We start from the raw sequence: 55,139 nt of genomic DNA, 5'->3' as shown, positions 1-55,139 counted from the left end.
CCGGGGCGTCGAGTCGCCAGCCTTGATCACCCGCTATGCGATCATCGCCGGGCTGATTGCCGGGGTGGGCCTGGCGCTGGTCTACGTCAGCCTGTTCCGCCTGGGCTCGGGCAGCCATGAAGTGGCTGCGGGCGCGACCAATGGCGCCGCGGTGCTGCATGCCTACGTGCAACACACCTTCGGCAGCCTGGGCAGCGGTTTCCTCGCTGTGCTCATCTCCCTGGCGTGCATGGTAACCGCGGTCGGCCTGACCTGCGCCTGTGCCGAGTACTTCAGCCGTGTCCTGCCGCTGTCCTACAAGACCTTGGTCGTGATCCTGGCCGCCTTTTCGCTGCTGGTGTCCAACCTGGGCCTGACCAAGCTGATCGCCTTCTCGATTCCGGTCCTCACCGCGATCTATCCGCCGTGCATCGTCCTGGTGGCCCTGAGCTTCTGCAAGGACTTCTGGCACGAGCAGGGGCGCATCGTTGGCCCGGTGATGCTGGTGTCGTTCCTGTTTGGCCTGATCGATGCGCTCAAGGGCGCCGGGCTGGCGGACTGGATGCCGACGCAACTGGCCCACCTGCCGCTGAGCGAGCAAGGCCTGGCCTGGCTGGTGCCTTCGGTGATGACCCTGGCGGTCGCGGTGGTGTGCGATCGCCTGCTGGGCAAGCGCAGCGAGGCGTTGGCTTAAGCGGCCTACTGGCAGATCCATCAGCAAGAACTGAAATGCCCCGTATCAATCGATACGGGGCATTTTTTTTGAGTGCCGTGTCTTTTTCCGTGGGCTCGCTCCCACAGGGTTCGCTGATACCATTGCCACCGATTTGTTTCGTCACAGGAAGTCGAATGTCATTCATCCAAGCCAACCTGATCCATCTTCTCGCCGGTGCCTGGTTCATCATCTGCTGGGGCGGTTACACCCGTTATGCCACCTGGAAAGCTCGCGACACCGCCTGCCTGGCCAGCGTGATGCACCTGTATCGCGAAGACTGGATGCGCCGCATGCTGCTGCGTGAGAACCGTATCGCCGATGCCAGCGTGATCGGCAACCTGGAGCGCAACGCATCATTCTTCGCCTCCAGCACACTGATCATCCTGGCCGGTATCCTGACGGTGCTCGGGGCGTCCGATCGGGCGGTGTCGTTGTTGGCGGACCTGCCGATGGTGCAACAGGCTTCCCAGGGCATGGCGGAGGTCAAGTTGCTGTGCCTGGCCTTGGTGTTTGTGTATGCGTTCTTCACGTTCAGCTGGTGCATGCGCCAATACAACTTCGCGGCAGTCCTGATTGGCTCGGCGCCGATGATCGGTGAGCGCCATGTGTCGGAGCAGGAACGCAAGGCCTTTGCGCTAAGGGCGGCACGGGTGATTTCCATGGCGGCCAACCAATTCAACTTCGGCCTGCGCTCTTATTATTTCGGCATGACCATGTTGGCGTGGTTCGTCAGCCCCTGGTTATTCATGTTGATGAGTGCTGGCGTGGTGTTCGTGTTGTATCAGCGCGAGTTTCACTCCGATGTGCTGGACGTGATGGTCTATACCCCCACGGATGCGCCAGTGCCCGAGGTTGGCAAGGAAGCGGCCTGATAGCCGGCGCCTCCAAATCGCAGGCAAAAAAAACCCGCACCAGGCGGGTTTTCTTTTGCCGCTAAAACCGTATTAGTTGGTTTTAGGCGCTTCAGGCGCTTCAGGCGCAGGCGCAGGAGCTTGTTCCTGCTGAGCGGCGCTGTTCGATTCAGACTGAGCTTTGGCAGCTTCGGCGTTTTCTTTCGCCGCGTCGTTCACTTTATCCTGTGCTTTGTTCATGTCTTGCTGAGCTTGCTCGGCGTGTTGTTGGGCATCTTGAGCTTTGTCCTCGGATTTTTTATCGCAGGCAGCGAGGCCGAGGGAGGCGGCCAACATCAAGGCAATAGCAAAGGTCTTACGCATGGGGTGTTTCTCCTTATGGAAATAACTACTGGCCTTTTGAACACCACCCCTCGGATTAAGTTCCTGTTGCGTAACAGATATATAACTTTGCACTGCAATGGAACTTTGTGCATCGCGCCTGTTGTCAGGTCTCGTCACTCATTGGAGCGTTAATCGAATGGCCGCAGACCCCGTTTTTGAGCGTGCGACACGCTTTCTATCCGCACTCAGGCATTGCCAGGTGCTGGGCTTGAAGCTGCACAGTGCCAGTCGTGACGGGCTGACGGTCATCCTGCCGTTCAGCCCGCAAATCGTCGGCAATCCCCTGACGGGCATCATCCACGGCGGGGCGTTGACCTCATTGATGGACACCGCGTGTGGCATGTCGACCTTATGTGTGTTGCCACAATTCGAAGTCTGTCCCACCCTCGACCTGCGCATCGACTACATGCACGCGGCCGAGCCCCACAAGGATGTCTACGGCTTCGCGCAATGCTATCGGGTGACCCCGGACGTGATCTTCACCCGGGGTTTCGCCTACCAGGACGACCCCGAGCAACCCATCGCCCATGTGGTGGGTACATTCATGCGCCTGGGCCAGCATGCCAGGGGAATAGGGAAGGGCGGCTCGATGACCGCTGTGGGCCAACCATGACCGATACCCTCCAGGAACAACTGCGCCGTGCCTGCGAGCAGGGCGACTACGCGTTGCTGCTCGCCTCGATCCCCTATGCCCAGCTCATCGGCGTCGAATGCACGCGCCAGGGCGACGACTTGTTGTTTCACCTGCCGGCCAACAAAGACAACATTGGTAACCCTTTACTGCCGGCCATCCATGGCGGCGTCATCGCCGGTTTCATGGAACTGGCTGCTGCAGTGCATCTGTTGATCGCCACTGGCACGCCGGGCGTGCCAAAAATCATCGATTTCTCCCTGGATTATCTGCGCACCGGGCAGTTTCGCGACACCTATGCCAAATGCCAGGTCTGGCGCCAGGGCCGACGGGTCGCCAACGTCGCGATCACCGCCTGGCAAGACGTCGAGGCCGAACCCATCGCCACTGCCCGGGCACATTTCAAGATCCAGGAACCGTCAAAACCGGATTGCCCTTGAGCTGATCACTTTGAGCTCGGCGAAATTGACGATGGCATGCCCTTTTGTTCGACCCGGAAGGTCAGATAGTTTGAGGCGAAGATAATCACTGCGCCGACCAATACCCAAATTTCAAGAGGCTCGCCGTAGAGAAAAAAACCAACGACGGCAATGAGCGGCACCCTGAAAAAATCAATCGGGATGGCAATGGAGGCTTCCATGATGCTCAGTGCCTTGGCCATAGCGAAGTGCGCACCTAAACCCGTTATGCCTAACAGCAGGATCCAGGGGATGCAGGCGAGCGTAGGTGTACGCCATTGTGCCAAGGATAGACCAAGGCCCAAGGGCAATTGTAGAAGCACCATCCAGATCACGATGATGGTGGGACTGCTGGTCAACGTCAGTTTTTTCACCATGATGATGGATGTTGCGTAGCCCATGGCGGCCATAAGAACGATAAATGCGGCGGGTTCAATGCTACCAAGGCCGGGCCTTAGAACGACCAGGACCCCCAGGAAACCGCCGATGGCGGCGAATACCCTCGTGGTGGAGAGTTTTTCCTTCAAGAATAGAAACGCCAGGAGGGAAACCCATATCGGGGTGGTGAACTCCAGAGCAAAGACCTTAACCAACGGAAGCGATGCCACGCCGATGGTCCAGGCATATTGTCCGGCGAAGTGAACCGCGTTCCTGCCAATCTGCAGACCCAGGTCGTGGGTTTGTTTGAGCTTGGTGCGTTGTTGGTAAATAACCGGAAAAATAATGATCAATCCGACCAAGGACCTGAAAAACAGGATCTCGAAGATCGACATGAATTTGGAAAGCTCTCGGGCCGCGACGGCCATGCCTATGAATGAAAGCAGGCTTGCTGCCATCCATAATGCTCCACCTAACGGCAGCTTTACCTGATGCATTGATGCTCCTTTTTACTCAGCCATTGTTCTTCGTGAACTGCCGTCTGGTATTAAAGCAGCGATTATCTGTGGCTCAGGCAGTTTCTTCGCAACACATTCCCCCAGTACCCGGCCAGGTGCCAGAGGCGGGTCGCCAACGTCGCGATCACCGCCTGGCAAGACGTCGAGGCCGAATCCATCGCCACTGCCCGGGCACATTTCAAGATCCAGGAACCGTCAAAACCGGATTGCCCTTGAAATCATCAACGTTGCCCCCACCTTGAGGATATCCCGCCGCCAATCTCAGCGAGGCGGACACCACCATCCACTTGGAGTTTGATGACCATGAGCGTGGAAACTCAAAAGGAAACCCTGGGCTTCCAGACCGAGGTAAAGCAACTGCTGCACCTGATGATTCACTCGCTGTATTCCAATAAGGAAATTTTCCTTCGCGAGTTGATTTCGAACGCCTCTGACGCTGTCGACAAATTACGTTTCGAGGCCCTTTCCAAGCCTGAATTGCTGGAAGGCGGCGCTGAGCTGAAAATCCGTGTGAGCTTCGACAAGGACGCGAAAACCGTCACCCTCGAAGACAACGGCATCGGCATGAGCCGCGAAGAGGTGATCACGCACTTGGGCACCATCGCCAAGTCCGGCACCGCCGATTTCATGAAGAACCTGTCCGGCGATCAGAAGAAAGATTCCCACCTGATCGGTCAGTTCGGCGTCGGCTTCTATTCCGCGTTCATCGTCGCCGACCAGGTCGAAGTGTTCAGTCGCCGTGCCGGCCTCGCTGCGAGCGAAGGCGTGCACTGGTCGTCTAAGGGCGAGGGCGAGTTTGAAGTCGCCACCGTCGACAAGGCTGATCGCGGTACCCGCATCGTGCTGCACCTCAAGTCTGGCGAAGACGAGTTCGCCGATGGCTGGCGCCTGCGCAACATCATCAAGAAGTACTCCGACCATATCGCGCTGCCAATCGAGCTGCCGAAGGAAGTCACCGCTACCGAAGGCGAAGAAAAGCCTGAAGTGGAATGGGAAACCGTCAACCGCGCCAGTGCCTTGTGGACCCGTCCGCGCACCGAGGTGAAAGACGAGGAATACCAGGAGTTCTACAAGCACATCGCCCATGACTACGAGAACCCGCTGAGCTGGAGCCACAACAAGGTCGAAGGCAAGCTGGAATACAACTCGCTGTTGTACGTGCCGGCCCGTGCACCGTTCGACCTGTACCAGCGCGAAGCGCCACGCGGCCTGAAGCTGTACGTGCAGCGTGTGTTCGTGATGGACCAGGCCGAATCGTTCCTGCCGCTGTACCTGCGCTTCATCAAGGGCGTGGTGGATTCCAATGACCTGTCGCTGAACGTTTCGCGGGAAATCCTGCAGAAAGATCCGATCATCGACTCCATGAAGTCGGCACTGACCAAGCGCGTGCTGGACATGCTGGAAAAACTGGCGAAGAACGAGCCCGAGCAGTACAAGAGCTTCTGGAAAAACTTCGGCCAGGTCATGAAAGAAGGCCCGGCCGAGGACTTCGCCAACAAAGAAAAAATCGCCGGCCTGCTGCGCTTTGCGTCGACCCAGGGTGACGATGGCGAGCAAGTCGTGGGCCTGGCCGATTACCTGGCCCGTGCCAAGGAAGGCCAGGACAAGATCTACTACCTGACCGGTGAAACTTATGCACAGGTCAAGAGCAGCCCGCACCTGGAAGTCTTCCGCAAGAAGGGCATCGAAGTACTGCTGCTGACCGACCGCATCGACGAGTGGCTGATGAGCTACCTCAGCGAGTTCGACGGCAAGAATTTTGTCGACGTGGCGCGTGGTGACCTGGACCTCGGCAACCTGGATTCGGAAGAAGACAAGAAAGCCGCCGAAGAAGTCGCCAAGAGCAAGGAAGGCTTGGTTGAGCGAATCAAGACGGCCCTGGGCGAGGCGGTCAGCGAAGTGCGTGTCTCGCACCGCCTGACCGACTCCCCGGCGATCCTGGCCATCGGTGAGCAGGACCTGGGCCTGCAAATGCGCCAGATCCTCGAAGCCAGCGGCCAGAAAGTCCCGGACTCCAAGCCAATCTTCGAATTCAACCCGGCCCACCCGCTGGTGGAAAAACTCGACAACGAGCAGAGCGAAGAGCGTTTCGGCGATCTGTCGCACATCCTCTTCGACCAAGCGGCCCTGGCGGCTGGCGACAGCCTGAAGGACCCGGCGGCGTATGTGCGTCGCCTGAACAAGCTGCTGGTTGAACTGTCAGCTTAAGCAAGTGTAGAAAAAACCCGCTTCGGCGGGTTTTTTCATTTCTGGTGTTCAGTCAAAAAGGAGTCCGTCATGAGTCAGGTTACGGTTCGTTCGCTGGTCTATCAGATCGAAGGGCAACGTTATGAAGGTCGTCTGGCCTTCGACGTCAATCAGCAGGGGCTGCGCCCAGGTTTGCTGATGGCGCCGAACTGGATGGGGGTTGGGGCGGGCGCCGAGGACATCGCCAGGTCGGTGGCGGCCAACGGTTATGTGGTGTTGATCGCCGACCTGTACGGGCAGGTGGTCCGCCCGAGCAATGCCGATGAGGCGGGGGCGGCGATGATGCCCCTCAAGAACGACCGGGCCCTGTTGCGCAAGCGCATGCAGGCGGCGTTCGAGCAACTGCAGAGCCAGGGCGAAGCGCAGGTCGACGCTTCCAGGCTGGCCACGTTCGGTTTTTGCTTCGGTGGCTGCTGCGCCCTGGAACTGGCCCGTAGCGGTGCACCGCTGAAGGCGGCGATTTCCTTCCACGGCACCCTGGATACACCGAACCCGACCGATGCGCAGAACATCAAGGGCGTGGTGCTGGCCATGCATGGCGCCTCGGACCCGCTGGTGCCGAAAGAGCAGCTACCGGCTTTCGAAGATGAAATGAACGCCGCCGGGGTGGATTGGCAACTGCTGAGCTACGGCGGTGCGGTGCATTCGTTCACCGACCCGCAGGCGAATGTGCCGGGCAAGACGATGTACAACGCGAAGGTCGCCGGACGGGCGTTCAGGTCGATGCATAACTTGTTGGATGAAGTGTTCAGGGGCTGAATACTCCAAGTAGAACCCGTGGCGAGGGAGCTTGCTCCCGCTGGGTCCGTAGGAACTGTGTAGCAACTGTAGGAGCTGTGTAGGAGCTGTCGAGTGCAACGAGGCTGCGATCTTTCCCCAAACACTTGAATCTCAAACGAAAGATCAAAAGATCAAAAGATCAAAAGATCGCAGGCTTCGCCAGCTCCTACAGGGCCATGCGTGAGCAAGTTTCCCCGCCACAGGCTGTTGTGACTCTAGGGTAATTCGATCCGCTCACTTTCCCCTGGCACCGTCGGCCAGTCCCCAGCCGCCCAGCGCCGGCGGGCTTCATCGATCCGGGCCGGGTCGCTGGCGACGAAATTCCAGTTGATCCGTCGCGGCCCATCCAGTGGCGCACCGCCGAACAACACGGCATGGCAGTCACTGTCGGCAAACAGCGTCATTTCTTCCCCTGTCGGCAATATCACCAAGGCGTGAGCCTGCACCGGCTCGCCGTCCAGTAACGCCTCGCCGCTCAACACATACAGGGCCCGCTCTGCATGCTCGGTGGGGATCAGCAGCGTCGTTGCGGTTTGCAGCTTCAATTCGGCATAAAGCGTTGGCGACAGCACCGGTACCGGCGATTCCAGGCAAAAGCCTGACCCGGCGATCATCCGGATGCTGACCCCCAGGTTCTCGCTGACCGGCAGGCTGTGTGCCGGGTGATGACTGTAGTGCCCGGGGCCCTGTTCGTGGGCCTTGGGCGAGGCCAGCCAGACTTGCAACCCGTGCATGACGAATGCACTGCCCAGCGATGACTCGGGCGTGCGCTCGACGTGGGCGATGGCGCTGCCGGCGGTCATCCAGCTGACATCCCCGGCGTCCACCACTTGGTCGGAACCCAGGCTGTCCTTGTGCTGGAGTTTTCCTTCGAACAGGTAGGTGAGGGTGGACAGGCCGATATGCGGATGCTGGCGGATGTTCATGCCTCTGCCGGTCGGGTAGGTGGTTGGCAGCATGTGATCGAAGAACACGAAGGGCCCGACGCTGCGACATTTGGCGGACGGCAGCGGGCGAAGAATTGGCTGGCCTTCGACATCTTCGGCGCGGGGGCGAACGGTCAGGGGAGTGCTCATGTTGTCTTCCAGGTTGAACAACGGTTGCCCGAAGCATACCCCGTCGCCGGCAGACGCGGCGAATGCGCCTTGAACCTAGGTGGGATGGTTAGGGTCTACGCTGTTCAAGGCTTCTGGAGACTGCCCGTGCCCCTGACCCGTTTAATCTGTGCCTGGCTGCTGGTTGTTTTCAGCAGCGGTGCCGTGGCTCGCGAATATGCCTACAGCGATGCGCACCTGCATTACGTCGATTTTTTCCAGGAAACGGCCGGTATGCCCAAGTTGCTCCAGGCGATGGCGGACAATCGCATTGAGCATGTGATGATTTCCGGTGTGCCGGTGGCCAAGAAATGGCATGAGGACGAGCCTAAGCGTCCGCGCTATTACGCCGGTGACGATGCCGATGCCTATTGGTACAGCGCCACCGACGTGATTGTCGCTGCGGCGGTGAGCAAGCTGACCGACGAACAGCGCCGGCACTTTCATCCGTTCCTGTCGGGCTTCAATCCCAACGACAAGAACTCCGCCGCCCATATCCAGCGCATGCTCGATCTCTACCCGGGTTTGTGGCAAGGCATCGGCGAGGTCTTCACTCGCCATGACGACCTGACGGCGCTGACCTCGGGCGACACCCCGCGGGCTAACAATGAAGCCATGACGCAGATCTATCACCTGGCGGCCGAGAACGACCTGCCGGTGATGCTGCACTCCAACATCACGTCCAAGCGTGAGAAAAATCCGCTGTACCTGGCAGAAATCGAGGAGCCGTTGCGCAATCATCCGCACACGCGCTTTATCTGGGCCCACGCCGGTACCAGCATGGAGATCCATCGCCACCAGACCCGCCTGGATTTTCTGTTGCCGACCCTGACCCGCATGCTTGAGACCTACCCCAATCTGTACATCGACCTGTCCTGGAGCGTGCTCACACCGTATTTGCTGGATGAGGCGGGCAAGCCCCGGGATGAGTGGGTAACGCTGGTGGAGCGCTTTCCTGGGCGCTTCATGGTGGGCTCGGATGTCGTCGGGCGGTTCAACAAGTTGGGCAGGGAGCTGCGCAGCTTCGATCCGTTTCTGGATGCCTTGCCCGAAGACGTGGCTCGGAAGGTGGCGCGGGATAACTTTTTAGCGGTGTTGTGTGGGAGCAAGGCTTGCCCGCGATGAAGACGACGCGGTTGAGGAGAAAACCAGGTGCCTGCATCGCGAGCAGGCTTTGCTCCCATAGGCCAACGTCGCTTTGTCATCAGCCTGTCACCCCCGCGTCATACCCTCGCGCTCATCTCAATCAAGGAGCGCACTATGCACCTCACCCGTTCAAGCGCACTGGTCGCGCTGTTGTTGACCTGCGGCCTGGCACAGGCCGAAGTCCGTGTCGAAGGCTCGGTGGAGTATGGTGTTTTCGAAGGGCCGCAAGCCGAGTTGCAGTCGGGAGAGCGGGTCCTGCGGCGCAGCAACGAGCAGATCCGTCAGACCGAAAGCGTGCCGGCGAAGCTAGGGACCAAGTTCGGCATGCGCTACCAGTTGGCCGGCAAGGTCGCGGATGACCAGCCGTTGACCTTGTTGTACTTCACCCCCGGCATCCGCACCCCCGATGGCGTGCGCCACGATAAGTTCGAGGTGATCCAGAAACTGGTACCGGGTGCGCCTCAGGATGTCATGGCCTACGAATTCACCGAAAGCCACGAAGTGGTGCCGGGGGAGTGGCGGTTCATGGTGTTCCAGGGGGATCGGCTGTTGACGCAGCAGCGGTTCGTCGTGCGCTGAGCTCCAGGCCTCATGTGCGGGCTTGGGCATATTTGCCAGGCAAAAAAACGCCCCGAACCAGTCGGGGCGTTTTTGTGTGCGGCGTAACGGTGGGGCTTACTTGCCCTGCCAGCGCTTCAGTACCAGGGTGGCATTGGTGCCGCCGAAGCCGAAGCTGTTGCTCATCACGGTATTGATGGTGGCGTTTTCGCGAGTCTTGCTCAGGATTGGCAGGTCGGCCACTTCTGGATCGAGCTCGTCGATGTTGGCGGAGCCGGCCATGAAATTGCCTTCCATCATCAGCATGCAGTAGATCGCTTCGTGAACGCCGGCGGCGCCCAGGGAGTGACCCGACAGGCTCTTGGTGGAGCTGATGGCCGGGGCCTTGTCGCCGAACACTTCGCGCACACCTTTCATTTCCGCGACGTCGCCGACCGGAGTCGAGGTGCCGTGGGTGTTCAGGTAGTCGATCGGTGTGTCGACGGTGGACATGGCCATCTGCATGCAGCGGATGGCGCCTTCGCCGCTTGGGGCGACCATGTCGTAGCCGTCGGAAGTGGCGCCGTAGCCGACGATTTCCGCGTAGATCTTGGCGCCACGGGCCAGGGCGTGTTCCAGTTCCTCGACCACGACCATGCCGCCGCCGCCAGCGATGACGAAACCGTCACGGTCGGCATCGTAGGCGCGGGAAGCTTTTTCCGGCGTCTCGTTGCGTTTGCTGGACAGGGCGCCCATGGCGTCGAACAGGAACGACTGGCTCCAATGTTCTTCTTCACCACCGCCGGCGAAGACGACGTCCTGCTTGCCCATCTGGATCTGTTCCATGGCGTTGCCAATGCAGTGGGCACTGGTGGCGCAGGCAGAAGCGATGGAGTAGTTCAGGCCCTTGATCTTGAACGGCGTGGCCAGGCAGGCGGAAACCGTGCTGCTCATGGTCCGCGTGACGCGGTACGGGCCAACGCGCTTGACGCCTTTTTCGCGCAGAATGTCCAGCGCTTCCATCTGGTTCAAGGTGGAGGCGCCACCGGAGCCGGCGATCAGACCGGTGCGCGGGTTGGAAACCTGCTCTTCGGTTAGCCCGGAGTCAGCGATGGCGTCCTTCATGGCCAGGTAGGCGTAAGCCGCCGCGTGGCCGACGAAACGGTAGATCTTGCGATCGATCAGCTCTTCGAGGGGAAGGTCAATGGAGCCGGAAACCTGGCTACGCAGACCCATTTCGGCATATTCCGGATTGAACCGGATGCCAGGGCGACTTGCACGCAGGTTAGCGGAGACGGTCTCTTTGTCATTGCCCAGGCACGAAACGATGCCCAGACCAGTGATAACGACGCGGCGCATGCGGATAACCCTTAGAAGTTGTCAGTGGAGGTGAAAACGCCGACCCGGAGGCCTTCGGCGGTGTAGATCTCGCGACCATCCACGGCAACCGAACCATCGGCAATGGCCATGTTCAGCTTGCCCTTGAGGACGCGTTTGATATGAATGTTATAGGTGATTTTCTTGGCCGTCGGCAGGACCTGACCAAAGAACTTCACTTCGCCCGAGCCCAGGGCGCGACCTCGACCCGGCAGGCCTTGCCAGCCGAGGAAGAAACCGACCAGTTGCCACATGGCGTCCAAGCCCAGGCAGCCCGGCATGACCGGGTCACCTTCGAAGTGGCAGGCGAAGAACCACAGGTCCGGAGTGATATCCAGTTCGGCGACCAATTCACCTTTGCCGTACTTGCCACCCTCTTCGCTGATATGGGTGATGCGATCCACCATCAGCATGTTCGGGGCGGGCAGTTGCGCGTTACCTGGGCCGAACAGCTCACCGCGACTGCAGCGCAGTAGATCTTCCCGGGTAAAGGCGTTTTGTTTGGTCATGCGAGCTCCTCAATAGTCCCATGCGGCAGGGTGGGGCAAATCTTCCCGGCCGATCGAAGCGTTCACGCCTCGAATCGACAGCTTACTCATAGACTATTGCGTTGTAGTGAAAGTCACAGCACACGGGAAATGAATGTACACCTGTGCACTGAAATTTTTATTCAAGCCCCAATAGAGGCTTGTTCGGATGCCTAAGACTGCCGCACTTTCGCCTTTCACGCCAGTCACAGATGGTCCAGTGACCTGTTCTAACTCGCCCAGCGCTGCAGAATCTGCTGTAGGTCGTTCCTTTTGAACGGCTTGGCCAGGTAATCGTTCATGCCCGCCGCGAGGCAGGCTTCGCGGTCACCCTGCAACGCGTTGGCCGTCAGGGCGATGATCGGTACCTCGCCGCAACCCGGCAACTGACGGATCTGCCGCGTGGCTTCGTAGCCATCAAGGATGGGCAAGCGGCAATCCATGAGGATCACTTCGAAAATCAGGCTTTCGGCGCTGCGTACGGCCTGGGCGCCATCGGTGGCGACGCTGACGGTGAAGCCCAGGCTGCGCAGCATGGCTTCGACCACCGTCTGGTTGACCGGATTGTCTTCCACCAGCAGTACATTACGGCCTTCACCATCGCCGTTGCCAACGGGCAGCCGCGGCGCCCGGGTCGGTGGTGTCTGGCGCGACAGGGCCAGCGGGATCTCGAGGGTGAACACTGAGCCCTGGTCTTCTTCGCTTTGGGCCCGCAGCGTCCCACCCATGCGCTCGGCCAGGGTGCGGGCGATCGGCAGGCCCAGGCCGGTACCGCCGTAGCGCCGGGAGATCGAATTGTCGGCCTGCTGGAAGGCGTCGAACATGCGCTCCAGGCTCTCGGCCGGGATTCCGATGCCACTGTCGCGCACCGTGCAGGTGAACCACAGCAGTTCGTGGTCCAGGGCCTGCCACTGGCATTGCACGGTGACACGGCCTTGCTCGGTGAATTTCAGTGCATTGCCGATCAGGTTCACCAGGATCTGCCGTATCCGCGTTGGATCGCCCTGGACCTGCAAGGCCAGCATGTCGTCCGGCAGCATCAGGTCCAGGCCCAGCTTGCGCTGCGCGGCGCTGTGCTGGAACGACTGCGCGCAACTGCTCACCAGCTCTGCCAGGTTGAACGGGATGTGCTCCAGCTCCAGGGCCGAGCGTTCGATGCGCGAGAAGTCGAGGATGTCGTTGATCACCTTCAGCAGGTGTTCGGTGGATTCCGACGCCAGCGCCGTGTACTCGTGCTGCTCGTCCGTCATACGGGTGGTTTCCAACAACTGCAGCATGCCCAGTACGCCGTTCATGGGCGTGCGCAGTTCATGACTCATCATCGCCAGGAACTCGGACTTGGCGCTGTTGGCTTTTTCCGCTTCTTCGCGGGTCTTGATCAACTGCGCTATGGCCTGGTGCTGTTCGCGGCTGGCTTGCCCCAAGCCATCGGCCAGGTTGTTGATGTGCCGCGACAAGGCCCCCAACTCGGTGTCATCGACGATGGGCAGGGGGGTGCTGTAGTCGCCTTGCTGGATGGCCTTGACCGCGTTGCCGATGTCGCGGATTGGTCGGGACAGGTTGCTCGCCAGCCGGCGCGCCACCAGGAAGGTGAACAGCAGGGCGAACAGCGCCAGGATCGCCGCCTTGAACAGAATCTCTTGTTGCCGCTGACTGAACGCGTCACTGGACATGCCGACGATCACGCGGCCCAGGTAATCTTCGCCGGAGGCCTCCGCGGATGTGCTGTTGCCCTGCAGGAAATCATTGTTCAGGGCGATGCGCTGCAGGCGTACTGGGGCCTGGAAGACTTCGACCTGCTGGGCACGGCTGCGGGTTTGCTCGGGTTGTTCGACGTACACCAGGACCTTGTCGGTGCTGTCCTGGACCTCCAGGAAGCGCACGTGTGGGGTCGCCAGGGTGGCGGCGAGCAGGCTTTCCAATACTTCGTTGTTGCCGGAAATCACCCCGTACTCCGTGGCAGGGGCCAGTTGGTTGGCGATCAGTTGCCCGGTGTGATTGAGTTCCTGGCGCAAGTCCTGGATCCGCACGAAGGTAAAGAAACTGATCAGCAGCACGGTCAGCAACAACGCTGGGCCGAGGGCGATGAGCTGGGTACGGGTGTTGATGTCCCAACGGCGACGCAAGGTCATGGGCGGTGTTCTCCTTCGGCCAACGTTGCCGCGACGGATTCGGCGTCAATCGGTTCGATCCCCAGTGAGCGGGAGACCTGCCGGTTGCCCAGGACCTTGAAACGGTCCGGATACAGCGTGCGTGGCCAGGTCGTGGCGGGGCGGTCGAGCAACTCGTCGAGAATCGCCAGCCAGTCTTGTTGGTCGCTATAGGTGCTGGCCAGGCTGCCAGCCTTGACGAATGCGGCGCTAGGCCCGATCAGGGCGCGTTGCCGGGCGTAGCTGCTGAGCAAAAGGTTCTTCACGGTCTTGGGGTTGTACAAGTCGGGGTCATCGAGACCCAGCAGCACGTCGCTCTGGCCCAGCAGGTTTCGTAGGGGGCGGCTGTCGCGGGTGTCGTCCCAGCGTTTGCTGACAATGGTCAGGCCCAACGGTGCCGCGGCCTGTTGAATGTCCCTGAGCAGGAATTCACTGTGGGTGTCGTAAAGCACGCCGACCCGGCGCACTTGCGGCAGGATGGCGCGGATCAGCCGCAATTGCCGCGCCATCGGTGGATCGCTCCACAGTAGGCTCAGTCGCGCGGGCGTCGCCTCGCCCAGGCGATCGCGGGCTTGCTGGCGGCTGATGCGCAGTACCAGGGTGGCTGGGCCCTGGGGGTCTTTCAGGCGCCACTCCAGGCTGGGCAGGTCAAGCAGGACCAGGCGGGTATTGCTTGGCAACTTGTCTGGCGCTGGCAGGTTGGCCACTGGCGTAAACCGCACACTGTCTTCCGGGCGCAGGGTTTTCAGGGCCTGGGTGAAAGATTGCACACCGGGGCTGTCCTCGGCGCCGGTCAGCAGGATATCGGCGGCCCGGGCCTCGATGGTTGCCAGCCAAGCGGCAAACACCAGGCATAGGGCCAGCGTCAGGCGGCCATGAAATGGCGTCTTGCGGGGTGGGCGTCGGGACATCTAGAAAGACAACTCCGCGCTGAAGTACACGACATGGCGGGAGTCGTAGCGGTTATCGATAAAGGTGGTGGGCTGGTTGTCCAGGCGCTGCTGCAGGACACCCGCCAGTTCCAGGCTGGCCTTGCCCAAGGGAATGCGCCGGGCGAGGCGGGTGTCCACCCGTTCGTAGCGATAGCCATTGAGGGCGTCGGCGGCGTAATAGAACAGCGCACTGTTCCAGCCTTGGCCCCAGTCCCGTAGCCAGCCGGCCGAACCGCTGTTGCGGGCGGTCAGTTGTTCGTCGAGGGGATTGCTGGCCTGGGCGTCGACATAGGCATAGGTCAGGCGTAGGCGGTCGGCGCGGGTGATGCGCCAGTCGAACTGGGTTTCAGCCCCGGAAAATTGCGATTCGTTGCTGTTGCTGGCGATGTACTGATTGTTGCGCAACGGTTCGCTGATCATGCCGGTGATTTCGTCATGAAACAGTTTTACGTCGACCGCCAGCCCCAAGTCCACGAAATAACCGTTGTAGCCCAGTTCCCGGGAGCGCATGTGCTCTTGTTCCAAATTGCCCGGGCCACGGGTCTGGACGAAGTAACGGGCACTGCTCTGGCCGAAGGCAGGGGGGTGCAGGTTGGTGACCTGATAGCTCCAGTTGACGTTGTTCTCGAACATGTCCGGGGAGCGCACGGCTTCGGAGTACACCGCCCGCAGGCCGTGGCGCGGGGTGATCAGGTAGTTGACCGCGACCCGTGGGGTCAGCGAGCTGCCGGTCAGGCGGGTGTCTTCGAACATCGCGCCGCCCTGCAGCAACCAATGCTCGGTGGCCCGCCATTCGAGCTGGCCGAACAGACGCCAGGTGGTGTCGTCCAGGGTGCCATTGAAATAAGTCTCCGAGTCGGCCCGGTCATAGCGATAGTTGGCGCCGGTGACCAGTCGCAGGCCGTCGGACAGGCTCAGGGTGTCCTGGATCTCCAGGTCGTAGCGCGATTCCCGGGCGCTCTGGTTGATATCGCCGCACAGGGTTTGCGAGGCGCCGTTGCGCCACTGGTCGAGCACCTGATTGGCCAACGCCTGTTCCTGCGGCGTGCCGGCTGGCGCGCCGCTGCTGACGTAGCTGGGGATATTGCGTGCCAGCTTCTCGGCATAGTTGGGGTTGAGCTGCCACAGGTCGGTCAGTTGCGGGCTGAAAGATACCTCGGCGTCGCAGGCGCGCCAGGTCTGCTGGCGATCCCAGTGCTGGATCGAGCCCTGTACATAAAGACTGTGGTTGGGGTCCAGGTCCAGGTTCCAGCGCAGCGAGCCGGCGTAGTCCTTGGCGATGACGTCAGAATTGTCGCCAGCGGCTGTAATCCCAGCGAACACTGGGTGGTAGGTGTAAGGCCGCTGATTGGTTCCGTCCTTGGCGTTCAGTTGCCAGTCGATGCTCTGGCGCTCGTCCAGGGTCTGGCTGACGGACAGGTTGAAGCGGTTCAGGCGACGGCTGTCGCGGTAATCGGCGCCGTTGCGGTCGCTGTCAAAGCCATCGTCTTCCTGGCCGGACAGCGACAGCCGCAGGTCGCCACCGTCCCAGCCGCTGCCCTGGCTGGCGTACCAGTCGCTGACGCCGCGCTGGCCACGGGTGATTTTCAGCCGGGTGCCGTGGCTGTCGGCCGGGGTTCGGGTGATGATGTTGACCACCGCCATCAGCGCGTTGGCGCCGTAGCTGACGGTGTTGGGACCGCGGAAGACTTCGATCCGCTCGATGTCTTCCATGGCCACCGGAATATCGCTCCAGTCCACCGTGGCCAGGCCGGCGCGGTATACCGAGCGGCCGTCGATCAGCACTTGCATGCGGCGGGCTTCGCTGGCGTTGGTGCCATGGTAGTTCACGGCAGCCTGGTTGCCGCTGATGTTGCCGACCATCATGCCCGGCACCAAGCGTAGCAGTTCGCTGATATCGCGGGCGCCGCTGGCCTTGATCAACTCGCTGTCGAGCACGGTCATGCTGCCTGGCACTGCCGCGGGTGATTGCTTGAGGCGCGTGGCCGTCAGCACTTGGGGCATGGGCTGGCTGTCCACGAACAGGTCGGCGCCCAGCACTGACGGACTGATGATCAGTGCCAATAGCAGGGACGAAACTGGACGGGAAGGGCCAACGAACACGGTACAGCCTTTGAGAATGGGTGAATGACGGGCATGTTAACCGAGCTGAACGACTTTTCCATTCGCGTTGACAGCATTTTCCTAGGAATTGATGGTCAGCTTCCTACAGCAGGAGGTAATTGTTGCCGGGGCTGGTCGTGCTCTGGCCGCTCCGTATAATGCCCCGCATTGCCACTTGGTATGGATGAACGGATTGCATATGACTGAACAGCGCCCGATTGCGGTCCTGGGAGGCGGGAGTTTCGGCACCGCCGTGGCTAACCTGCTGGCCGAGAATGGTCACCCGGTGCGCCAGTGGATGCGTGACCCGGAGCAGGCCGAGGCCATCCGGGTCAACCGCGAGAACCCACGTTACCTCAAGGGCATCAAGATCCGCCCGGAAGTGGAACCGGTGACTGACTTGCAGGCAACTCTGGAGGGCAGCGACCTGTTCTTCGTCGCCTTGCCGTCCAGCGCCTTGCGTTCGGTGCTGGCGCCCTACGCAGAATGCCTCAGCGGCAAGCTGTTGGTGAGCCTGACCAAGGGCATCGAAGCCCAGACGTTCAAGCTGATGAGCGAGATTCTCGAAGAGATTGCGCCCAAGGCCCGGATCGGTGTGATCTCCGGGCCGAACCTGGCACGGGAGATCGCCGAGCACGCGCTGACCGCCACCGTGGTCGCCAGCGAAGACGAAGAACTCTGCCAGCGGGTCCAGGCGGCACTGCATGGCCGCACCTTTCGGGTCTACGCCAGTGCCGACCGTTTCGGTGTGGAGCTGGGCGGGGCGTTGAAGAACGTCTATGCCATCATCGCCGGCATGGCGGTGGCGCTGGGTATGGGCGAGAACACCAAGAGCATGCTGATCACCCGCGCACTGGCGGAAATGACCCGCTTTGCCGTCAGCCAGGGCGCCAATCCGATGACCTTCCTGGGGTTGGCCGGCGTGGGCGACCTGATCGTCACCTGTTCCTCACCCAAGAGCCGCAACTACCAGGTCGGTTTTGCCCTCGGCCAAGGCTTGAGCCTCGACGAGGCCGTGTCGCGTCTGGGTGAAGTGGCCGAAGGGGTCAATACTCTCAAGGTGCTCAAGGCCAAGTCCCAGGAGGCAGGGGTGTACATGCCGCTGGTCGCTGGGCTGCACGCAATCCTGTTCGAAGGGCGCACGCTTGAACAGGTGATCGAGCTGTTGATGCGTGGCGAACCGAAGACCGACGTCGATTTCATTTCCATCAGCGGTTTCAACTGAACCTTTATTGACCGCAAGCAGGAGCGAGCCATGAACGATCCGCAAGGGCAACCCCAATACGAATCCATCCTGCTGCGTGTGCTGTGGATGGTGATTTACCTGCTGGTCTGGCAGGTGGCGCAATTCATCCTCGGCGCCGTGGTGCTGGTGCAGTTGATCTATCGGCTGATTTACGGCGCACCCAGTGCCAGCCTGATGAATTTCGGCGATAGCCTGAGCCAGTTCCTGGCCCAGATTGGCCGTTTCGGCACCTTTCACAGCGATCAGAAACCCTGGCCGTTCGCTGATTGGCCGACCCCGCGCACGCCTGAAGGTGAAGCACCTCACACCGTGGCGCCGGCCCCGCATCCTGCTCGGGACGAGGAGCCGAAGCTATGAAATTGTGGGTGTTGCGTCATGGTGAGGCTGAGCCGTACGGCGCCCGTCCCGATCCGGAGCGCGCCCTGACGGCTCACGGTCGCGAGGAAGTGTTGCGCAGTGCCGCGCAGTTGATCGGCCAGCCCCTGACCGCCATTTACGCCAGTCCCTATCTGCGCGCCCAGCAGACCGCGCAACTGGTGCGCGAAGCGCTGGGTTTTCAGCCTGAGTTGATCACGGTGAACTGGCTCACACCAGACACCCGGCCACAAAAAATCCTGGAGCGCCTAGAGGATCAGGACAATGTGCTGTTGGTCAGCCATAACCCTTTGGTGGGCAGCCTGCTGGGCCTTCTGCAACACGGCCACCTGCAACACTCCGAGCACGTGCAAACCGCCGGCCTGGCCGAGCTGGAAGGCGATATGCCGCTGGCCGGGGCGATGAAGCTCAAGCGTCTGTAATACCTGATTCACCCCGGCGTCTGCCTCGCGGGCAAGCCTTGCTCCCACGGTGCTGTGCAGGGTTGAATGCAAAAAAAACCGAAAAGGAAGGGCTACGATGAGTCTGTGGCGCACCATCCCCAACATCGAACAACTGAACGCCGCCGGTAAAAACACCATCAGCGAAGTGCTGGACATTCGTTTCGAGTCTTTCGACGACGAATCCCTGACCGCCAGCATGGTGGTGGATCATCGCACTCACCAGCCGTTCGGCCTGCTGCATGGCGGTGCCTCGGTGGTACTGGCCGAAACGGTCGGGTCCATGGCGGCCTATCTCTGTGTCGATGCCAGCAAGTTCTATTGCGTGGGCTTGGAGATCAACGCCAACCATCTGCGCGGCGTGCGCAGCGGACGGGTAACCGCCACGGCCCGTATGGTCCACTTGGGTCGCACCACCCAGGTCTGGGACATCCGCCTGGTCAATGACGAGGGCAAGGTCAACTGCGTGTCGCGCCTGACCATGGCCGTGGTGCCGCTGGGCGAGCAACCGCCGGCGCGTTGAGGCGGGGTTAACCCCGGCCCCTGTGGCGAGGGGATTCTCTGTGGGAGCAAGGCTCCTCGCCACACGGGGCAGTGCTTACCGCTTGATCGCCCCATAGCCCAAGCCCGACTGTCATCATTCCTGTCAGTTACGGTCATTGCCGTGCCGTCGGGTTCTGCGGACAATCTGTCCCAGTTCCCCCAATGGATCGGCTGTCATGTCGCAACAGATTTTTTTCGCCCACGCCAACGGTTTTCCCTCGGCCACCTACGGCAAGCTGTTCGCCGCGCTGGCGCCGCAGTATCAGGTCGCGCATCTGGAGTTGCACGGTCATGACCCGCGTTTCCCGGTGGACGATAACTGGCACAACCTGGTGGACGAACTGATCCATCACCTGGAGCAGCAACCGGCGCCGGTGTGGGGCGTCGGTCACTCCTTGGGCGGCGTGCTGCACCTGCACGCGGCGTTGCGCTGCCCCGAGCTGTACCGTGGCGTGGTCATGCTCGATTCGCCGGTGCTGACCCGTACCGACCAGTGGGTGATCCTGGCCGCCAAGCGCCTGGGGTTCATCGACCGCTTGACGCCTGCGGGTCGGACCCTGGGACGGCGTGAGGAGTTCGCTGACCTGGCGTCGGCCCGGCAGTATTTTGCCGGCAAGACGCTGTTCCGCAGCTTTGACCCGGAATGCTTCGACGCCTACCTGCAACACGGCCTGCAACAAGTGGGCGACCGGCTGCGGCTGCGCTTCGACCCAGCCACCGAAATCAGCATTTACCGCGGCGTGCCGCACACCAGTCCCGGGCGTCCGCGCAAGCTCAAGGTGCCGCTGGCGGTGGTGCGTGGTCGGCAGAGCCGCGTGGTGATGCGTCATCACACCCGTTCGGTGGGGCGTATGCTCCATGGCGAATCCCTGAGCATGCCCGGCGGCCATATGTTCCCCCTCGAACGTCCGCAGGACACGGCCAACCTGCTCAAGAACCTGTTCCAGCGTTGGGAAGGGCGCAGCGCATGAGTGTGGTCGAGGAGGTCCGCCTGAGCCTGCCTCACATCGAACTGGCGGCCCACCTGTTCGGGCCTGAAGACGGGCTGCCGGTGATTGCCCTGCATGGTTGGTTGGACAACGCCAACAGCTTCGCCCGTCTGGCGCCCAAGCTCGAGGGCCTGCGAGTGATTGCCCTGGACATGGCCGGCCATGGTCACTCGGGGCATCGGCCGCCCGGTGCCGGTTATGCCCTCTGGGACTACGCCCTCGATGTGCTGCAAGTCGCCGAACAACTGGGCTTGAAGCGTTTTGCCCTGTTGGGACATTCCATGGGTGCCATTGTGTCGTTGGTGCTGGCGGGCTCCCTGCCGGAGCGGGTGACGCACCTGGGGTTGATCGATGGGGTGATTCCTCCGACGGCCAAAGGTGGTAACGCCGCCGAACGCATGGGCATGGCCCTGCAAGCCCAGTTGGATCTGCAGCAAAAACGCAAGCCGGTCTACAAAACCCTCGAACGGGCCATCGAAGCACGGATGAAGGGGCTGGTGGCGGTCAGTCGCGAGGCCGCAGAGTTGCTGGCCCAGCGCGGCCTGATGCCGGTGCCCGGGGGTTATACCTGGCGCACCGACAACCGCCTGACCTTGCCATCGCCTTTGCGCCTGACCGATGCACAGGCCATGGCGTTCGTGGCGCGGGTCGGTTGTCCGGCGCATCTGGTGGTGGCGGCCGACGGCATGCTTGCCCAACACCCAGAGTTGCTGGAGCGTCTACCCTTCAGTCATGAGCAGTTACCCGGTGGCCATCATCTACACCTGAACGACGAGATCGGTGCCGCGCTTGTAGCAGACTGTTTCAATCGGTTCTTCACCGCTCCTTGACTTGCGGCGGGCAACTGTCGAGGCTGGGCGGGTTGAAAGGGAGACAACCATGACAGACCTCCGTTTACCAGTTCCGCGGTGCATCGACGATGCCCGTGGCATCCAAATGTCCCAGGCCAAGCCTATCCGATGAAATTATTCGTTCGCTCACTCGTCCTGCTGGTGCTGGCCTGCTTCAGCCCGGCGTCGTTCGCCGTCGATGTGCCGGGCAGTCGCGACCTGGAGCGTGTGCCGCGCATGCCCGATGCGCAGATTGTCGATTACCGGCAAACCCGCGACCTGGAACGCGTCTACCCCATGGGCTCGATCCGCAAGATCAGCGGCCAGCTGCGCTTCGACGGCCAGGTCGATGCCCGTGGAAACGTCACCGCTGTCACCTACGAACTTCCGCCGGAACATTCCGCCACCCAGGCTTTTACCGCGGCTCGCGAAGCGCTGCAGAAACAGGGCGCCGAGTTGTTGTTCTGGTGCCAGGCCCGAGATTGCGGCGAAAGCAGCCTGTGGGCCAACGAAGTCTTCGGCAACGCCAAGCTCTATGGTGCCGACAAGGGCCAGGCTTTCTTGTTGCTGCGCCTGGCGCCTCCGGCGGACAACACCGTGATTGCGCTGTATGCCATCACCCGTGGCAATCGCAAGGCCTACCTGCATGTCGAGCAGTTCGAGGCGAACGCAGCGCTGGGAGACTTGCTGCCGACATCGGCCACGCTGCTGCGCCAGCTCAAGGACACTGGGGTCCTGGACTTGCCACGTCTTGCCGGTGAACCAGGCGACACCTGGGTACGTCTATTGTCACGGGCGCTGAACCTGGACACGGGCTTGCGGGTCAGTATCGCCGGCCCCCAGGCCGAGGATTGGCTTGCGGCGCTGGCGGGCCAGGGCGTCCGGGCGGCACGCATGGAGGCCGCCCGCGAAGAGGCGGTGGGGCTGCACCTGGAGTTGCTGCGCTAAGCTGTTTCGGGGCAGCGGGTTTCACGCCGTTGCCTCGCTCCTGTTCATTTTTCGAGACCTTACATGCTCAATAACGATCGGCTGTTGGTGCAGATCCTGCTCCTGGTGTTGTTCGGCGCGAGCTTCTGGGTCATGGCGCCGTTCTGGTCGGCTATGTTCTGGGGCGCGGTGCTGGCTTTCGCCAGTTGGCCGCTGATGCGCCTGCTGACCCGCTGGGTCAATGGTCGCGAATCCCTGGCGGCAGCGTTGCTGACGATGGGCTGGATGCTGCTGGTGGCGGTGCCTCTGGTGTGGCTGGGGTTCAATCTGGCCGACCATGTACGCGATGCCACGGCGTTCATCAAGGATGTACAGGTCGACGGCTTGCCCGAAGCGCCCGACTGGCTGGCCGGCGTGCCGCTGGTGGGCGGGCGACTGGTCGGCATCTGGAACAGCATCGACCAGCAGGGTGCGGCAATGATGGTGTCCATCAAGCCGTACCTGGGGCAAGTCGGCAACTGGCTGTTGGCGCGCAGTGCGCAGATTGGCGGCGGCATTCTCGAGCTGACCCTGAGTATCGTGTTCGTGTTCTTCTTCTATCGTGACGGCCCGCGCCTGGCGGTGTTCGTCCACGGGTTGCTGGAGCGTCTGATCGGCGACCGCGCCGGTTACTACATCGAACTGGTGGCCGGTACGGTGCAACGGGTGGTCAACGGCGTGATTGGCACCGCGGCGGCCCAGGCCGTACTGGCACTGATCGGCTTCCTGATCGCCGGGGTGCCTGGGGCGCTGGTACTGGGTATCGTCACGTTCCTGTTGAGCCTGATCCCCATGGGGCCACCCCTGGTGTGGATTCCCGCCACGGCGTGGCTGGTGTGGAAGGGTGAGTACGGGATGGCGGTGTTCCTCGGCATCTGGGGTACGTTCATCATCAGCGGCGTGGACAACGTGCTCAAGCCCTACCTGATCAGCCGCGGCGGAAACCTGCCCTTGGTCATCGTGCTGCTGGGGGTGTTCGGCGGGTTGATCGCCTTCGGTTTCATCGGCCTGTTCATCGGCCCGACCCTGCTGGCGGTGGCGTATAGCCTGTTGACGGACTGGAGCAAGAGCCAGGCTCGATAGTTTGCATGCCGCGCTGCTGCGCAGCAGCGGTGTAACAGCCATGTAGGAACGTTGTAGGAGCGTTGTAGGAGCTGTCGAGTACAACGAGGCTGCGATCTTTCCCCTAACACTTAAATCTCAAGCAAAAGATCAAAAGATCAAAAGATCAAAAGATCAAAAGATCAAAAGATCGTAGCCTTCGGCAGCTCCTACAGGTGCAGCCCCGGTGAGTCAGGTCGCCAAAGTTGTCGCTCAGGCTAACCAGGATGCCGTCGTCGCTTTTTGCGACAGTGCGCAGCTCAACTCTTCCTGATTGACCGGGCCGTCGCTGTCACTGTCGAGTTTGCTCGCGATAGCGGTCTGTCAGGCACATCAAGCTGGGCTGATACACCGCCATCGCGAGCAAGCTCGCACACAGGGGGACACTAGAGACAACCCACCCCCTGGTGTTTCTTCCAGGGTCAATTGCCCGCCCAGGCGCTCGGTCGCTTCCCGGGCGATGGTCATCCCCAGGCCGACGCCGCCGGAGTTCCGGTTGCGCGAGCCTTCCAGGCGAAAGAACGGCTCGAACACCGCCTCGCGTTTGTCCGCCGAAATACCGGGGCCGTGGTCGATGACTCGAATCATCACCTGCTTATGCAGCGCTTCACTGGTGCGCTGTTCGTGCAAGTAGGTGAGGGTGGCATCGATCATGTCGTCCAGGTCCTGGTGCATCTGGCCTTGCAGCTTGATGTCATCGATCTGCTCCAGGCCCAGCTTGAGCCGCGAAAGCGGCGTGCACAGGTCATGGGACACCGCGCCGAGCATGCGCGAACGCTACTGCACCTGCTCGCGAATCCGCTTTTGCATCACGTCGAACTGCTCGGCCTGCATTGCCTGGCGCATGGCCGCACCGTCGGTCACGGCGCTGGCCCGTATGCTGAAGCGGGCCAGGTAATTGATCAGCAGTTGCGGGTGCTCCAGCGCTTGTCATCGCTGGGCACTTTTTGAACGTCAGAATTTGCAACAGGGGTGTTCTGCATGGATGCATGCATCTGCCAGGTAGGCTGCCAAACGCAAAGAAGGCGGCGAGGTTGGGCCCTCAGCACAGGCGTCGTGCCGCGAGGGGACGGGGTGCGGTGGCGGACGGTAGCGTGTCGATGTGTTGTACGCATGTCATGAGTGTATCGGCTTCGACACAAAGGTCGGTATCGTCCATGCTGCGAGGGGGGGCGATGAGATTTACCGATCATCGGGTCCCGCACGGGCGCTCGTTCCGCTACAATGCGCGCCGATTTCGACTTGCCTGAGAGCCCGCTCATGTCCGCCTGCCAGACGCCCATTATCGTCGCCCTGGATTTCCCCTCCCGTGACGCCGCCCTGAAGCTGGCCGACCAGTTGGACCCCAAGCTTTGCCGGGTCAAAGTCGGCAAGGAACTGTTCACCAGTTGTGCTTCGGAAATTGTCGGGACCCTGCGCGACAAGGGTTTCGAGGTATTCCTGGACCTGAAATTCCACGATATCCCCAACACCACCGCCATGGCCGTCAAGGCGGCAGCGGAGATGGGGGTGTGGATGGTCAACGTGCATTGCTCCGGTGGCCTGCGCATGATGGCAGCCTGCCGTGACGTGCTGGATCAGCGCAGCGGCCCGAAACCGTTGCTGATCGGCGTGACCGTGCTGACCAGCATGGAGCGCGAAGACCTGGCCGGGATCGGCCTGGACGTCGAGCCCCAGGTGCAGGTGCTGCGGTTGGCGGCGCTGGCGCAGAAGGCCGGCCTGGACGGTCTGGTCTGTTCGGCCCTGGAGGCCAGCGCCCTGAAAGGGGCTCACCCGTCGTTGCAACTGGTGACCCCGGGGATTCGTCCGGCGGGCAGCGCCCAAGACGATCAGCGTCGCATCCTGACCCCGCGCCAGGCGCTGGACGCCGGTTCCGATTACCTGGTGATCGGCCGTCCGATCAGCCAGGCCGCCGATCCGGCCAAGGCGCTGGCGGCGGTCGTGGCGGAACTGGCCTGAGCTGACACCGAAGATCCTAAATGTGTGCGAGCTTGCTCGCGATAGCGGTATGTCAGTCAATATCAATGTTGACTGGCAGGGCCCCATCGCGAGCAATCTCCCACAGTTGATGTGTGTCAGACCTTGAGCACGAGTTTCCCGAAGTTCTCCCCACTGAACAATTTGGTCAGCGTCTCGGGGAATGTCTCCAGACCTTCGACAATGTCTTCCTTGCTCTTGAGCTGCCCCTTGGCCATCCAGCCGGCCATTTCCTGTCCGGCGGCGGCGAACTGCGCGGCGTAGTCCATGACCACGAAACCTTCCATGCGCGCCCGGTTGACCAGCAGCGACAGGTAGTTGGCGGGGCCCTTCACTGCCTCCTTGTTGTTGTACTGGCTGATGGCACCGCAAATCACCACGCGGGCCTTGAGGTTCAAGCGGCTGAGCACGGCATCCAGGATGTCGCCCCCGACGTTATCGAAATACACATCCACGCCTTTGGGGCATTCGCGCTTGAGACCGGCGTGGACGTCTTCGTTCTTGTAGTCGATGGCGCCGTCGAAACCCAGTTCATCGATCAGGAACTTGCATTTGTCGGCCCCGCCGGCGATGCCCACCACGCGACAGCCTTTGATCTTGGCGATCTGCCCGGCGATGCTGCCCACCGCACCGGCGGCCCCTGAGAGCACCACGGTCTCGCCAGCCTTGGGCGCGCCGACCTCCAGCAGGGCGAAATAGGCGGTCATGCCTGTCATGCCCAGTGCGGACAAATAACGTGGCAGCGGTGCCAGTTTCGGATCGACCTTGTAGAAACCTCTTGGCTCGCCGAGGAAATAATCCTGCACGCCCAGCGCACCGTTTACGTAGTCCCCGACCGCGAACCCCGGGTTGTTCGAGGCAATTACCTGGCCGACACCCAATGCTCGCATCACTTCGCCGATGCCGACCGGCGGGATATAGGACTTGCCCTCGTTCATCCAGCCGCGCATGGCCGGGTCCAGGGACAGGTATTCGTTTTTTACCAGGATCTGGCCGGCTGCCGGCTCGCCCACCGGTACTTGCTGATAAGTGAAAGTCTCGCGGGTCGCGGCCCCTACCGGGCGTTTGGCGAGCAGGAACTGGCGATTGGTCTGGGCAGTCATGGTTGGCACTCAAGATGAATGAAACCTTGTTGATAGACCTTCGCAGCGCTTGCCGCAAGGTTTGCTGACATAGCGAATGCAGTTCGATCCAACACAGTGATAGTTCGCCCTGGGGCCTTATCACTGGTGCCCATAAATGCTCAAACGGCAATTGGATAGTGCTGCCGCGCCCTCGGGACCTGTGGCTAGACTGGCGTCATCTCCCGCATTCTTCGAGGAACTGACAATGAGTATGACGTTTTCCGGACAGGTCGCCGTGGTAACCGGCGCCGCCGCAGGCATTGGTCGGGCCACTGCCCAGGCGTTCGCGGCAGAGGGCCTGAAAGTGGTGGTGGCCGATCTGGATGTGGCGGACGGCGAGGGCACGGTGCAGTCGATTCGTGATTCAGGCGGCGAAGCGGTGTTCGTGCGCTGCAATGTGACGCTGGAAAACGATGTGCAGCACCTGATGGACGAGGTGATCAAGACTTACGGTCGCCTTGACTACGCTTTCAACAATGCAGGGATCGAGATCGAGAAGGGCAAGCTGGCCGACGGTACCCTCGATGAGTTCGACGCGATCATGGGGGTCAATGTGAAGGGCGTCTGGCTGTGCATGAAGTACCAGTTGCCATTACTGCTGGCCCAGGGCGGCGGGGCGATCGTCAATACGGCCTCGGTGGCTGGCCTGGGCGCGGCGCCGAAGATGAGCATTTACGCGGCGTCCAAGCATGCGGTGATCGGCCTGACCAAGTCGGCCGCCATCGAATACGCCAAGAAGAAAATCCGCGTGAATGCAGTCTGTCCGGCGGTGATCGACACCGATATGTTCCGTCGTGCCTATGAGGCAGACCCGAAAAAAGGCGAGTTCGCCAATGCCATGCACCCGGTGGGGCGTATTGGCAAAGTCGAGGAAATCGCCAGCGCCGTGCTGTATTTGTGCAGCGACGGCGCGGCCTTCACCACGGGGCATTCCCTGGCGGTAGACGGCGGCGTCACGGCGTTCTGAGGACGTGACCCTCAGCTTGTAGGAAAAAGCCCGCATTGGTTGCGGGCTTTTTCGTGTGTGGTCGAAAAATCCTCGGAACGGCCCCTGAATGTGTTTCAAAGGGTGAGAATCGGCGGTTTTGACGGCGTTGTCGTACATCGTCCCGTAGCGGCCTGTGCTTAACTGTTTCCGGAAATAAAACAAACGCTTAGGAGCTTGGTTACTCATGGAGTTGAGAATCGACCGACAGGCCCTGGTGCCTGTCGTGCAGCAAATCGTCGACGCGCTGACCGGCTGGATCCGACAGGATGCGGTGCAACCGGGGACTCGGCTGCCATCCGTCCGCCAACTGGCGCGGGAGAATCTGCTCAGCCAGTCCAGCGTCAATGAAGCGTGTCAGCGCCTGGTCGCCCAAGGCCTGTTGTCGTCCCGCCATGGTTCCAGCTTTTTTGTCGCAGCAACCCCTTCGTCCGGGCCCGCGCCCACCGATCAGAATCGACAGCAAGACACGCCCCCCGACGGGGGCGACGGCCTTCAATGGGAATTGAAGCTGGGATGCGGCGGGCTGCCCGAGAGCTGGCGTGAAAGCGACGATCTGGGCTATGCGATCCGTCAGGTCACTCGCACCGACATGGCCGGATTGTTCAACTACAGCACGTCGTTGGGGCTGCCCGCCCTGCGGGAGCAGCTGTCCAGGCGCCTGAAACAATTCAATATCGAGGCCAGTAAAGACCTGATCCTGACCACCACCGGGGCAACCCATGGGTTGGACCTGATCGTACGGACACTGTTGCCGCCGGGTTCCTGCGTGGTCGTGGAGAGCCCCGGCTATTCAAGCCTGTTCGACCTGCTCAGGTTGCACAACATCGACATGATCGAACTGCCCAGGACCCCGCGTGGCCCGGACGTCGATGCGCTGCAAGAGCTGCTGGCGATGCACCGGCCCATTGCGTTGTTCGTCAACAGCGCCTGCCATAACCCGACCGGCAACAGCCTGGCTCCGGTCGTCGCTCAACGGCTGCTGCAATTGACGAAGGAACACGCTGTACTGGTGATCGAAGACGATGCCTATGGCGATTTCCAGAGCTCGGCACGGACTCGTCTGGCGGCGCTGGACCCCGATGTGGTCTACGTGGGCAGTTTCTCGAAAACCCTGAGCAGTTCGTTGCGCGTCGGTTTCGTGGTGGCCGGGCCCTCTATCATCGCGCGCCTGAGCGAGGTCAAGGGCATTACCAGCATGGGTGGATCGCGGTTCTGTGAGTCGGTCCTTGCCTGCCTCCTGGCCAATGGCGCCTATCGCAAGCTGGTCCAGCGCCAGCGCCAGCGTCTGGGTGCCGATATGTTGGCGTTGTTGCAGGTAATGGAGGATGCCGACTGGGAGGTCTTTGGCAAACCGGCCGGCGGGCTTTTCATCTGGGCAAGACCGCCGATCAGTGACTACGCTGGAATACAACGTCTAGCCAGGCGTTTCGGCGTACTGCTGTCCTCGCGCAACGCATTCAGTCCTTCGGGCGCCGACAGTGACTGGTTACGGATCAATGTGGCGTATGCCCGTGACCCCAGGGCGCTGGCGTTCTTCCAGGCCGCGGCTCTGGATCGACCTCTAGTGTCCTGAAAGCGACGCGGCTGTAGCTTTTTGCCATTATTCCGACGCCAGCATCTTGTGTTGCAGGGTGTCTCGTTGCGAATCTGCAATCAACACACACTGGCAGAGGACTGAGCGCAATGATTTCGACGGTGCAGGGACGTTTTGCCAACCTGGGTATGGCAAAAAAACTGGGTATCGGATTTGTCCTGGTGCTGTTGCTGACCGCCGTGGTCGCGGCCATTGGTGTCTGGTCCCTGCAGACCATCAGCTATCGCTTCGATGGCCTGAAACAGATGTCCGCCCTCAACAGCGGTTTGCTCAAGGTTCGGTTGCTGGAGCAGGAATACGCTTCGCGCTCCGACCCCAAGACGGCCGATGCCCTGCGCCAGGGTGTCGATGGGCTGTTGGCCCAGGCGAACGAACTCAAGGTGCAGTCGGCTGCCAACGTGCCGGTGATGGACGACGTGGAGCAGGCGCTGGCGGCGTATCGCAAGGCGTTCGACGAATTTGTCGGGTTGAGCCAGAGCAAGGATCTGTCGCTGGAAATGGCCAGTTGGTCGGTGTCCAGCGTCGCCAATAACCTGGATGTGTTGCAGGCCGGGCTGGCGGATGACGGCGCCTATACCTTGAAAGACTCCGAAGGCAAGGAGGGGGCCGAGTTCATCGAGCAGGCCAACCAGGTCAGCGAAGTATCACGCTTGATGTTGCAGGCCATGAACGAAGCGCGGGTCCGCCTGGATCAGAGTCGCAAAGGCAATGTTGAGGGCGCCGGAGAAGGTAACATCGAACAGGCTGAGCAGGCGATGAAACAGGCCGAGGTGCTCAAAACCACGGTCAAGGACCCGGGTTACCAGACCGTGTTGAATGAAGTGGCCGGGCATATCGCCGGGTTCAATGAACAGTTGGCCGAATACACCGGCCTGCTGGCGCAGGAAAAACTCGTCTATCAGCAACTGCACGAGCGGGCCGATCAAGTGGTAGCGCGGGTTGACCAGGCCTTCAGTGCCGAAGACCATGCCATGCAGACTGAACTGAAGAAAAACTCGCTGCTGATCATCGGTTCGTCGGCCTTGGCATTGCTGGTGGGATTGATCGCGGCGTGGGTCATAACCCGCTTGATCGTGACGCCGCTGCGCAGTGTCATTCGCGTGGCGCAGCAGATTGCGGCGGGTGACTTGAGCGCCACGGTCGAAGTGACGCGCCGTGACGAAATTGGTCAGTTGATGCAGGCGATGCAACAGATGGGCGCGGGGCTGAGCAGTATCGTCAGTGGCTTGCAGGCCGGTATCGAGCAATTGGCCAATTCGGCCCAATCGCTGTCGGCCGTGACTGAACAGACCAACCTGGAAGTCAGCAGCCAGAAAGAGGAAACCGAGCAGGTCGCCACGGCGATGAACCAGATGACGGCGACCGTGCATGATGTGGCACGCAACGCCGAAGAAGCCGCGCAAGCGGCCCAGACTGCTGACGACAAGGTCGAAAGCGGTCAGCAGGTGGTGCGTCAGAGCATGGTGCGCATCGAGCAGTTGGCCGATTCGGCCACGTCGGCCAGTTCCAGCATCGAAAGCCTCAGCGCCGAGATCCAGAACATCGGCACGGTGCTGAGTGTGATCAAGAGTGTGGCCGAGCAAACCAACCTGTTGGCGCTCAATGCCGCTATTGAGGCAGCCCGGGCTGGGGATCAAGGCCGGGGCTTTGCGGTCGTGGCCGATGAGGTGCGGGCGCTGGCCAGGCGCACGCAACAGTCCACCGAGGAAATCGAGCGACTGGTGAGCGCCTTGCGTTCAGCAGCCCAGGCTTCCGTGCAGCAGATTCAAAGCAGTGGCGAGTTGGTGAAGATGGCGGTCAGCGATGCACTGCAGACCGAAAGCGCCTTGGGCAGTATTGCGGCGGCGGTGTCGCTGATTCAGCAGATGAACCAACAGATCGCGGCGGCGGCCGAGCAGCAGAGTTCGGTGGCCGAAGAGATCAATCGCAGTGTCACCAGCATTCGCGCCAGCGCCGATCAATCCTCCCTGGCGATGCGCGGCAATGCCGCCTCCAGCATCGAGCTGGCGCAGCTGGGGGGTGAGCTGAAAGGGATGGTGGGGCATTTCAGGTTGTGACAAAAGCGACTGAAGCCTTTATTGGCGAAACGGCGCACCACCCCGCTGGGCTGTAGGAACTGACGAGTGCAACGAGGCTGCGATCTTTGGAGTCGAAATCAAAAGATCGCAGCCTTCGGCAGCGCCTACAGGGCACAGCCCAGCAGCCGACAATGAATCCTCAGTCGTAGACCTTCTTCTTCTTCCAGTCGTCGTTGACTTCGGCATCCTTCAGCCCTTCGGTCAACTGGTTGACCTCGCCTTCGACCGGTTGGGTGCTCGCCAGGACCTGGGCATTGGCGCGGGCCAGGAGTTTCTCCAGGTACGCCAGTTGTTCGGCGTAGACCTGCGGTTCCTGTTGCTTGCGCAGGTACTGCACGCCGCGCTCGAAGGCCAGGCGGGCCGGCCCGGGCTGTTCTTGCTGCAGGGCTTGCTGACCGAGGTTGTTGAAGAACTCGATGTGCAGCAGCACCAGGATATGTCGCACTTCGCGAATCCAGCGCTTGGCTTCGTTAGACGGCAGGAAGCCGTCCTGGGCGGCGCGGGTGATCTGGCCATGCAAGGCCTCGAGCAGAAAACGTACGTCCTTGGCCTTGGCTTCGGTCTGGATCGGTGCCGGTGGGTTGTTCACCGGGATCGATTCACCCTGGGCGGCCAGTGCGTTTAGTTCGTCCAGGCGTGCCTTGACCGCGGAATTGGTTTTATCCAGGTTCAGCAAGCGCTGGCAGGCGTTCATCTCAAGGCGCGTCATCAACAACTTCAGGGCAGGGGTCATCAACTGCCCGGGGAAGGTTTCGGTGAGCTCGCCACAGCGACGCATGCGGTCGTTGAGTTCGACCTTGGTGCGGGCCTTTTCCAGCTTGTTGTTTTCCACCACGTGGTTCATGTAGCCAATGGCGATCAACAGGGCGATCCCGGCTACGACGAGCAGGGTGATCATGAGTGGTGTCACCGGTAAGACCTCTTTATTATGGTACGCATGTCATGAGTGTAGTGGCTTGGCTTTTAAGCGCATAGGCCCGAGCGAGGCGATTAGACGGGCGTCGTGCTGTTTATAGGAAGCATAACCGGCTAGGTGCACATTGCCATCATTTGCCGGGTGCGACTATAGCGTCTCGGCGGATGACAGAATATAGGCGTCAGAGAGCGGGCGGGCAAAATCTGCGGATCGCCTCAAACCGGGCGAAGTCATTGATTTAAATAAATTTATATCTGGGGGTTGACGACCCATCAATCCATCCATAGAATGCGCGCCACTTACAGCGTAAAGCACTCAGCCAAACGCTGTAAGCAGTGAATGTTGTATGTGTGTCCCCTTCGTCTAGTGGCCTAGGACACCGCCCTTTCACGGCGGTAACAGGGGTTCGAGTCCCCTAGGGGACGCCAATGCGGGAATAGCTCAGTTGGTAGAGCACGACCTTGCCAAGGTCGGGGTCGCGAGTTCGAGTCTCGTTTCCCGCTCCAATTTTAAACAGCGTTGCTCTCGGGCAGGGCTGAGTGAAACCAGAACCAAGTCTTCGGAGGCGGATCTGGGCACTGGAACACACACCATGTGTTCCGGGCAGCGTGTCCCCTTCGTCTAGTGGCCTAGGACACCGCCCTTTCACGGCGGTAACAGGGGTTCGAGTCCCCTAGGGGACGCCATTTGCGGGAATAGCTCAGTTGGTAGAGCACGACCTTGCCAAGGTCGGGGTCGCGAGTTCGAGTCTCGTTTCCCGCTCCAAATTCAAAAAACGCCGCTCATTTGAGCGGCGTTTTTTTTATGCGTATAAAACCACTTCAATGCACAAGGTTGTGAATCCGGCGCTCACGGGCTTTTAACGAGCGATTTGCGTTGTCTGAGGGAGCTGGCGACGATTTTCCTTAATATTGAAGGAAGGGTGAGCGTACTTCCTGCAAAACTTAAGGGAGAACGCCGAGGAAGATTAATAGTTCATTCCTAAAAAAATGCACTTCTCCTAATCTCGCAGTACCCCTTCTGGAGATGCATTTATGCTGATTTTCGTTAAATCGCTGGTCATCGGGCTGTGCATTGCAGCTCCTGTAGGACCTATTGGGCTGCTGTGCATACAAAGAAGTCTGATGCTCGGATGGAGGGCCGGTTTCGCGACGGGATTGGGCGCGGCCACAGCCGATTCGATCTATGGATTCATCGGTGCCCTGGGTGTCACGGCCATCATTGCGACGCTCATCAGCTTCAAACCCTGGTTGTGTATCTTTGGCGGGCTGTTCCTCGCCTACATTGGCTATCAGACAATACGATCGAAGGGGGGCGCAACGGCCATGGCGGGTGAGCGGGCCAATATGTTCAAAGCCTACTCCACGACGCTGTTCCTGACCCTGTCGAACCCCATGACCATCTTGTCGTTTATCGCGATATTTGCTGCGTTGAGTGATGGCATGGCCAGCGACCAAGGCGGCCAGTACGCCTTGCTGCCGATGGTGACCGGTATCTTCCTGGGCTCGGCTGCCTGGTGGCTGGGGTTGAGTGGGTTCTCCTCCATTTTCAAGGCGAGGATTGCCGAATCAAAGCTAAGGCTGATCAACTATTTTTCGGGGGCAACCATCACCATCCTGGGGGCCTACCAAGTCGCCACTGGCGTCATGCTGGCCACGGCAACCTGATGGGAAGTCATACAAGGCTTATCCGTCGCTTAGCGGTGCATAAGCCTTGGCATCTGCGCTGCGATGCCGGCAGGTTTTTTGGTGCAGCCTGAACTCGACGTACGCCCTGAAACAACCTATCGCCTGGGTGATTTCTGAGGCGGTTGCGTTGCTGAACGACAGCCTGACCTGGGTGGCCGCCTCATTCATCAGCGAAAACAAGGTGGTGGGAAATACAATCACCTTGAACAGCCTGGCGCATTCGCGCATTTCAGAATATCCAAAGACGAAAGGCAGCTGCACATTGATGAAGAAGCCGCCTGCCGGATGATTCCAGCTGACCGCTCTTTGAGCGCCGACCTTGAGTGGAAATTCGCGCTCAAGGCATTCAAGCATGTGATTTCTTTTCTTCGTGTAAGACAACACCCTGGATTGGTTCAGCGCTTTCAACGAGTAGTCGTGCTCGATCAGCAAGCCTGCGACAACCGCTTGGCACACGGCGGGGGTGTTCACCGTGATCAAGCTTTTGGCCTTGCACAATCGGCCGCTGAACGACATGACCCCAGTGCCCTCTGGGGCGACCACATAGCCCATGCGCAAGCCCGGGAAAATCGATTTGGCAAAGGAGCCCAGCAAGAACACCCGACGGCTGTCGATGGACTTCATGGACGCAATGGCATCGCCTTCGTACCTGAAGTAACGGTACGCCGTGTCTTCGAGGATGAAAAAATTCTTTTCATCGGCCAGAGCGAGCATGGCTCTCCTGTCGTCATAGGAAAGGTTGTCAGCGGTAGGATTGCTGAAGTCCGGAACCGCATAGAGTGCCTTGATTCTTTCACCTCTGGATTCCAGTGCTTCAATGAGCCTGCGCAGGGCGATCGGATCAAGAAAGACCGTCATAGGCACAGGGACTATTTTTATACCCAGCAGTTTTGCGATCCCCGTGATCCCGGAAAACACCGGGTCAGGTACCAATAAAACCCCACCGCCTTCAAAAATGGACAGGAGCGTCAAGGTGCAGGCTTCTTGAAAGCCCATGCACACCACAATGCTTTCAGGGGTGGAAACGTTGATCGCTTCATCCACCTGCAAATAGGTGGCGATTATTTCATTGATGATTCCAGAGGTTTTTCCATATTGGCAAAGCAGCGTCGCCAGTGACTGTTCGGTGCCGGCAAGGTGATGTTTGTATTGGGCCAGGCCCCTGTCGATGAGCGAAGGGTCGCACTGCTCATCATCGGGTCGACCGGAGGCCAGTGAAATGGCCTCCGGGTGTTCTTGGGCAATGGCGTTTAGTAGGTGGATGACGTTCAGGATGGGGTCGTCGAATATCGTGTTTTCGAATGCGCTGGACACTTCGCTTCTCCATAAAAAAGCAACGAGCCTCAGAAGGCCCGTTGCTCATGATCAACACCCGCTACGCAGGATCGAGTGAGCGTTCTTGATCGGCCTTGCTCTGCGTGGCTTCGAATGCTTGCAGCAGGTCCTCCTTGAGGTCTTCCAGGTCCTCCAGGCCAAAGCACAATCGAACCAGGCCCTTCTCGATGCCCATGTCCGCTTTTTCCTGGTCCGTCATTGAGGCATGGCTGCCACTGAAGGGTTGGGCAACCATTGACGTCACGCAGGCCATTCCAGTGCCCGTGCCAAACCATTTGAGCGCGCTGGTAAACGTTCTGTAGAAGGGCACCAGGTCGGGCCGAATATCAACAAACACAATGCCGCCATAACCGGTCAGCTGTTTGTCATCGACGCGTGGGTAATAGACATGCTCAATAAAAGGCAGCTCGCGCAGATAGTTGAGCATGCTGGATGTCGTCTGGCTGTGTTTTTCCATGCGCAGGTTGAATGTTTGCATGCTTCTGCGAAGTAGCCAGGCGCTATTGGGGGTTAATATCGTGCCTGAATAGAAGCGGCCCTCAAGGAGACGGTTATAAATTTTCTCGTTGTTGACCAGAACCAAGCCGCCCATGACATCGCTATGTCCAGAGAAGTATTTGGTTGCGCTGTATAGGGAGATGTCGGCGCCAAAATTCAACGGCTTCTGGAATATCGGCGTGGCCCAGGTATTGTCAACGACCACCAGCGCCTGCGGATTGATTTGCTTGACGGCCCTGCTGACCGCATGAATATCAATGTCTTTCAGGAACGGGTTGGTCGGCGTTTCGAAAATGACCATGTCGACGTTCGCCGGCAAACTCTTCAACCCGTCTGCCGTGGTGAGATCCAGAATCGTCAGGTGTGCGCCGATGCGGGCCGCATACCGCTGGAACAGTTTATAAGAGCAGCCATAGATGTATTTGTTGACGACCAGCGAAGCCCCCGGTTTCAACAGTTCCAACACCATGTAGATGGCGCTCATCCCGGTGCTGTAGGCCAGGGCGTATTCGCTGCCCTCCAGGGATGCGACGACCTGCTCCAATTCAGTCACATTGGGATTGGCCTTCCTTGAATAGAAGAAGGCTGAGTCCGCGCTGAAAGCACTGCACTGATAAATTGGCGTTACCGAAGGGTGCGCGTCCCGGTCATCGACCTTGATATGAAGTATTTCAGTAGACACTTTCATGCTTGGCTGACCAGTTTGATGACCTGTTCATACATGTTCTGCCTGCCCTCATAACCAATGGTAGGGGTGATGTCATTTTGCGAGATACCAATCTCTTCAATCGACTCCGTCGGGAAGTGAGCCCTGTCGAATACTTCATGAAGGTTGGAGTTCACGCCGTTGGGAAGCCAGACCTCAGGACCGGTTTCATCGATGCGTGCCTTGGCAATAATGAATCGATAGCTTTCATGCGGCCGCAGTGTCAGTGATTTCCAATCGCTGTTGTGCCCGTCCGTATAATTGCGTCGCAGGTAGACAGTTTGTTCGAAGTCCTCGGTATTCAGCACTTGGGCGTGCAGCGACACGATGTCCCCGTGCCACTCGAACTTACGCTTCTCGTAAGCGCTCTGGGCGTCCTCGCGCAACTCGACAGGGGCGTACGCCTGGTGTTCGCCCAGTAATTTGAAATGCGCATCGTGCCCGCATTGAGAGCAGCAACCCTTGCTGTCCAGTCCGATGATTTCAGCGTTCAAACCGTAGCGGGTGACGAGCAGGGCGTTACAGTTGTTGCAACTGGTATTGGTCCCCTCGACGTCATTCACGTTGCCCAGGTAGACATGCTCAACGCCCATGCTCCGAGCAGCGTCCCGAGCCTTCAGCAGCCTATCCACAGGGGTGCGGGTGCTGTTGCTCATTTTATAATCGGGGTGGAACCTGACGAAGTGCAGCGGCACATTCGGGCCCAGTTCATCCAAGACCCACTGGCTGATTTTTCTGGCTGTTTCCTCGTCGTCGCTGATGTCGGTCACCATCAAGGTGCTGACCTCAACATATTTGCCGGCGTCATAGACTTTCTTGATACCGGCCAGGACGGGCTCCACCCAGCCTGTCGTGACCTTGCGGTAATACTCTGGGGAAATGGATTTCAGCGAAATCGAAAAGATGTCGATGACCGGCAATAGTTCATCAATGGCTTCTTCACTGATGAAGAACGCCGATTTATACAGGTTGATCAGGCCCGCTTCCTTGGCCAGCTTCGCCGTGTCGAGGATGAATTCATGCCAGACAACCGGATCATTGTACGTCCAGGAAATGACGCGTATTCCGTGCTTGAGTGCGGTCTCCACAACTTGCTCAGGGGTGTAGTAGTAAACGTCTTTATCGGTGACATATTTGGCTTGCGAGGTCTTCCAGTTGTGACAATAGCCGCAATTGAGCATACAACCGATATTGCCCAGGGACAGGATCCGCTCTCCAGGAGCAAAGTGGAAAACCGCTTCGGTTTCGATCGTTTCTTCTGTGCTGTGAACGCCTTTGCCGTAGTTCAATGTAACGAGTCTACCCCCGCGGTTTCCGCGCACTTTGCAAAAGCCTACCTTGCCCTCTTGTATGACACAGTTTCGCGGGGAGAGATGACACTTGACGGCGCCCCCGGGGAGTCTTTCCTCCAGTTTTGCCGGGCTGCTTTCCAAGGTCCAGTTTTTATTTTTTGTAGTGTCCATCTACCACTCCTCATCACAGAAGTTACTATCAACATCATCGGTTAAAAAACTCGAGGCGAAACAATCCCGTCGCCATGCATGGCTGCTATCTTTATGGGTATTAGTAAGCGGATGAAGCGCGAGTCAAACCATCGTTCTTGAGTGAAAAGCGCTTGGCTTTCATGGTCGTTGTAATGAAAGGACTTATCGGCGGGTATTTTTTGTTCCAGAGCATCCACCCTGCCAGGAAGAAGAGGGGCGCGATAACCGAACAAGTGCCCATGCCGAACATAAATATTTTATCGGTCGAGATGATCAGAACGTCTAATGGGTCGGTACCCAGTTGACTGATTATGATGCACTTGGCGCCCAGCGAAAAGAAACTGACGCCGCTCAGGTACATCAGGGCCGGGTCCTTCTGGAAGTGGCGAAGATTTAGGACTTTCGTGCCAATAGGCTGAGCGAATGAGTATGACTTTTTTCCACACTTTGTCTTCTCATCTTCCATGCGAATACCATCCCTGGAGAGAACATTTTATTATGAGTGGGTCACGCTAAAGAGCAGCTATTGATTGCCATCAGGTTTTCAGGCTGGAAATAGACTAGCGCGCTGCTTTATTTTGGTGCATGCTTTTTTTAATGAAAAACGCGGGCTTTTCATTAAAATTTATACTTTTAACCAGGGGAAACGCACATGGATCGTATAGACGTCAAAATCCTGGGTAAGGTACAGGACTGTGGTCGCATTTCCATCACAGAGCTTTCCAAGCACGCGGGTCTTTCTATTCCTGCCACCAATGACAGGTTACGCAAACTTGAAGACTCAGGGGTCATCAAGGGCTATTGCGCTCAGTTAGATCCAACCAAACTGGGGTACGGCATATCCGCAGTCGTCGGCATCACCACCCTCAAGCCGGCGAAATCCAAATTAATAGCGACGCTCACCGACATACCTGAAGTCGTTGAGTGCCTGCACATCACGGGGAACGACTCCTACCTGATCAGGATCTATGCCAGGTCCATGGCTGAGATCGAGGACATTATTGCGAAAATCAATGCGTACGGTGAGACGCGTACCAGCATTGTTCTGTCCATACCTATCGAGAGAAGAAAGCTCGCCCCGTGAGTCTGGGCTGCCTGTGCAGCGGGGCCGGGGTGGCCGATTCACATGGTCTCCCCGGCCACTGGCGTCCCGTCTAAATCCGGGGAATATCTGCACGCGTCTGGGGATTTGGCCTACGAGACATCCATACGAGTAACAGCATCATGGTTGCCGGGCAGAGAGTGACCGCCAGTAAACCGATGTGCAAATCCGAGTGCGCTGAAATCATCCCTACTAGCCATGGGATCAAACTGCACCCAGCATTCCCGGAGGCGGTCAGTACAGAAAACATCGTTGCGCCACCTTGGGGGTACGCATCAGCAGTAATGGCGAGCATCGTTGGCCATAGGCAACTGCCTGAGAACCCTGCGGCGATGGCGGCGGTTAACGCCATTGCAGGACTAGGTGCAAAGCTGATCAGGAAAAACAGGACGACGGTAACGGCGCAGCATCCCAGCATCAGTGAGATGGCGGGTACCCGCTCTTGCAGCATGGCGGCGGCAATGCGCCCGAGTGCCATGCCAACGGAAAAGCCGGCGAGTGCAAAGCCCCCCACTTCTTTTGAATAACCCAATCCTTGCTCAGCAAAGGCGGGTAGCCATTGGGACAGTCCCACTTCTGTGGCCCCACCTAGAAAGATAGCAATCATGCAGGCGATGAAATATGGCTGCTTGATCAGTGTGGGCATGGACTCACGTTGCTCATGCGCCTGTACCAGGGGCGGCAGCGTTAATCGTATGAACAACAGGAAGGTGGCCAGCGGGGCAATCATCAAGCCCAAGGCAACCAAGCGCCAGGATATATCCCATTTCAACGCGATGCTTGCGATCAGCACAGCACTGACCGCCCCGATGCAGAAGTACGAATGCAACCAGTTCATGGCGGCGCTTCGGCGTTCGGGCTGCAGGGCGGCGACAATGGGGCTGAGGATCATATCCAGCACACCTGCACCAAACCCCATGATGGCAACAGCGAACAGCAGGAAGGTGTACGACGGTGCGAAAGCCACGAGGCCCAAGCCTGATAAAGTGGTCATCACTCCAAGGAGGATAATCAGCTTGGCGTTGCCCCTGTCTGCCAATGGTCCGGTGATCAAAATGGCTATTATAAAACTGAGGAACATGACAGCCGGGATTCGGCCAAGTTGTTCCGTCGTCAGCCCTGAAGAGGGGCCAAAAGCATCACTGAAGGTGGTCAGGTATACCGGTAGAAAGTTGAGTGCCATAGCCAAACACATCATGGCTGCATAGCAAGCGTAAAGCGCTTGGCGGTTGGGGGAGGGCGAAGACAACATGATGTAGGAACTCTTGAGATTAGAAGCGAGGAGCGCCGTGCTCTTTCCAGCAACATTCAGTCCATTCAAACTGTGAGAAGTGTGCGGCAAAAGAAGAATCGCCCGGGCTGCTGGCAAAAAAACCGAATTGAACAGACTCGTCTGCATGAAACATGTGAAACATGCGCATCATGCTGAAGTCCGTCCCGTCAATGGAGTTTTCAAGGAGGAAGTCGCAACCTCTTCGGCTCAGTCGATAGTACATGGTCTGCGTAGTACGATCGAAATTAACCATGGACCAGTCCGAATAGCCACTGTTTGTTACGACGGAAAATAGTTGTTGGAAACCGTTGTTCTGATATTCGATGCCGCTTTTCATCCAGTTGTTTTCATTCTGGTAGATGAACAAACCGCATTGGTCGAAGTGGGTGTGTGAGGCAAAAGCTACCTTGGCCTTAAATGTCCAATATTGTTCGTCGCTTGCAACAACAACGGCGGGTGCATTGTTGTACTCCAGGCCGTAATAAGTGCCTCGCCAAAAGTCGGTGTCGGGCGTGGTATGAATGATGATTTCGCGATCACTAATGGAAGATCGCTCTGTCGCATTAATCCAGGTCCAGTCTGAAGTATTCAGCGTTTTCATGTTTTTATTGCTCGGAAAGCCAGTGGGTTATTTCGCTGTGCTGGTGAACACAAAAATTCGCCGCGCTAAGGTCCTGCTGTCCTGAGTTGGGGTTAAGCAAGCCAATACAAAACATTGTTGCGGCTTTCGCCGCCGCCACACCATGGGCTGAATCTTCAATCACCACACAGGCCGAGGGGAGGGTACCCAAGCGCTTAGCGGCCATGAGAAATATCTCGGGGTCTGGTTTGCTATGTTTAATGTCATCGCCGCAAACAATTTCATTAAAAAAAATGTGCAGCCCCGCCTTGCGCAAAATGATCTCAACGAGTCCTCTAGGCGAAGACGACGCCACTGCGCAGGGGATACCTGCTTTATTCAAGGCACCGAGAAGTTGCGTCACGCCTGGCATAGGGGGCAGGGGCTCTGAGTTCAATGCAGCCAACAACTGCTGCTGATGCTCTGCCATAAGCCAATCCAGAGACTGGGCAAGCCCATATTCAGTTTTGATGGCGCTCCACATATAATGCTGGGTGGTTCCTACAAAGCGCGACAGTGCGGCGTCATTAAGCATTACGCCGTAGCGCGCATAGGAGTTCTTCTCCTGCTCCATATAAAGCGGCTCGCTGTCAACCAGAACGCCGTCCATATCGAAGATGAACCCTTGAATGGCAGTCATCCGTGTGCCCGTTGCTGTTTTGGGTCGCGTTTGAAATGCAAAAAATTATAGTGCGAACGTGCTTCGAACTCATGCAGTTTGAACGATTTCGTCATTTCGATATCCCGGAATCCCTCGCCGTCTATTAGGGTGGTGGTGGCTGCGCCGCCAATAATGATAGGTAGTTGCATGAGCATGATTTCGTCGACGAGATCGAGATTGAATACTTGCCAATTCAGCTGGCCGCCGCCCTCGACCATGATGTGATTTATTCCGCGAGCCTCGAGCATCGGGAAAAGCTGTTTGAAGTCGACTCGTGCGGTTCCTGCAAAAAGCACCTCTTTGCCATGCGCGCGGATTTGTTCGACCATCTCGTGGTCACGCGCCTGTTCTGTCGTCGCGATGATCGTGTGCCCGGGAGAGCTTAGGATTTTCGCAGAGGCCGGAAAGTTCAGCGATGTCGTAGGGATAATACGAACAGGGTTACGCCCCGTCTCATACCGATTGGTCAATTGAGGATCGTCTGTGACAATCGTATGACGCCCGACCATGATGGCATCTACTTCACCGCGAAATTTATGGATAAAGCGCATGTCTTCATCGTCGAAGTGTTGAAAGAGCGGTTTGCTGGATGCTTCATTGCCAAGCGTCAGTTTGCCGTCAATGGAAATTTGACTAAATACAGTAACTTTCATAAAGGGGTTCACTTGGAATAGGTGTGAGATTTAGCGTGGCAAGTACATGGGGTTCGGTGTGAAAACGCTTTTCACCGTGGGTGCAGATGGATCATTCAATAAACTATCAAATGCTGCTGAATACGCTTCAAGCGGATAACGATGCGTGACCAGCTTTCCAAGTTCAGGAAGTCTATGGGCGATGCGCAGTGCCTGTGGAAAGTGCTGATTGTACTCGCCGGCTGCAATGATACTGATGGCATTGATTAGAAAGTATTTTACGGGAAGCGAGTACTGATACGTGCCGTTAAATCCAAACAGAACAATCCTGCCGCCTCGACAGACCCTATTGGCGGCTGTTTGGAGCTGGTTGCCGACGGTGTCTATGACAACATCAAATCGTTCTTGAACAGGCTGGCTGGATTCAAGTTCGTCGGGATACACAATATCCAAACCTAACGAACGCCCGAATTCAATTCGAAAGGTATTCAAGTCGGTTGCGCGTGTGTGGATGCCCATTGCGCGTAACAGTATTTGTGCCACCAGACTCATCGGGCCTGACCCTAGAAGCAGCACACGTTCTCCCGCTTTTATGGAGGCTTGTTCAATATTGTTCAAAATGCAGGCTACGGGTTCAATCAGCACGGCTGTTTCCCAGCTCATATCGTCTGGGATGCCGTGTACAAAACGCTCCTGCGTTATAAAGCGCTCTGCAAATGTACCGTGCTTGTTGACACCGGCTATGTTCAGACTGGCATTTGAGCCACCTGTACACAGATGGGTTTTAGCTGAATTACAGTGTTCGCAGTTAGCGCAGTATTCGTTGGGGTCTACAACAACACGCATACCTTTACGCACGCGTGTTACATCTGGCCCAACGTTGACGACGATGCCGACTGCTTCGTGACCACGAACGATGCCTGTCTGTCCCTCTTCACGGCCTGCTAATACAGCCAGATCCGTCCCGCAAATACCGGATAGTACAATTTCTATCTCTACACCATCGTCGGGTAGCATATTGAGTTCGTGGTGACTCACCAGGCCCAACTTTTGTGGGCTCACTAAACTGATTGCCTTCATATACCCATCAGGACTCTATTTGATTGTTCATGAAACATGTCGATCAGCGGTTTTGCGCCGGCGATATCTGCAAACGGACCACGGAGGACGCTCGCTTTCATCCATTCGGAAATTCTGGTCGGCATTATGCAAGGGCGATAGCGATTGTTTCAGTCGGAAAAGAATTACGGATAAATACAGGGTGATTCATGTTGTTTCAGCTTGGCACCACTGGCGTGGTAAATATTGGCTGTGCCCTGTTTTTTCAGCGTCTGCAGTGTCCGAATATTATGATTTGGATACAGGTTTCGACGCGCAATGAAATCAATGGGTGTGCAAAGCCGTTTCAGTCCTCAAGGCTATGCACCAGGTTTTCAATCGCTTCCAGAGCCGCTTTATCCGCAGGCGCCGGTGCAGGGTTTGCGCTGCGCTTCTGGTACGCAAGGCGATATTCACTGGGGGTACAACCGGCGTATTGCTTGAAGGCGCGGGCGAAGTAGGACGGGTCCTTGAAGCCAGCTTCATAACCGATGCTGGTGATGGGCATCTGGCTGTTGTCGAGCAGTTCCTTGGCAAAGCTCATGCGTTTGTTCAGCACGTAGTCGGTGAAGCCGAGCCCATTGGCTTCCTTGAACAGCCGGCTGAAGCGAAAAGTGGTCATGCCGCTGCGCTTGGCCAGATCGCGCTGATCGATGCTTTCGCGAAAATGCTGGTCGATGTACAGCATGATGTGGCTGAGGGCATGGTGCTTCTGGTGCCCGGAGGTCAGGCGGATGCTGTCCGGCAGGGTTGGGGAGTGGTCGATCTGCGAGGTTTTTGCCCGGCCATTGGTATTGCGGCGCAACTCGCACAGTTGCACCACGGCCGTCAGGTAGCGCGTTCTCTCGGCGACAGACAGGGGCAGCACCATGTATTCCCAGACGCTGGAGCGCATGGCCCACACCGCCAGTTCTTCGGAGTGCTGCACGGTGAACATGGTGATGGGGATGGTTGGAACGGTCCGCTTGATCTCCAACAGGCGCAGCAGGCCTGGCGTGTCCGGGCGATCGAAGTGGATGCAGATCATGTCGACCTGTTCCCCGCCGGGCAACATGGCGTTCTTTGCCAACGTGCAGTCGCACGTGTCCAGGAACTGGGAGGCGAGTTTCTTGCTGGACCGATCATGAGTCAGATCGACCCACAACAGCTTTGGTTTTCCAGTCGGATTTGATCCCATAGGACGACTACTCACAGATTTTTTCTGCCCTTTAGCTAGCAGTATTGTCACTGTGCCATCACTTCGCCGGATAATTTTTAATAAAAATCCGATTCTTTAGCGTCATCCCCTCGCGGACCGCCCGTTTCGGCCTGTTGCGGGGATGAATTCTCCGTCCCGGAGCCTTTTCCACCCGCCGCAAAATAATCCTAGCGATGTGCAAAATCCTCCTAACGGCTCTGGCCACCTACTGACTAGGGTTGCATCAGGCAGTTCGCGATGTACTGCCCCTTGAAAAAACAATCCCGATGAGGTGTGCGAAATGACTCTTCAAACAATCAAGGCTTCGGTACTGAAGTTCGCCAAAGATGAAGATGGCCTGACCATTGTGGAATATGCAGTGGCCGGTGGGTTGATCACGGTGGCCGTGGCCGCCGCGTTTGTGCTTCTGGGTGGCGCCGTGGATACCCAGATCCGTGCGCTGTGCCAGGCGGTCAACGGCAACGTTCCCTGCTGACTGCGGCAACTTGCAGTGAAGGGGGCACGGTCACTTTTAAGGAATAACGCTTGCGACTCTTTTGCAGTGAGTACAACGAATCAATCAAATGGACTTCGCGCTGTCCCCTCCAACCAAGTTCGTCACAGTACCTCTTACATACGTGAGGTTCATGAAATGACTTTCCAGACAATAAAAACTTCGACCAGCAAGTTCGCCAAAGATGAAGACGGCCTGACCATTGTTGAGTACGGGGTGGCAGGCGGCTTGATCACGGTGTTGGTGGCAGCGGGATTCGTCCTTCTGGGCGGTGCGGTGAATACCAGGATCCGTACGTTGTGCCAAGCCGCCAATGGCAACGTCGCCTGCTAACGATAATCACGCTAGGGAGACCGCTCATGTCCATGGAATTGCTGGTGTCGACGGTACTGCTGCTAGGACTGCTGGGTGTGGCGGTGGTGAGCGATCTGCGTCGCCACCGCATCCCCAACACGCTGGTCCTGTTGGGGCTTGCCCTGGGGTTGGCCAGCCAGGTGTATACCGGTGGGTTCGGCGGCCTGGGCGATAGCCTGCTGGGCATGCTGATTTGTTTCGGGTTGTTCCTGCCCATGTACGCGGTCGGTGGCATGGCCGCCGGTGACGTCAAGCTGATGACCATGGTCGGCAGCTTCCTGCCTTTTCATTACGCACTGTGGGCGGCGCTGTTCAGCCTGATCGCCGGCGGTGTGTGCGGTTTCCTGATCGTCCTGGCCCGTGGCCAACTGCTTCAGACCCTGGGGCGCTACTGGTTGATTGTGCGAGCCCAGTCCTATCTGGCGCCGACTTCCAATGAAGTGGCCGGCAAACCCTTTCCTTATTCGATTGCAATTCTGATCGGTACTTTGAACAGCGTTTACTGGCAACTGGTTGCCGGCGGCTGGGGAGTCTAGTCATGCACGTCATCAACGATAGCGATGCCTACCCCAGCGAACGGGAAGCGGTCCAACGCTTGGCGCCACAACCCATCACCATTCGCGACACCGGCCTGACCGACAGCTTCCTGGGTGAGCTGGTGTGCAAGCACTTGCACGACGCCGGTGTACTGGACATGTCGCGGCTGGTGGAGCGCCTGGCCCTGACCGGCGCAGTACTGGAAGAAGTCCTGGGGTTCCTGCGCAAGGACGGTCGCGTTGAGGTGCTGGGCCAGTTGGGGCAAACGGGTGGGCAGGCGCTGCGTTATGGCCTGACCGAGCGCGGCCGCAGTTCGGCGCGTGACGCCCTGGCCCGTAGCGGCTACATCGGCGCGGCGCCGTTCCCGGTGAGCACTTATCGCTCGCTGATCAAGATCCAGACCATCCACCATGGCCGCATCACCGCCAAGGACATGCACCAGGCCCTGGCCGGCCTGGTGCTGAGCCAAGGCATGCTCGACCAGTTGGGCGTCGCCCTGAATTCCGGGCGGGCGATCATGATCTACGGCCCGGCGGGCACGGGCAAAACTTATGTCAGCAGCCGATTGATCCGGCTGTTCGCCGAGGCCATCTGGGTGCCCCATGCCATCGTCATCAATGAGTCGGTGATCGAGATCTACGACCCACAGGTGCACCAGCGCCTGGATGACAACGGTCAATCGAACAACCTGATGCTCAACGAAGGCATCGACCGCCGGCTGCTGTGCTGCAAACGCCCGATCGTCATCACTGGCGGCGAGCTGAGCATGGAACAGTTGGACGTGCGCTACGACCCGTTCACCCGGCAATACCAGGCGGCGTTGCAGCTCAAGGCCAGCAACGGCCTGTTCATCATCGACGACATGGGGCGCCAGCGCATGGCCCCGGCCGAACTACTCAATCGCTGGATCGTACCTATGGAGGAGAAGCGCGATTTCATCAACCTGGGCGGCGGCCGGCATTGCGAGTTGCCGTTCGACCTGGTGCTGGTGTTTTCCACCAACCTCAATCCCCTCGAATTGGCCGACGAGGCGTTCCTGCGGCGTATTGGCTACAAGGTGCAGTTCGGCTACCTCAAGCCCGAGGAATACGAACAGATCTGGCGCCAGGAGTGCGAACGCCTGGGCATCCCGTATGACCCCCTGTTGGTGCGCTATGTCCTGCAGCGGTTGTACGCAGGCGAGGGCATGCCGCTGGTGCCTTGCCATCCCCGTGACCTGTTGAACATGGCGCTTGACCGCCAGCGTTACCTGGGCGGTTCCGGACCCTTGTTGCCGCAAGAGCTGGAATGGGCCTGGCACAACTACTTCGTTCAGCTCGACTTTCTTTGATCTGGAGATACCGACATGAGCTCTCGTACGCTTCCCCTGATAGGCGTTTCCCTGGTAATGGGCCTTGCTGCCGCATGGATGGCCGACTCCTGGCTGAGTGCGCGACTCAACGCGACGCCCGATGACCATTTACGAAGCGTGGTGGTCGCCACGGTGGAAATCCCCTTTGGGCAAATGGTCGAGGCCCAGCAAGTCACGACCGTGCGCATGCCCATGGACACGATCCCGGACGACGCCTTCGATGCCAGCGAGCAAGCCGTGGGCAAGATCGCCACCTTCGACATTCTGCGCGGCGACATCGTGCGGGGCGCGCGTCTGAGCGAGCACTTGGGTGGCAGCACCCTGGCTTCGCTGATCGCACCGGACAAACGGGCCATATCGGTGCGTGTGGATGATGTGGTGGGCGTGGGGGGCTTCCTCTTGCCGGGCAACCGGGTCGATGTCTTGGCGACCAAGACCACCAGTGCCGGGAGCAACAGCGCCACGTCCCGGACCCTCCTGGAAAACCTGCGGGTGCTGGCCGTGGATCAGACCGCCGGCACGGACAAGACCCAACCTGTAGTGGTGCGGGCCGTGACACTGGAAATGTCCGCCACCGAGGCGGAATTGCTGGTCACTGCGCAGACCGAGGGCAAGCTGCAATTGGCCTTGCGCAACCCGTTGAACATGGAGAAGAAAACCGTTACGCCGCCTGCCCCTGCGCCAGCGCCGGTCATGGCGATGGCTGCGGCCCCAGTGGCAAAACCTGCGGTGCAGCGCAGTGCCAAGCCGCAAGGCGGGGCGATCACGTTGATCCGCGGGGTTGAAAGCACCGTGATCAATGTCCGCTGAATGACACCTCCATGCCAGGCCGTTACGGGCCGTGGCGGTGCCGATCCTCAAACGTTGTAATGAGGGCTCGATGATGAATGCCAATATCCGGCGCCAGGGAGGGGCGGTGAGTGTACTGATGGTGATCGCCCTGGTAGCGATTTCCATGATGGCGGCGTTGGCCCTGGATGGTGGGCACATGCTGTTGAACAAGACGCGCCTGCAAAATGCGGTGGATGCCGCGGCCCTGGGCGGCGCCAAGACCCTGAGCCAGGTGAGCAGTGGCATTAACATGGCCAGCATCACTCGTGCTGCGGCCCTGGACACACTCAATAGAAATGCCAACGCCGCCGGCAACACCGAGCTGGCAACCGCCGTCGCCGGCGACCCGGGTTCGTTTGCCGTGGTGGAACTGTCCAACAGCGTCTACGGCCCGTTCTCCTATCCAGGACCTACCGATGCCAAGTACGTACGGGTGTCGGTGTCCAGCTATCAATTGAGCGGGTTCTTCTGGAGCTTCGTGCAAACGATGGGCAGCGCTGGCTTGGGCAGCAAGCGCGTGGCGGCAATTGCCACTGCCGGTCCCAGCCCGACCTCTCCGTGTGACCTGGCGCCGTTGATGGTCTGTGGTGATCCCACTCAATACAACCCGGCCGCCGGCAACTTCTGGGGGTATCAATTTGGCGACCTGGAAGTCTTGAAGACGGCGGCGGGGAACACCTCGCCCATCGGCCCGGGCAACTTCCAATTGCTGGATTTCGGCTCAGGCGGCAAAACGGTCCGGGAGGACCTGGCCGGCGGTGGCTCGGTTTGCCGCAGTGTCGGGGACAACGTCCAGACCGCGCCAGGTAATAAAGCGGGTCCAACTTCCCAAGGTTTGAATACGCGCTTTGGCATCTACAACGGCCCGGTCAGTTCTTCGGACTACCCACCGGACCTGGTCACGTCATCAGGCACTCCGCCGATCACCTACAACGATTCGCTCCTCCAGCCGCAATACAAAGGCCAGTCCATCACCTCGAGCAACGGTGATCTCTCAGCGGGTGGCGAGGCGATACAGGACTACAACGACTGGCGGGCCCAGGTCGCCGCCTGTGTGGCGGGGGGCGCCAGCGGTTGTGAAAGCAACGGGGTTTTCGAGCGCCGGATGCTGAAGATCGTGATTGGTGATTGCGACGGGAAGCTGAACGGCTCGACGTCGATTCCTGTCTTGGGGTTCGGCTGCTATTTCGTCCTGCAGCCAGTGAATGGCGGTGGTTCGGAGTCGATCATCTTTGGCCAGTTTGTCCAGGAGTGCGAGGGTGACAACGTACCTGGCCCGACACCGTCCACTGATTCCGGCCCGCAGATCATCCAGCTCTACAAAACCTATCTCAACGGCAGCGGTACTCCGAGCACTGACTCGTAGGAGGCGTTATGGGACTTTCTCAGTTCAAACCAGCGCAAGCCCAGCAAGGCGTGGCGTTGGTGGAATTCACCCTGGTGCTGCCGTTGCTGCTGGTGTTGCTGCTGGCCTTCGGCGAGTTCGGTCGCATGCTCTACCAGTACAACGTGCTGCTGCAGGCCAGTCGCGATGCTGGCCGTTTCGTCGCCAGCCAGGCATGGGATTCTACCCACGGCATCGTTAACGTGAACAATGCGCAACTTCAGACCCAGACGAAAAACGTTGCGGTGTATGGCGTGCCCAGCGCTACCGGAACCGCCGTGGTGTCTGGGTTGACCACGGCTCAGGTGCAGGTCGCCGCTGTGGGCATCGACCATGTGCGCGTCACCATTACCTACCCCTTCTGCCCGGTGATTGGTGCGGGCAACTGCACGGGTTCGATTCCAGGGTTTTTCGGCAATGCCATTCCTCTGGGCATCCAGTTGGTCGCAACCACCGTCATGAGGGCGCTGTGATGAATAACAAACACATGCGCGGCACCTACATCGTGGAATTCTCCTTCGTGGGCTTACTGGTGTTCATCCTGCTGTTCGGCGTGGTGGAGATGGGCCGGTTGTATTTCACCGTCAATGCACTGGATGAAGCCGCGCGGCGCGGTGCGCGTCTGGCGGCGGTGTGCAATGTCAGCGACCCGGTGGTGTTGCGCCGGGCCATCTTCAACGCCGCGGCGGACGCCGGCACCAGTCAACTGATCAGCAACCTGGCGACCACGAACCTGGCGCTGACCTACCTGGACGTCAATGGCGCCGTGGTGGCAAACCCGGCCGACACGTCCGGCAGCACCGGCTTTCGAGCCATCCGCTATGTCCAGATGAGCGTGCAGAATTTCGTTTTCAACCTGTTCATTCCCGGCTTAGGCGTGCCCATTACCTTGCCCACGTTCAGGGCAACCTTGCCACGCGAAAGCCTTGGGCGTCATTCCGATTCCGGGGAGATCACACCATGCTGAACACTAGGGAAACTCCGCTTTCGTCCGCTACCGGCAGAGCCGGGCTGCGGATACTGATCAGCAGCCGCGATGCCACGTCCCTGCGCGACCTGCAATGCGTCTGCCAGCGCATGCCTGGCCTTGAGGTCAGCACGCGGCTGGTCAGCAACGGGCATGTCGACCCGCTCTACGGCCTGGACCGCATGCCCGATTTGCTGCTGCTTCGCGTCAGCCACCTGTGGCGTGAAGAACTGTCGGCGTTGCTGCAACGTCCGGCTCATGAGCGTCCACCTATGCTGGTGTGTGGTCCTTTGGGCGAGCAGGAAGGCATGCGCCTGGCCATGCAGGCTGGTGCTCGTGACGTGCTGCCCGAACCCATTGCCGATACCGAACTGGTGGCGGCGTTGAATCGCGTGGTCGCGGATGTACGCCTCGGCGGTGGCAACGAGGGCAAGCTGGTCGCGGTGATCGGCGCCAAGGGCGGCTCCGGCGGGACCCTGGTGGCGTGCAACCTGGCCCAGCAACTCAGTGCCCGGGCAGGCAATACCTTGCTGCTGGACATGGACCTGCAATTTGGCAGCGTGACCCATTACCTGGACGTGGCGCAGTCCCACAGCCATCTGGAAGTGCTGCAGCAGATTGATGACATGGACAGTGTCGCGCTGCGGGGCTTTTGCAGCCACTTCAGCCCGACCCTGCATGTGCTGGGTGGCCGGGCTGGCGAGTTGTGCCTGCCCCAGGATGCCCAAGCCGAACAGCTCGACGCCCTGTTGCAACTGGCTCGTGCCAGTTACGACTGGGTGGTGGTGGACCTGCCGCGGCAGATCGATCACCTCACCGGTTCGGTGCTGGAACAGGTGGACCGGGTATACGTGGTGGTGCAACAGAGCGTCAGCCACCTGCGCGATGCCAGCGCCCTGGTGCGGATCCTGCGCGAAGACCTGGGCGTGCGCGGGGACCAGTTGCAGATCGTGGTCAACCGCTATGACAAATCCGCCGCCGTCAGCTTCAAGGACATCGGCGAGGCCCTGCGTTGCACGAACCTGTCGAAATTGCCCAATGACTTCAACCTGGTCAGCCAGAGTCAGAACACTGGCGTGCCATTGGGGCTGCATGCGCCGAAGGCGGCAATCACCACCGCCCTGCGCGATTTGACCGAAGACCTGGTCGGTCACCAGATGGCCACAGACAAGGGCCTGCTTAAACGCGCCTTCAACCGTTTTTTCGGGGGATGACCCATGATTAGCGACTTTCGTAACCGCTTGCGCAAACAGCCCGCCAAACCTGGCGCTTCAGTGGGCGCCCAGCCCGGCGAAGGCCTGCCGGACCCGACAGATGCGTTAATGGCCTGGGAGCAGGCCATCCCCGACGTGCTTTACGAAACCCGCAGCCAGGTCACGCCGGTGGAGGCTGAGTGGCGGGAAAAAATCTACCAGCAACTGCTCAAGGTCATGGACCTGTCGTTGCTCGATGCCCTGGAGCACGTCGAGGCCGCTCGGCAGATACGCGATATCTGCCAGCGCCTGCTCGAGGAACATTCGGCACCGGTGAGTACCGTCAGCCGGCAACTGATCATCAAGCAGATCACCGATGAAGTGCTCGGCCTCGGGCCACTGGAACCGCTGTTGGCCGACCATAGCGTGTCCGACATCCTGGTCAATGGGTTTGCCTCGGTCTACGTCGAACGCTTCGGCAAGTTGCAACGCACCGACGTGCGTTTTCGCGATGACCAGCATTTGCTGAACATCATCGACCGCATCGTGTCGAGCCTAGGACGACGTATCGATGAGTCCTCGCCCTTGGTGGACGCCCGGCTCAAGGACGGTTCGCGGGTCAACGCGATCATTCCACCGCTGGCCATCGACGGTCCGAGCATGTCGATCCGGCGCTTCGCCGTGGACCTGCTCAACACCGACAGCCTGATCCAGGTCGGCACCATGACCCCGGCCATTGCTTTGCTGCTCAAGGCCATCGTTCGCGGGCGCCTGAACGTGCTGATCTCCGGTGGGACCGGCAGCGGCAAGACCACCATGCTCAACGTGCTGTCCAGTTTCATCCCTCATAACGAACGCATCGTCACCATCGAGGATTCGGCCGAGTTGCAACTGCAGCAACCCCACGTGGTACGCCTGGAAACCCGCCCGTCGAACATCGAGGGGCGCGGCGAGGTGAGCCAGCGGGAGTTGGTGCGCAACAGCCTGCGGATGCGCCCGGATCGCATTGTCATTGGTGAGGTGCGCGGCGCCGAGGCACTGGACATGCTCACGGCGATGAACACCGGTCACGACGGTTCCCTGACCACCATTCACGCCAACACCGCACGGGATGCGTTGGGGCGAGTCGAGAACATGGTGTCGATGACGGGCGCGACGTTTCCGATCAAGGCCATGCGTCAACAAATTGCCTCGGCCATCGATGTGGTGATCCAACTGGAGCGTCAAGAAGACGGCAAGCGACGCGTGGTGAGCATGCAAGAGATCAACGGCATGGAAGGAGAGGTCATCACCATGACCGAAATTTTCTCCTTCGTGCGCCAGGGTATCGGCGAGCACGGTGAGGTGCTCGGGGAGTATCGGCCCAGTGGCATGATCCCGGCCTTCCGCGATGTGCTGGCCAAGCGCGGCATCGAATTGCCGCTGACCTTGTTTCGCCCTGAGTGGATGGAGGGCCGGACGTCATGAGCAATATCCCCAGTGAATTCATCCTGATGTTTCTCGCCATGGTGTTCATCGCCGTATTCCTGCTCTCCCAAGGCGTAGTGGTGCCGGTGTTCGGCGAAGCCGGCAAGATGCGCAAGCGCATTCGCGGGCGTCTGCATGTGCTGGAGAAGGCCAACCACTTGCCCAACATGCAGACCGTGTTGCGGCAGAAATACCTGACGCGTCTGTCCCCCTTGGAAGCCCGTCTGGAACAACTGCCGTTCATGGCCAACCTGACCCAACTGATCGAGCAGGCCGGGCATGAATACCGAGCTTATCGGGTCATGCTGCTCGGCCTGATCCTGGGGGTGGGGGCCGGAGCTTTGGTGCTGATGGTCTCGCCCATCTGGTGGATGGCGCTGCTGGCGGCATTTGCGGTGACCTGGGTGCCGGTGTTGAAAATCCTGCGTGACCGCAGCAAGCGTTTCGCCGCGTTCGAGGAAGGTTTGCCGGATGCGCTGGACGCCATGTGCCGGGCCTTGCGCGCCGGCCATCCGTTCAACGAAACCCTGCGCCTGGTCGCCGAGGAGCACAAAGGGCCGGTCGCCCAGGAGTTCGGCATGACGTTTTCCGACATCAACTATGGCAACGACGTGCGCCGGGCCATGCTCGGCCTGCTGGAGCGCATGCCGAGCATGACGGTGATGATGCTGGTGACCTCGATCCTCATCCACCGCGAGACCGGCGGCAACCTGACCGAAGTGCTGGAGCGTCTGAGCCGCTTGATTCGTGGGCGGTTTCGTTTCCAGCGCAAGATCAGGACGCTGTCGGCGGAAGGGCGCATGTCGGCCTGGGTGCTGGTGGCGATCCCGTTCGTGCTGGCGATCGCCATCGTGCTCACCAGCCCCAGTTACATGCCGGTACTGATCAATGACCCCATAGGGCACAAGCTGATCATCGGCGCGTTCTGCGCCATGTTGATCGGTATTTTCTGGATAAGAAAGATCATCCGGATCCAGGTATAAGCGCTGTTGCGCCGAGAGGTTTCAGTCATGGACTTTTTGCTCGGATTGTTGAGTCGGTTTACCGGCAACGAAGAGCTGGCACGCCTGTTGTTCGTCAGCGTGATCGGCGTCAGTGCGGTGTTGGCGGTTGTCGCGCTCATGCTATTGATGCTGGGCCTGCAGGATCCGGTGCAGCGGCGCCTGGCGCTGATCAAGCGCGGTTACGCTGGCAACGCTGTGGGGCAGGAGGCGCCCAGTAACCTGCAGCTCTTGTTGGAGCGGGTCGGCCAGCGCTTTGCCTCGACCGACCAGGCCCACACGTCGGCCACCCAGACTTTGCTGACCCACGCCGGTTACCGATCTGCCTCGGCGGTACAGATGTATTGGGCGGTGCGCCTGATGCTGCCGCTGTTGCTGGTCGGCGTTGCGTTGGTGCTGCTGCCGATGGTCAAGGTTTCAGTGGTTATCGGCCTGCTGGCGGTGACGCTCATCGCGGGCATCGGTTGGTTGCTGCCGGCGATCTACGTCGGCAAACGCAAGCAGGCCCGTCAAGGCCGACTGCGTGCCGCGTTCCCGGATGCGCTGGACCTGATGGTGGTCTGCGTCGAGTCGGGCCTGGCCCTGCCCACGACGATCGAGCGGGTGGCTGAAGAGATGTCTGTCAGTCAGGTTGAGCTGGCCGAGGAACTGGCGCTGGTCAATGCGCAGATCCGGGCGGGCATCACCAGCACCGAGGCCCTCAAACAACTGGCCGTGCGCACTGGCCTGGAGGATATCCAAGGCCTGGTCAGCCTGCTGGCGCAGAGTATCCGTTTCGGCACCAGCGTGGCCGATACCCTGCGGATCTACGCCGATGAGTTTCGCGACCGGCGTACCCAGGCAGCAGAAGAAATGGGCGCCAAGATCGGCACCAAGCTGATCTTCCCGCTGATTTTCTGCCTGTGGCCGAGCTTCTTCCTGGTCGCCATTGGCCCGGCCATGATCGGTGTGTTCAGGGCCTTCGGGAATATGTAGATCGGTGGGTGTTCATGAGTCTTGTGTTCACCACCGTCCCATTGTGCGGGCTTGCTCGCGAGGCGGCCTGACAGCCGACCTGATTCTCCCGGTCATACGCCGATCCAATTGTGGGAGCGAGCCTGCTCGCGATGGCGACGGTACATTCAGCATGGGTGCAAGCAGACCCACCGCCATCGCGAGCAAGCTCGGCTTGTATGGTAGGACTTGAAGGGAGGAGGAGGGACAAAGCTCGATTCTGACTGTTAGCCGCAGTACAGACCGTGGGAGATTTCACCCCTCCTCCTTTCACCCAAGCGCCGATAAAGAATGCATCTG

The 55,139-nt window shown here is 59.3% G+C and carries 55 protein-coding genes, 4 tRNA genes and 4 pseudogenes (1 of these 63 running past the window's edge); 41 read left to right on the top strand and 22 right to left on the bottom strand.

Annotation, left to right across the window (positions count from 1 at the left end):
- Together brnQ and AACY31_RS15375 are read left to right on the top strand one after the other, a co-directional pair.
- A protein-coding gene (gene brnQ / locus AACY31_RS15380) for a branched-chain amino acid transport system II carrier protein (RefSeq protein ID WP_339480618.1) crosses the window boundary here: on the top strand, positions 1-673 show its 3' portion. The gene continues 641 nt to the left of window position 1, outside the view; 673 of the gene's 1,314 nt are visible here — the last part of the coding sequence; its start codon lies off the left edge, out of view; its stop codon occupies positions 671-673.
- A 155-nt stretch (positions 674-828) separates the two neighbouring features.
- Positions 829-1,566 (top strand): DUF599 domain-containing protein, encoded by a 738-nt coding sequence (locus tag AACY31_RS15375; protein ID WP_339480621.1) that lies wholly within the window; start codon positions 829-831, stop codon positions 1,564-1,566.
- A gap of 72 nt (positions 1,567-1,638) precedes the next feature.
- On the opposite strand, the gene AACY31_RS15370 is transcribed toward AACY31_RS15375, so the two are convergent.
- Positions 1,639-1,908 carry a hypothetical protein gene (locus AACY31_RS15370; protein WP_339480623.1) on the bottom strand — a complete coding sequence of 90 codons (270 nt, stop codon included), beginning with the start codon at positions 1,906-1,908 and terminating at the stop codon, positions 1,639-1,641.
- Positions 1,909-2,065: 157 nt separating this feature from the next.
- On the opposite strand from AACY31_RS15370, the gene AACY31_RS15365 reads away from it, so the two are divergent.
- The gene (locus AACY31_RS15365; protein ID WP_339480625.1) at positions 2,066-2,542 is read left to right on the top strand and encodes a PaaI family thioesterase; all 477 of its coding nucleotides are present in this window, start codon (positions 2,066-2,068) and stop codon (positions 2,540-2,542) included.
- Positions 2,539-3,000: a PaaI family thioesterase gene (locus AACY31_RS15360; RefSeq protein WP_339504722.1), complete on the top strand. Its 462-nt coding sequence runs from the start codon at positions 2,539-2,541 to the stop codon at positions 2,998-3,000. The genes AACY31_RS15365 and AACY31_RS15360 overlap by 4 nt, the downstream gene beginning before the upstream one ends.
- Positions 3,001-3,005: 5 nt before the next feature.
- On the opposite strand, the gene AACY31_RS15355 is transcribed toward AACY31_RS15360, so the two are convergent.
- Positions 3,006-3,893, bottom strand: a complete 888-nt coding sequence (locus AACY31_RS15355; RefSeq protein WP_339480630.1) for a DMT family transporter — start codon at positions 3,891-3,893, stop codon at positions 3,006-3,008.
- A 54-nt stretch (positions 3,894-3,947) separates the two neighbouring features.
- On the opposite strand from AACY31_RS15355, the pseudogene AACY31_RS28935 reads away from it, so the two are divergent.
- The 3 genes and pseudogenes from AACY31_RS28935 to AACY31_RS15345 all read left to right on the top strand — a co-directional run.
- Positions 3,948-4,130 (top strand): annotated as a pseudogene (locus AACY31_RS28935) (PaaI family thioesterase); the annotation flags it as partial.
- An 87-nt stretch (positions 4,131-4,217) separates the two neighbouring features.
- On the top strand, positions 4,218-6,122 hold the full coding sequence (htpG, locus tag AACY31_RS15350) for a molecular chaperone HtpG (protein WP_339480633.1): 1,905 nt from the start codon (positions 4,218-4,220) through the stop codon (positions 6,120-6,122).
- Between the two features lie 69 nt (positions 6,123-6,191).
- Positions 6,192-6,920 (top strand): dienelactone hydrolase family protein, encoded by a 729-nt coding sequence (locus AACY31_RS15345; protein WP_339480636.1) that lies wholly within the window; start codon positions 6,192-6,194, stop codon positions 6,918-6,920.
- A gap of 236 nt (positions 6,921-7,156) precedes the next feature.
- On the opposite strand, the gene AACY31_RS15340 is transcribed toward AACY31_RS15345, so the two are convergent.
- Positions 7,157-8,017: a pirin family protein gene (locus tag AACY31_RS15340; protein WP_339480639.1), complete on the bottom strand. Its 861-nt coding sequence runs from the start codon at positions 8,015-8,017 to the stop codon at positions 7,157-7,159.
- A 126-nt stretch (positions 8,018-8,143) separates the two neighbouring features.
- Here AACY31_RS15340 and AACY31_RS15335 point away from each other — a divergent pair, with 126 nt between their 5' ends.
- Both AACY31_RS15335 and AACY31_RS15330 read left to right on the top strand, forming a co-directional pair.
- Positions 8,144-9,160: an amidohydrolase family protein gene (locus tag AACY31_RS15335; RefSeq protein ID WP_339480641.1), complete on the top strand. Its 1,017-nt coding sequence runs from the start codon at positions 8,144-8,146 to the stop codon at positions 9,158-9,160.
- 135 nt (positions 9,161-9,295) lie between these two features.
- Positions 9,296-9,760, top strand: a complete 465-nt coding sequence (locus tag AACY31_RS15330; RefSeq protein ID WP_339480643.1) for a DUF3859 domain-containing protein — start codon at positions 9,296-9,298, stop codon at positions 9,758-9,760.
- A 96-nt stretch (positions 9,761-9,856) separates the two neighbouring features.
- On the opposite strand, the gene fabB is transcribed toward AACY31_RS15330, so the two are convergent.
- The 5 genes from fabB to AACY31_RS15305 all read right to left on the bottom strand — a co-directional run bounded on the left by fabB (position 9,857) and on the right by AACY31_RS15305 (position 16,807).
- Entirely contained in the window at positions 9,857-11,077 is a 1,221-nt protein-coding gene (fabB, locus tag AACY31_RS15325) for a beta-ketoacyl-ACP synthase I (protein WP_339480645.1), read from the bottom strand.
- 11 nt (positions 11,078-11,088) lie between these two features.
- A complete protein-coding gene (gene fabA / locus AACY31_RS15320) occupies positions 11,089-11,604 on the bottom strand; it encodes a 3-hydroxyacyl-[acyl-carrier-protein] dehydratase FabA (protein ID WP_003204400.1) in 516 nt (171 codons plus the stop codon).
- 248 nt (positions 11,605-11,852) lie between these two features.
- The gene (locus tag AACY31_RS15315) at positions 11,853-13,754 is read right to left on the bottom strand and encodes an ATP-binding protein (protein WP_339480647.1); all 1,902 of its coding nucleotides are present in this window, start codon (positions 13,752-13,754) and stop codon (positions 11,853-11,855) included.
- Positions 13,751-14,683: an ABC transporter substrate-binding protein gene (locus AACY31_RS15310; RefSeq protein WP_339480649.1), complete on the bottom strand. Its 933-nt coding sequence runs from the start codon at positions 14,681-14,683 to the stop codon at positions 13,751-13,753. The genes AACY31_RS15315 and AACY31_RS15310 overlap by 4 nt, the downstream gene beginning before the upstream one ends.
- A complete protein-coding gene (locus tag AACY31_RS15305) occupies positions 14,684-16,807 on the bottom strand; it encodes a TonB-dependent receptor plug domain-containing protein (RefSeq protein WP_339480651.1) in 2,124 nt (707 codons plus the stop codon).
- 199 nt (positions 16,808-17,006) lie between these two features.
- On the opposite strand from AACY31_RS15305, the gene AACY31_RS15300 reads away from it, so the two are divergent.
- The 8 genes from AACY31_RS15300 (at position 17,007) to AACY31_RS15265 (ending at position 23,279) form a co-directional block, all read left to right on the top strand.
- Entirely contained in the window at positions 17,007-18,032 is a 1,026-nt protein-coding gene (locus AACY31_RS15300) for an NAD(P)H-dependent glycerol-3-phosphate dehydrogenase (RefSeq protein ID WP_339480652.1), read from the top strand.
- 30 nt (positions 18,033-18,062) lie between these two features.
- Positions 18,063-18,410, top strand: a complete 348-nt coding sequence (locus tag AACY31_RS15295; RefSeq protein ID WP_003204392.1) for a DUF4389 domain-containing protein — start codon at positions 18,063-18,065, stop codon at positions 18,408-18,410.
- On the top strand, positions 18,407-18,850 hold the full coding sequence (gene sixA, locus AACY31_RS15290; protein ID WP_339480655.1) for a phosphohistidine phosphatase SixA: 444 nt from the start codon (positions 18,407-18,409) through the stop codon (positions 18,848-18,850). The genes AACY31_RS15295 and sixA overlap by 4 nt, the downstream gene beginning before the upstream one ends.
- 97 nt (positions 18,851-18,947) lie before the next feature.
- Positions 18,948-19,391 carry a hotdog fold thioesterase gene (locus AACY31_RS15285; protein ID WP_339480658.1) on the top strand — a complete coding sequence of 148 codons (444 nt, stop codon included), beginning with the start codon at positions 18,948-18,950 and terminating at the stop codon, positions 19,389-19,391.
- A gap of 196 nt (positions 19,392-19,587) precedes the next feature.
- Positions 19,588-20,382 (top strand): alpha/beta fold hydrolase, encoded by a 795-nt coding sequence (locus AACY31_RS15280; protein ID WP_339480660.1) that lies wholly within the window; start codon positions 19,588-19,590, stop codon positions 20,380-20,382.
- Entirely contained in the window at positions 20,379-21,230 is an 852-nt protein-coding gene (locus AACY31_RS15275) for an alpha/beta hydrolase (protein WP_339480661.1), read from the top strand. The genes AACY31_RS15280 and AACY31_RS15275 overlap by 4 nt, the downstream gene beginning before the upstream one ends.
- 129 nt (positions 21,231-21,359) lie before the next feature.
- Entirely contained in the window at positions 21,360-22,178 is an 819-nt protein-coding gene (locus AACY31_RS15270) for a DUF4892 domain-containing protein (RefSeq protein ID WP_339480662.1), read from the top strand.
- 63 nt (positions 22,179-22,241) lie between these two features.
- The gene (locus tag AACY31_RS15265; RefSeq protein WP_339480664.1) at positions 22,242-23,279 is read left to right on the top strand and encodes an AI-2E family transporter; all 1,038 of its coding nucleotides are present in this window, start codon (positions 22,242-22,244) and stop codon (positions 23,277-23,279) included.
- A 211-nt stretch (positions 23,280-23,490) separates the two neighbouring features.
- On the opposite strand, the pseudogene AACY31_RS28930 reads toward AACY31_RS15265, so the two are convergent.
- Positions 23,491-23,606, bottom strand: a pseudogene (locus AACY31_RS28930) (histidine kinase); the annotation flags it as partial.
- A 24-nt stretch (positions 23,607-23,630) separates the two neighbouring features.
- Positions 23,631-24,140, bottom strand: a pseudogene (locus AACY31_RS15260) (ATP-binding protein); the annotation flags it as partial.
- Here AACY31_RS15260 and AACY31_RS28925 point away from each other — a divergent pair.
- Together AACY31_RS28925 and pyrF are read left to right on the top strand one after the other, a co-directional pair.
- Positions 24,102-24,248, top strand: coding sequence for a hypothetical protein (locus tag AACY31_RS28925; protein WP_339480759.1), 147 nt, complete (start codon positions 24,102-24,104; stop codon positions 24,246-24,248). The pseudogene AACY31_RS15260 and the gene AACY31_RS28925 sit on opposite strands and share 39 nt — an antisense overlap.
- Before the next feature lie 309 nt (positions 24,249-24,557).
- A complete protein-coding gene (gene pyrF, locus AACY31_RS15255; RefSeq protein WP_339480666.1) occupies positions 24,558-25,256 on the top strand; it encodes an orotidine-5'-phosphate decarboxylase in 699 nt (232 codons plus the stop codon).
- A gap of 116 nt (positions 25,257-25,372) precedes the next feature.
- Here the strand turns inward: pyrF and AACY31_RS15250 are convergent, their stop codons facing one another.
- Positions 25,373-26,377, bottom strand: a complete 1,005-nt coding sequence (locus tag AACY31_RS15250) for an NADP-dependent oxidoreductase (protein WP_339480667.1) — start codon at positions 26,375-26,377, stop codon at positions 25,373-25,375.
- Between the two features lie 226 nt (positions 26,378-26,603).
- Here AACY31_RS15250 and AACY31_RS15245 point away from each other — a divergent pair, with 226 nt between their 5' ends.
- The 4 genes and pseudogenes from AACY31_RS15245 to AACY31_RS28915 all read left to right on the top strand — a co-directional run bounded on the left by AACY31_RS15245 (position 26,604) and on the right by AACY31_RS28915 (position 31,037).
- The gene (locus AACY31_RS15245) at positions 26,604-27,365 is read left to right on the top strand and encodes an SDR family oxidoreductase (RefSeq protein ID WP_339480668.1); all 762 of its coding nucleotides are present in this window, start codon (positions 26,604-26,606) and stop codon (positions 27,363-27,365) included.
- A 205-nt stretch (positions 27,366-27,570) separates the two neighbouring features.
- On the top strand, positions 27,571-28,959 hold the full coding sequence (locus AACY31_RS15240; RefSeq protein WP_339480669.1) for an aminotransferase-like domain-containing protein: 1,389 nt from the start codon (positions 27,571-27,573) through the stop codon (positions 28,957-28,959).
- Between the two features lie 110 nt (positions 28,960-29,069).
- Positions 29,070-30,176 (top strand): annotated as a pseudogene (locus AACY31_RS28920) (HAMP domain-containing protein); the annotation flags it as partial.
- The gene (locus AACY31_RS28915; protein ID WP_445261546.1) at positions 30,156-31,037 is read left to right on the top strand and encodes a methyl-accepting chemotaxis protein; all 882 of its coding nucleotides are present in this window, start codon (positions 30,156-30,158) and stop codon (positions 31,035-31,037) included. The pseudogene AACY31_RS28920 and the gene AACY31_RS28915, both read left to right, overlap by 21 nt.
- A 160-nt stretch (positions 31,038-31,197) precedes the next feature.
- Here AACY31_RS28915 and AACY31_RS15230 read toward each other — a convergent pair whose 3' ends face one another.
- Positions 31,198-31,956 (bottom strand): hypothetical protein, encoded by a 759-nt coding sequence (locus AACY31_RS15230; protein WP_339480673.1) that lies wholly within the window; start codon positions 31,954-31,956, stop codon positions 31,198-31,200.
- Between the two features lie 370 nt (positions 31,957-32,326).
- Here AACY31_RS15230 and AACY31_RS15225 point away from each other — a divergent pair.
- From AACY31_RS15225 to AACY31_RS15205, 5 genes are all read left to right on the top strand, one after another.
- Positions 32,327-32,402, top strand: a tRNA-Glu gene (locus AACY31_RS15225).
- A 2-nt stretch (positions 32,403-32,404) separates the two neighbouring features.
- Positions 32,405-32,480 (top strand) — tRNA-Gly (locus AACY31_RS15220).
- 104 nt (positions 32,481-32,584) lie between these two features.
- Positions 32,585-32,660, top strand: a tRNA-Glu gene (locus tag AACY31_RS15215).
- A gap of 3 nt (positions 32,661-32,663) precedes the next feature.
- Positions 32,664-32,739 (top strand) — tRNA-Gly (locus AACY31_RS15210).
- A gap of 269 nt (positions 32,740-33,008) precedes the next feature.
- On the top strand, positions 33,009-33,641 hold the full coding sequence (locus AACY31_RS15205; RefSeq protein ID WP_339480675.1) for a LysE family translocator: 633 nt from the start codon (positions 33,009-33,011) through the stop codon (positions 33,639-33,641).
- Positions 33,642-33,659: 18 nt separating this feature from the next.
- Here the strand turns inward: AACY31_RS15205 and AACY31_RS15200 are convergent, their stop codons facing one another.
- From AACY31_RS15200 to AACY31_RS15185, 4 genes are all read right to left on the bottom strand, one after another.
- Positions 33,660-34,976 carry an aminotransferase-like domain-containing protein gene (locus AACY31_RS15200; protein WP_339491736.1) on the bottom strand — a complete coding sequence of 439 codons (1,317 nt, stop codon included), beginning with the start codon at positions 34,974-34,976 and terminating at the stop codon, positions 33,660-33,662.
- Positions 34,977-35,037: 61 nt separating this feature from the next.
- On the bottom strand, positions 35,038-36,183 hold the full coding sequence (locus AACY31_RS15195; protein WP_339480678.1) for a trans-sulfuration enzyme family protein: 1,146 nt from the start codon (positions 36,181-36,183) through the stop codon (positions 35,038-35,040).
- Complete coding sequence (gene amrS, locus AACY31_RS15190; RefSeq protein WP_339491735.1) at positions 36,180-37,664, bottom strand: AmmeMemoRadiSam system radical SAM enzyme; 1,485 nt, start codon at positions 37,662-37,664, stop codon at positions 36,180-36,182. The genes AACY31_RS15195 and amrS overlap by 4 nt, the downstream gene beginning before the upstream one ends.
- Positions 37,665-37,764: 100 nt before the next feature.
- Entirely contained in the window at positions 37,765-38,151 is a 387-nt protein-coding gene (locus AACY31_RS15185; RefSeq protein WP_339480682.1) for a hypothetical protein, read from the bottom strand.
- Between the two features lie 186 nt (positions 38,152-38,337).
- Here AACY31_RS15185 and AACY31_RS15180 point away from each other — a divergent pair, with 186 nt between their 5' ends.
- Positions 38,338-38,769 carry an Lrp/AsnC family transcriptional regulator gene (locus AACY31_RS15180; RefSeq protein ID WP_003204346.1) on the top strand — a complete coding sequence of 144 codons (432 nt, stop codon included), beginning with the start codon at positions 38,338-38,340 and terminating at the stop codon, positions 38,767-38,769.
- A 70-nt stretch (positions 38,770-38,839) separates the two neighbouring features.
- Here the strand turns inward: AACY31_RS15180 and AACY31_RS15175 are convergent, their stop codons facing one another.
- The 6 genes from AACY31_RS15175 to AACY31_RS15150 form a co-directional block, all read right to left on the bottom strand.
- Positions 38,840-39,982, bottom strand: a complete 1,143-nt coding sequence (locus AACY31_RS15175; RefSeq protein ID WP_339504744.1) for an MFS transporter — start codon at positions 39,980-39,982, stop codon at positions 38,840-38,842.
- A gap of 76 nt (positions 39,983-40,058) precedes the next feature.
- A complete protein-coding gene (locus tag AACY31_RS15170) occupies positions 40,059-40,661 on the bottom strand; it encodes a DUF1349 domain-containing protein (RefSeq protein WP_339480686.1) in 603 nt (200 codons plus the stop codon).
- 4 nt (positions 40,662-40,665) lie between these two features.
- The gene (locus tag AACY31_RS15165) at positions 40,666-41,319 is read right to left on the bottom strand and encodes an HAD family hydrolase (RefSeq protein WP_339491734.1); all 654 of its coding nucleotides are present in this window, start codon (positions 41,317-41,319) and stop codon (positions 40,666-40,668) included.
- Complete coding sequence (locus AACY31_RS15160; protein ID WP_339480690.1) at positions 41,316-41,993, bottom strand: dihydrofolate reductase family protein; 678 nt, start codon at positions 41,991-41,993, stop codon at positions 41,316-41,318. Before AACY31_RS15160 ends, AACY31_RS15165 begins: the two co-directional genes overlap by 4 nt.
- A 30-nt stretch (positions 41,994-42,023) precedes the next feature.
- Positions 42,024-43,052 carry a zinc-dependent alcohol dehydrogenase gene (locus AACY31_RS15155; protein WP_339480692.1) on the bottom strand — a complete coding sequence of 343 codons (1,029 nt, stop codon included), beginning with the start codon at positions 43,050-43,052 and terminating at the stop codon, positions 42,024-42,026.
- Positions 43,053-43,377: 325 nt separating this feature from the next.
- The gene (locus tag AACY31_RS15150) at positions 43,378-44,247 is read right to left on the bottom strand and encodes a response regulator transcription factor (protein ID WP_339504742.1); all 870 of its coding nucleotides are present in this window, start codon (positions 44,245-44,247) and stop codon (positions 43,378-43,380) included.
- Between the two features lie 301 nt (positions 44,248-44,548).
- Between AACY31_RS15150 and AACY31_RS15145 the strand changes: the two genes are divergently transcribed.
- The 12 genes from AACY31_RS15145 to AACY31_RS15090 all read left to right on the top strand — a co-directional run bounded on the left by AACY31_RS15145 (position 44,549) and on the right by AACY31_RS15090 (position 54,821).
- Complete coding sequence (locus tag AACY31_RS15145; protein ID WP_339504719.1) at positions 44,549-44,743, top strand: Flp family type IVb pilin; 195 nt, start codon at positions 44,549-44,551, stop codon at positions 44,741-44,743.
- Positions 44,744-44,899: 156 nt separating this feature from the next.
- Positions 44,900-45,094, top strand: a complete 195-nt coding sequence (locus AACY31_RS15140) for a Flp family type IVb pilin (protein WP_339480695.1) — start codon at positions 44,900-44,902, stop codon at positions 45,092-45,094.
- 26 nt (positions 45,095-45,120) lie between these two features.
- Entirely contained in the window at positions 45,121-45,651 is a 531-nt protein-coding gene (locus tag AACY31_RS15135; protein ID WP_339491733.1) for an A24 family peptidase, read from the top strand.
- 2 nt (positions 45,652-45,653) lie between these two features.
- Positions 45,654-46,982, top strand: a complete 1,329-nt coding sequence (locus AACY31_RS15130; protein WP_339480698.1) for an AAA family ATPase — start codon at positions 45,654-45,656, stop codon at positions 46,980-46,982.
- Between the two features lie 15 nt (positions 46,983-46,997).
- Positions 46,998-47,813 (top strand): Flp pilus assembly protein CpaB, encoded by an 816-nt coding sequence (cpaB, locus tag AACY31_RS15125; protein ID WP_339480701.1) that lies wholly within the window; start codon positions 46,998-47,000, stop codon positions 47,811-47,813.
- A gap of 70 nt (positions 47,814-47,883) precedes the next feature.
- Positions 47,884-49,200: a TadE/TadG family type IV pilus assembly protein gene (locus AACY31_RS15120; protein ID WP_339480704.1), complete on the top strand. Its 1,317-nt coding sequence runs from the start codon at positions 47,884-47,886 to the stop codon at positions 49,198-49,200.
- Between the two features lie 8 nt (positions 49,201-49,208).
- Positions 49,209-49,691 (top strand): TadE/TadG family type IV pilus assembly protein, encoded by a 483-nt coding sequence (locus tag AACY31_RS15115; RefSeq protein WP_339480705.1) that lies wholly within the window; start codon positions 49,209-49,211, stop codon positions 49,689-49,691.
- Positions 49,691-50,185: a TadE family protein gene (locus tag AACY31_RS15110; RefSeq protein ID WP_339480708.1), complete on the top strand. Its 495-nt coding sequence runs from the start codon at positions 49,691-49,693 to the stop codon at positions 50,183-50,185. Before AACY31_RS15115 ends, AACY31_RS15110 begins: the two co-directional genes overlap by 1 nt.
- Positions 50,179-51,399, top strand: coding sequence for an AAA family ATPase (locus AACY31_RS15105; protein ID WP_339491731.1), 1,221 nt, complete (start codon positions 50,179-50,181; stop codon positions 51,397-51,399). The genes AACY31_RS15110 and AACY31_RS15105 overlap by 7 nt, the downstream gene beginning before the upstream one ends.
- Positions 51,400-51,402: 3 nt before the next feature.
- Positions 51,403-52,845, top strand: coding sequence for a CpaF family protein (locus tag AACY31_RS15100; RefSeq protein WP_339480712.1), 1,443 nt, complete (start codon positions 51,403-51,405; stop codon positions 52,843-52,845).
- Entirely contained in the window at positions 52,842-53,828 is a 987-nt protein-coding gene (locus AACY31_RS15095; protein ID WP_339491730.1) for a type II secretion system F family protein, read from the top strand. The genes AACY31_RS15100 and AACY31_RS15095 overlap by 4 nt, the downstream gene beginning before the upstream one ends.
- Positions 53,829-53,855: 27 nt before the next feature.
- Positions 53,856-54,821, top strand: coding sequence for a type II secretion system F family protein (locus tag AACY31_RS15090; protein ID WP_339480714.1), 966 nt, complete (start codon positions 53,856-53,858; stop codon positions 54,819-54,821).
- Positions 54,822-55,139 lie beyond the last annotated feature (318 nt).

The sequence above is a fragment of the Pseudomonas sp. RL_105y_Pfl2_101 genome, assembly GCF_963970585.1.
Classification (GTDB): Bacteria; Pseudomonadota; Gammaproteobacteria; order Pseudomonadales; family Pseudomonadaceae; genus Aquipseudomonas.
The sequence above is the reverse complement of the archived record's forward strand: the minus strand, read 5'-3'. Positions and strand labels throughout refer to the sequence as shown.

Excerpts from the sequence above, each read along its gene's own strand:
- AACY31_RS15375 (WP_339480621.1), top strand. The coding sequence starts at position 829 with ATGTCATTCATCCAAGCCAACCTGATCCATCTTCTCGCCGGTGCCTGG.
- AACY31_RS15370 (WP_339480623.1), bottom strand. The coding sequence starts at position 1,908 with ATGCGTAAGACCTTTGCTATTGCCTTGATGTTGGCCGCCTCCCTCGGC.
- AACY31_RS15365 (WP_339480625.1), top strand. The coding sequence starts at position 2,066 with ATGGCCGCAGACCCCGTTTTTGAGCGTGCGACACGCTTTCTATCCGCA.
- AACY31_RS15360 (WP_339504722.1), top strand. The coding sequence starts at position 2,539 with ATGACCGATACCCTCCAGGAACAACTGCGCCGTGCCTGCGAGCAGGGC.
- AACY31_RS15355 (WP_339480630.1), bottom strand. The coding sequence starts at position 3,893 with ATGCATCAGGTAAAGCTGCCGTTAGGTGGAGCATTATGGATGGCAGCA.
- htpG (WP_339480633.1), top strand. The coding sequence starts at position 4,218 with ATGAGCGTGGAAACTCAAAAGGAAACCCTGGGCTTCCAGACCGAGGTA.
- AACY31_RS15345 (WP_339480636.1), top strand. The coding sequence starts at position 6,192 with ATGAGTCAGGTTACGGTTCGTTCGCTGGTCTATCAGATCGAAGGGCAA.
- AACY31_RS15340 (WP_339480639.1), bottom strand. The coding sequence starts at position 8,017 with ATGAGCACTCCCCTGACCGTTCGCCCCCGCGCCGAAGATGTCGAAGGC.
- AACY31_RS15330 (WP_339480643.1), top strand. The coding sequence starts at position 9,296 with ATGCACCTCACCCGTTCAAGCGCACTGGTCGCGCTGTTGTTGACCTGC.
- fabB (WP_339480645.1), bottom strand. The coding sequence starts at position 11,077 with ATGCGCCGCGTCGTTATCACTGGTCTGGGCATCGTTTCGTGCCTGGGC.
- fabA (WP_003204400.1), bottom strand. The coding sequence starts at position 11,604 with ATGACCAAACAAAACGCCTTTACCCGGGAAGATCTACTGCGCTGCAGT.
- AACY31_RS15315 (WP_339480647.1), bottom strand. The coding sequence starts at position 13,754 with ATGACCTTGCGTCGCCGTTGGGACATCAACACCCGTACCCAGCTCATC.
- AACY31_RS15310 (WP_339480649.1), bottom strand. The coding sequence starts at position 14,683 with ATGTCCCGACGCCCACCCCGCAAGACGCCATTTCATGGCCGCCTGACG.
- AACY31_RS15300 (WP_339480652.1), top strand. The coding sequence starts at position 17,007 with ATGACTGAACAGCGCCCGATTGCGGTCCTGGGAGGCGGGAGTTTCGGC.
- AACY31_RS15295 (WP_003204392.1), top strand. The coding sequence starts at position 18,063 with ATGAACGATCCGCAAGGGCAACCCCAATACGAATCCATCCTGCTGCGT.
- sixA (WP_339480655.1), top strand. The coding sequence starts at position 18,407 with ATGAAATTGTGGGTGTTGCGTCATGGTGAGGCTGAGCCGTACGGCGCC.
- AACY31_RS15285 (WP_339480658.1), top strand. The coding sequence starts at position 18,948 with ATGAGTCTGTGGCGCACCATCCCCAACATCGAACAACTGAACGCCGCC.
- AACY31_RS15280 (WP_339480660.1), top strand. The coding sequence starts at position 19,588 with ATGTCGCAACAGATTTTTTTCGCCCACGCCAACGGTTTTCCCTCGGCC.
- AACY31_RS15275 (WP_339480661.1), top strand. The coding sequence starts at position 20,379 with ATGAGTGTGGTCGAGGAGGTCCGCCTGAGCCTGCCTCACATCGAACTG.
- AACY31_RS15270 (WP_339480662.1), top strand. The coding sequence starts at position 21,360 with ATGAAATTATTCGTTCGCTCACTCGTCCTGCTGGTGCTGGCCTGCTTC.
- AACY31_RS15265 (WP_339480664.1), top strand. The coding sequence starts at position 22,242 with ATGCTCAATAACGATCGGCTGTTGGTGCAGATCCTGCTCCTGGTGTTG.
- pyrF (WP_339480666.1), top strand. The coding sequence starts at position 24,558 with ATGTCCGCCTGCCAGACGCCCATTATCGTCGCCCTGGATTTCCCCTCC.
- AACY31_RS15250 (WP_339480667.1), bottom strand. The coding sequence starts at position 26,377 with ATGACTGCCCAGACCAATCGCCAGTTCCTGCTCGCCAAACGCCCGGTA.
- AACY31_RS15245 (WP_339480668.1), top strand. The coding sequence starts at position 26,604 with ATGAGTATGACGTTTTCCGGACAGGTCGCCGTGGTAACCGGCGCCGCC.
- AACY31_RS15240 (WP_339480669.1), top strand. The coding sequence starts at position 27,571 with ATGGAGTTGAGAATCGACCGACAGGCCCTGGTGCCTGTCGTGCAGCAA.
- AACY31_RS28915 (WP_445261546.1), top strand. The coding sequence starts at position 30,156 with ATGCAGGCGATGCAACAGATGGGCGCGGGGCTGAGCAGTATCGTCAGT.
- AACY31_RS15230 (WP_339480673.1), bottom strand. The coding sequence starts at position 31,956 with ATGATCACCCTGCTCGTCGTAGCCGGGATCGCCCTGTTGATCGCCATT.
- AACY31_RS15205 (WP_339480675.1), top strand. The coding sequence starts at position 33,009 with ATGCTGATTTTCGTTAAATCGCTGGTCATCGGGCTGTGCATTGCAGCT.
- AACY31_RS15195 (WP_339480678.1), bottom strand. The coding sequence starts at position 36,183 with ATGAAAGTGTCTACTGAAATACTTCATATCAAGGTCGATGACCGGGAC.
- amrS (WP_339491735.1), bottom strand. The coding sequence starts at position 37,664 with ATGGACACTACAAAAAATAAAAACTGGACCTTGGAAAGCAGCCCGGCA.
- AACY31_RS15185 (WP_339480682.1), bottom strand. The coding sequence starts at position 38,151 with ATGGAAGATGAGAAGACAAAGTGTGGAAAAAAGTCATACTCATTCGCT.
- AACY31_RS15180 (WP_003204346.1), top strand. The coding sequence starts at position 38,338 with ATGGATCGTATAGACGTCAAAATCCTGGGTAAGGTACAGGACTGTGGT.
- AACY31_RS15175 (WP_339504744.1), bottom strand. The coding sequence starts at position 39,982 with ATGTGTTTGGCTATGGCACTCAACTTTCTACCGGTATACCTGACCACC.
- AACY31_RS15170 (WP_339480686.1), bottom strand. The coding sequence starts at position 40,661 with ATGAAAACGCTGAATACTTCAGACTGGACCTGGATTAATGCGACAGAG.
- AACY31_RS15165 (WP_339491734.1), bottom strand. The coding sequence starts at position 41,319 with ATGACTGCCATTCAAGGGTTCATCTTCGATATGGACGGCGTTCTGGTT.
- AACY31_RS15160 (WP_339480690.1), bottom strand. The coding sequence starts at position 41,993 with ATGAAAGTTACTGTATTTAGTCAAATTTCCATTGACGGCAAACTGACG.
- AACY31_RS15155 (WP_339480692.1), bottom strand. The coding sequence starts at position 43,052 with ATGAAGGCAATCAGTTTAGTGAGCCCACAAAAGTTGGGCCTGGTGAGT.
- AACY31_RS15150 (WP_339504742.1), bottom strand. The coding sequence starts at position 44,247 with ATGGGATCAAATCCGACTGGAAAACCAAAGCTGTTGTGGGTCGATCTG.
- AACY31_RS15145 (WP_339504719.1), top strand. The coding sequence starts at position 44,549 with ATGACTCTTCAAACAATCAAGGCTTCGGTACTGAAGTTCGCCAAAGAT.
- AACY31_RS15140 (WP_339480695.1), top strand. The coding sequence starts at position 44,900 with ATGACTTTCCAGACAATAAAAACTTCGACCAGCAAGTTCGCCAAAGAT.
- AACY31_RS15135 (WP_339491733.1), top strand. The coding sequence starts at position 45,121 with ATGTCCATGGAATTGCTGGTGTCGACGGTACTGCTGCTAGGACTGCTG.
- AACY31_RS15130 (WP_339480698.1), top strand. The coding sequence starts at position 45,654 with ATGCACGTCATCAACGATAGCGATGCCTACCCCAGCGAACGGGAAGCG.
- cpaB (WP_339480701.1), top strand. The coding sequence starts at position 46,998 with ATGAGCTCTCGTACGCTTCCCCTGATAGGCGTTTCCCTGGTAATGGGC.
- AACY31_RS15120 (WP_339480704.1), top strand. The coding sequence starts at position 47,884 with ATGATGAATGCCAATATCCGGCGCCAGGGAGGGGCGGTGAGTGTACTG.
- AACY31_RS15115 (WP_339480705.1), top strand. The coding sequence starts at position 49,209 with ATGGGACTTTCTCAGTTCAAACCAGCGCAAGCCCAGCAAGGCGTGGCG.
- AACY31_RS15110 (WP_339480708.1), top strand. The coding sequence starts at position 49,691 with ATGAATAACAAACACATGCGCGGCACCTACATCGTGGAATTCTCCTTC.
- AACY31_RS15105 (WP_339491731.1), top strand. The coding sequence starts at position 50,179 with ATGCTGAACACTAGGGAAACTCCGCTTTCGTCCGCTACCGGCAGAGCC.
- AACY31_RS15100 (WP_339480712.1), top strand. The coding sequence starts at position 51,403 with ATGATTAGCGACTTTCGTAACCGCTTGCGCAAACAGCCCGCCAAACCT.
- AACY31_RS15095 (WP_339491730.1), top strand. The coding sequence starts at position 52,842 with ATGAGCAATATCCCCAGTGAATTCATCCTGATGTTTCTCGCCATGGTG.
- AACY31_RS15090 (WP_339480714.1), top strand. The coding sequence starts at position 53,856 with ATGGACTTTTTGCTCGGATTGTTGAGTCGGTTTACCGGCAACGAAGAG.